The organism is Mangrovicella endophytica (assembly GCF_002893625.1).
GTDB lineage: Bacteria > Pseudomonadota > Alphaproteobacteria > Rhizobiales > Rhizobiaceae > Mangrovicella > Mangrovicella endophytica.
Genome location: NZ_PKMZ01000015.1, coordinates 1 through 55,413, shown reverse-complemented (window position 1 = coordinate 55,413; position 55,413 = coordinate 1). Strand labels below are relative to the sequence as shown.

Annotated in this window: 44 protein-coding genes and 3 pseudogenes; 29 read left to right on the top strand and 18 right to left on the bottom strand. The window is 67.8% G+C overall.

Translation table 11 applies throughout. From position 1 onward, the window contains the following. A pseudogene (locus C0R46_RS19740) lies at positions 1-198 on the top strand (methyl-accepting chemotaxis protein); the annotation flags it as partial. A 164-nt stretch (positions 199-362) separates the two neighbouring features. On the opposite strand, the gene C0R46_RS19735 reads toward C0R46_RS19740, so the two are convergent. After that, positions 363-1,400: an NAD-dependent epimerase/dehydratase family protein gene (locus tag C0R46_RS19735; protein WP_245413691.1), complete on the bottom strand. Its 1,038-nt coding sequence runs from the start codon at positions 1,398-1,400 to the stop codon at positions 363-365. A gap of 257 nt (positions 1,401-1,657) precedes the next feature. Between C0R46_RS19735 and C0R46_RS19730 the strand changes: the two genes are divergently transcribed. The 3 genes from C0R46_RS19730 (at position 1,658) to C0R46_RS19720 (ending at position 6,148) form a co-directional block, all read left to right on the top strand. Further along, entirely contained in the window at positions 1,658-2,788 is a 1,131-nt protein-coding gene (locus tag C0R46_RS19730) for a glycosyltransferase family 4 protein (RefSeq protein ID WP_102961393.1), read from the top strand. After that, positions 2,785-4,725, top strand: a complete 1,941-nt coding sequence (locus C0R46_RS19725) for a glycosyltransferase (protein ID WP_102961392.1) — start codon at positions 2,785-2,787, stop codon at positions 4,723-4,725. The genes C0R46_RS19730 and C0R46_RS19725 overlap by 4 nt, the downstream gene beginning before the upstream one ends. A gap of 82 nt (positions 4,726-4,807) precedes the next feature. Further along, complete coding sequence (locus C0R46_RS19720) at positions 4,808-6,148, top strand: nucleotide sugar dehydrogenase (RefSeq protein ID WP_102961391.1); 1,341 nt, start codon at positions 4,808-4,810, stop codon at positions 6,146-6,148. Here C0R46_RS19720 and C0R46_RS19715 read toward each other — a convergent pair. After that, entirely contained in the window at positions 6,138-7,478 is a 1,341-nt protein-coding gene (locus tag C0R46_RS19715; protein WP_102961390.1) for a glycosyltransferase, read from the bottom strand. The genes C0R46_RS19720 and C0R46_RS19715 overlap by 11 nt on opposite strands. A gap of 14 nt (positions 7,479-7,492) precedes the next feature. After that, positions 7,493-8,743 carry a glycosyltransferase family protein gene (locus tag C0R46_RS19710; protein ID WP_198598417.1) on the bottom strand — a complete coding sequence of 417 codons (1,251 nt, stop codon included), beginning with the start codon at positions 8,741-8,743 and terminating at the stop codon, positions 7,493-7,495. 302 nt (positions 8,744-9,045) lie between these two features. On the opposite strand from C0R46_RS19710, the gene C0R46_RS19705 reads away from it, so the two are divergent. The 3 genes from C0R46_RS19705 to C0R46_RS19695 all read left to right on the top strand — a co-directional run bounded on the left by C0R46_RS19705 (position 9,046) and on the right by C0R46_RS19695 (position 13,706). Beyond that, a complete protein-coding gene (locus C0R46_RS19705; protein WP_102961389.1) occupies positions 9,046-11,760 on the top strand; it encodes an ABC transporter transmembrane domain-containing protein in 2,715 nt (904 codons plus the stop codon). A gap of 49 nt (positions 11,761-11,809) precedes the next feature. Continuing rightward, entirely contained in the window at positions 11,810-12,265 is a 456-nt protein-coding gene (locus C0R46_RS19700; RefSeq protein WP_102961388.1) for a cyclic nucleotide-binding domain-containing protein, read from the top strand. A 106-nt stretch (positions 12,266-12,371) separates the two neighbouring features. Next, entirely contained in the window at positions 12,372-13,706 is a 1,335-nt protein-coding gene (locus C0R46_RS19695; RefSeq protein ID WP_102961387.1) for an adenylate/guanylate cyclase domain-containing protein, read from the top strand. Between the two features lie 30 nt (positions 13,707-13,736). On the opposite strand, the gene C0R46_RS19690 is transcribed toward C0R46_RS19695, so the two are convergent. The 6 genes from C0R46_RS19690 to C0R46_RS19665 all read right to left on the bottom strand — a co-directional run bounded on the left by C0R46_RS19690 (position 13,737) and on the right by C0R46_RS19665 (position 21,632). After that, positions 13,737-14,894, bottom strand: coding sequence for an ABC transporter permease (locus C0R46_RS19690; protein WP_102961386.1), 1,158 nt, complete (start codon positions 14,892-14,894; stop codon positions 13,737-13,739). Beyond that, positions 14,891-15,886, bottom strand: a complete 996-nt coding sequence (locus C0R46_RS19685; RefSeq protein ID WP_102961385.1) for an ABC transporter permease — start codon at positions 15,884-15,886, stop codon at positions 14,891-14,893. Before C0R46_RS19685 ends, C0R46_RS19690 begins: the two co-directional genes overlap by 4 nt. Continuing rightward, the gene (locus C0R46_RS19680; protein WP_198598416.1) at positions 15,883-17,865 is read right to left on the bottom strand and encodes an ABC transporter substrate-binding protein; all 1,983 of its coding nucleotides are present in this window, start codon (positions 17,863-17,865) and stop codon (positions 15,883-15,885) included. The genes C0R46_RS19685 and C0R46_RS19680 overlap by 4 nt, the downstream gene beginning before the upstream one ends. Positions 17,866-17,917: 52 nt before the next feature. After that, entirely contained in the window at positions 17,918-19,855 is a 1,938-nt protein-coding gene (locus C0R46_RS19675) for a dipeptide ABC transporter ATP-binding protein (RefSeq protein ID WP_102961384.1), read from the bottom strand. Between the two features lie 104 nt (positions 19,856-19,959). Further along, positions 19,960-20,832: a GNAT family N-acetyltransferase gene (locus tag C0R46_RS19670; RefSeq protein ID WP_102961383.1), complete on the bottom strand. Its 873-nt coding sequence runs from the start codon at positions 20,830-20,832 to the stop codon at positions 19,960-19,962. Further along, a complete protein-coding gene (locus C0R46_RS19665) occupies positions 20,829-21,632 on the bottom strand; it encodes a polysaccharide deacetylase family protein (protein ID WP_245413690.1) in 804 nt (267 codons plus the stop codon). Before C0R46_RS19665 ends, C0R46_RS19670 begins: the two co-directional genes overlap by 4 nt. On the opposite strand from C0R46_RS19665, the gene C0R46_RS19660 reads away from it, so the two are divergent. The 9 genes from C0R46_RS19660 (at position 21,631) to C0R46_RS19620 (ending at position 33,032) form a co-directional block, all read left to right on the top strand. After that, positions 21,631-22,038, top strand: coding sequence for a hypothetical protein (locus C0R46_RS19660; RefSeq protein WP_157944705.1), 408 nt, complete (start codon positions 21,631-21,633; stop codon positions 22,036-22,038). The genes C0R46_RS19665 and C0R46_RS19660 overlap by 2 nt on opposite strands. Positions 22,039-22,299: 261 nt before the next feature. Continuing rightward, entirely contained in the window at positions 22,300-24,201 is a 1,902-nt protein-coding gene (locus C0R46_RS19655) for a hypothetical protein (protein WP_102961380.1), read from the top strand. A 135-nt stretch (positions 24,202-24,336) separates the two neighbouring features. Beyond that, complete coding sequence (gene asnB / locus C0R46_RS19650; RefSeq protein ID WP_102961379.1) at positions 24,337-26,097, top strand: asparagine synthase (glutamine-hydrolyzing); 1,761 nt, start codon at positions 24,337-24,339, stop codon at positions 26,095-26,097. A 55-nt stretch (positions 26,098-26,152) separates the two neighbouring features. Further along, complete coding sequence (locus C0R46_RS19645; protein ID WP_102961378.1) at positions 26,153-27,223, top strand: Gfo/Idh/MocA family protein; 1,071 nt, start codon at positions 26,153-26,155, stop codon at positions 27,221-27,223. Continuing rightward, complete coding sequence (locus C0R46_RS19640) at positions 27,220-28,068, top strand: ROK family protein (RefSeq protein WP_157944704.1); 849 nt, start codon at positions 27,220-27,222, stop codon at positions 28,066-28,068. The genes C0R46_RS19645 and C0R46_RS19640 overlap by 4 nt, the downstream gene beginning before the upstream one ends. A gap of 24 nt (positions 28,069-28,092) precedes the next feature. Then, a complete protein-coding gene (locus C0R46_RS19635; protein WP_102961376.1) occupies positions 28,093-29,313 on the top strand; it encodes a DegT/DnrJ/EryC1/StrS family aminotransferase in 1,221 nt (406 codons plus the stop codon). After that, positions 29,310-30,683 carry a class I adenylate-forming enzyme family protein gene (locus C0R46_RS19630; protein WP_102961375.1) on the top strand — a complete coding sequence of 458 codons (1,374 nt, stop codon included), beginning with the start codon at positions 29,310-29,312 and terminating at the stop codon, positions 30,681-30,683. Before C0R46_RS19635 ends, C0R46_RS19630 begins: the two co-directional genes overlap by 4 nt. Continuing rightward, positions 30,680-31,747 (top strand): PIG-L family deacetylase, encoded by a 1,068-nt coding sequence (locus C0R46_RS19625; protein WP_102961374.1) that lies wholly within the window; start codon positions 30,680-30,682, stop codon positions 31,745-31,747. The genes C0R46_RS19630 and C0R46_RS19625 overlap by 4 nt, the downstream gene beginning before the upstream one ends. A gap of 4 nt (positions 31,748-31,751) precedes the next feature. After that, positions 31,752-33,032 (top strand): bis-aminopropyl spermidine synthase family protein, encoded by a 1,281-nt coding sequence (locus C0R46_RS19620; RefSeq protein ID WP_102961373.1) that lies wholly within the window; start codon positions 31,752-31,754, stop codon positions 33,030-33,032. Between the two features lie 87 nt (positions 33,033-33,119). Here the strand turns inward: C0R46_RS19620 and C0R46_RS19615 are convergent, their stop codons facing one another. Genes C0R46_RS19615 through C0R46_RS19605 form a run of 3 tightly spaced genes read right to left on the bottom strand, consistent with a single transcriptional unit; the run spans position 33,120 to position 35,466 of the window. Then, positions 33,120-33,380: an acyl carrier protein gene (locus C0R46_RS19615; RefSeq protein ID WP_102961372.1), complete on the bottom strand. Its 261-nt coding sequence runs from the start codon at positions 33,378-33,380 to the stop codon at positions 33,120-33,122. Beyond that, the gene (locus C0R46_RS19610; protein ID WP_102961371.1) at positions 33,380-35,110 is read right to left on the bottom strand and encodes an HAD-IIIC family phosphatase; all 1,731 of its coding nucleotides are present in this window, start codon (positions 35,108-35,110) and stop codon (positions 33,380-33,382) included. Before C0R46_RS19610 ends, C0R46_RS19615 begins: the two co-directional genes overlap by 1 nt. Before the next feature lie 2 nt (positions 35,111-35,112). Beyond that, positions 35,113-35,466 carry an S-adenosylmethionine decarboxylase family protein gene (locus C0R46_RS19605; protein WP_102961370.1) on the bottom strand — a complete coding sequence of 118 codons (354 nt, stop codon included), beginning with the start codon at positions 35,464-35,466 and terminating at the stop codon, positions 35,113-35,115. Between the two features lie 153 nt (positions 35,467-35,619). Between C0R46_RS19605 and C0R46_RS19600 the strand changes: the two genes are divergently transcribed. The 3 genes and pseudogenes from C0R46_RS19600 to C0R46_RS21215 all read left to right on the top strand — a co-directional run bounded on the left by C0R46_RS19600 (position 35,620) and on the right by C0R46_RS21215 (position 37,325). After that, the gene (locus C0R46_RS19600; RefSeq protein WP_102961369.1) at positions 35,620-36,120 is read left to right on the top strand and encodes a GNAT family N-acetyltransferase; all 501 of its coding nucleotides are present in this window, start codon (positions 35,620-35,622) and stop codon (positions 36,118-36,120) included. A gap of 82 nt (positions 36,121-36,202) precedes the next feature. Next, positions 36,203-36,598 (top strand): annotated as a pseudogene (locus tag C0R46_RS21390) (radical SAM protein); the annotation flags it as partial. A 196-nt stretch (positions 36,599-36,794) separates the two neighbouring features. After that, on the top strand, positions 36,795-37,325 hold the full coding sequence (locus C0R46_RS21215) for a hypothetical protein (RefSeq protein ID WP_245413688.1): 531 nt from the start codon (positions 36,795-36,797) through the stop codon (positions 37,323-37,325). Positions 37,326-37,342: 17 nt separating this feature from the next. On the opposite strand, the gene C0R46_RS19590 is transcribed toward C0R46_RS21215, so the two are convergent. Beyond that, a complete protein-coding gene (locus C0R46_RS19590) occupies positions 37,343-38,140 on the bottom strand; it encodes a hypothetical protein (RefSeq protein ID WP_102961367.1) in 798 nt (265 codons plus the stop codon). Between the two features lie 113 nt (positions 38,141-38,253). Here C0R46_RS19590 and C0R46_RS19585 point away from each other — a divergent pair, with 113 nt between their 5' ends. The 3 genes from C0R46_RS19585 to C0R46_RS19575 are packed head-to-tail and all read left to right on the top strand — an operon-like array spanning position 38,254 to position 41,275. Further along, positions 38,254-38,571 (top strand): phosphopantetheine-binding protein, encoded by a 318-nt coding sequence (locus tag C0R46_RS19585; protein ID WP_102961366.1) that lies wholly within the window; start codon positions 38,254-38,256, stop codon positions 38,569-38,571. Continuing rightward, positions 38,571-40,361, top strand: a complete 1,791-nt coding sequence (locus C0R46_RS19580; protein ID WP_102961365.1) for a B12-binding domain-containing radical SAM protein — start codon at positions 38,571-38,573, stop codon at positions 40,359-40,361. Before C0R46_RS19585 ends, C0R46_RS19580 begins: the two co-directional genes overlap by 1 nt. Continuing rightward, positions 40,358-41,275 (top strand): glycosyltransferase family 2 protein, encoded by a 918-nt coding sequence (locus C0R46_RS19575; RefSeq protein WP_102961364.1) that lies wholly within the window; start codon positions 40,358-40,360, stop codon positions 41,273-41,275. The genes C0R46_RS19580 and C0R46_RS19575 overlap by 4 nt, the downstream gene beginning before the upstream one ends. Here the strand turns inward: C0R46_RS19575 and C0R46_RS19570 are convergent. From C0R46_RS19570 to C0R46_RS19550, 5 genes are all read right to left on the bottom strand, one after another. Then, positions 41,267-42,652 carry a pyridoxal phosphate-dependent aminotransferase gene (locus C0R46_RS19570; RefSeq protein ID WP_102961363.1) on the bottom strand — a complete coding sequence of 462 codons (1,386 nt, stop codon included), beginning with the start codon at positions 42,650-42,652 and terminating at the stop codon, positions 41,267-41,269. The genes C0R46_RS19575 and C0R46_RS19570 overlap by 9 nt on opposite strands. Further along, positions 42,649-43,968: an alanine racemase gene (locus C0R46_RS19565; RefSeq protein WP_102961362.1), complete on the bottom strand. Its 1,320-nt coding sequence runs from the start codon at positions 43,966-43,968 to the stop codon at positions 42,649-42,651. The genes C0R46_RS19570 and C0R46_RS19565 overlap by 4 nt, the downstream gene beginning before the upstream one ends. A 65-nt stretch (positions 43,969-44,033) precedes the next feature. Further along, positions 44,034-44,795, bottom strand: a complete 762-nt coding sequence (locus tag C0R46_RS19560; RefSeq protein WP_102961361.1) for an SDR family NAD(P)-dependent oxidoreductase — start codon at positions 44,793-44,795, stop codon at positions 44,034-44,036. A gap of 132 nt (positions 44,796-44,927) precedes the next feature. Further along, positions 44,928-45,407, bottom strand: coding sequence for a TspO/MBR family protein (locus C0R46_RS19555; RefSeq protein WP_102961360.1), 480 nt, complete (start codon positions 45,405-45,407; stop codon positions 44,928-44,930). Between the two features lie 12 nt (positions 45,408-45,419). Further along, positions 45,420-45,923 (bottom strand): DUF3429 domain-containing protein, encoded by a 504-nt coding sequence (locus tag C0R46_RS19550; protein ID WP_102961359.1) that lies wholly within the window; start codon positions 45,921-45,923, stop codon positions 45,420-45,422. 173 nt (positions 45,924-46,096) lie between these two features. Between C0R46_RS19550 and C0R46_RS19545 the strand changes: the two genes are divergently transcribed. The 7 genes and pseudogenes from C0R46_RS19545 to C0R46_RS19515 form a co-directional block, all read left to right on the top strand. Beyond that, positions 46,097-47,239 (top strand): glycosyltransferase, encoded by a 1,143-nt coding sequence (locus C0R46_RS19545; RefSeq protein WP_102961358.1) that lies wholly within the window; start codon positions 46,097-46,099, stop codon positions 47,237-47,239. A 242-nt stretch (positions 47,240-47,481) separates the two neighbouring features. Further along, positions 47,482-48,636, top strand: a complete 1,155-nt coding sequence (locus tag C0R46_RS19540) for a DegT/DnrJ/EryC1/StrS family aminotransferase (RefSeq protein WP_102961357.1) — start codon at positions 47,482-47,484, stop codon at positions 48,634-48,636. 142 nt (positions 48,637-48,778) lie between these two features. Then, on the top strand, positions 48,779-50,299 hold the full coding sequence (locus C0R46_RS19535) for a phosphomannomutase/phosphoglucomutase (RefSeq protein WP_102961356.1): 1,521 nt from the start codon (positions 48,779-48,781) through the stop codon (positions 50,297-50,299). A 119-nt stretch (positions 50,300-50,418) separates the two neighbouring features. Then, positions 50,419-51,579: a winged helix-turn-helix domain-containing protein gene (locus tag C0R46_RS19530; protein ID WP_102961355.1), complete on the top strand. Its 1,161-nt coding sequence runs from the start codon at positions 50,419-50,421 to the stop codon at positions 51,577-51,579. 176 nt (positions 51,580-51,755) lie between these two features. After that, positions 51,756-52,622: pseudogene (locus C0R46_RS19525) on the top strand (transglutaminase family protein); the annotation flags it as partial. 132 nt (positions 52,623-52,754) lie between these two features. After that, positions 52,755-53,570 (top strand): transglutaminase-like domain-containing protein, encoded by an 816-nt coding sequence (locus C0R46_RS19520; RefSeq protein WP_102961353.1) that lies wholly within the window; start codon positions 52,755-52,757, stop codon positions 53,568-53,570. A 768-nt stretch (positions 53,571-54,338) separates the two neighbouring features. Beyond that, the coding region (locus C0R46_RS19515; protein ID WP_157944703.1) for a HAMP domain-containing protein at positions 54,339-55,413 on the top strand (1,075 nt) is incomplete at its 3' end.

Here is a 55,413-nt window from a genome sequence, read left to right as displayed (position 1 = left end):
CTGGCCGACCTCATCGCCCAGTTCCGCACCGCATCGGCCGCCGGCCACGCCGCCCAGGCCCGCAAGGCCTCCGCACGGCCGACGCCGGCCCGCGCGGCAGCCGCGCCTGCCCGCACCGTCGTGCAGATGCGCACCACGGGGACCGGCGGTGCCGCACCCAAGGCTGCGGCCGAGGTCGATGGCTGGGAGGAGTTCTGAGAACGGCATCTCGCCCTGAACGAGACTAGCAAAGCCCCGCCGGCACTGCCGGCGGGGCTTTTTGTTTGCCTCAGCGTCTCGAACGCCGATCGCTTGAGATCGGCGTGCGGCAGCCGTCATTGGCAAGCCGCCCGACCTGCGGCGGCTGGTGCCGGAGGCGCCTGCTACACGCCGTGATAAGTCCTGAACCACTCGGCGAAGCGGGCGATACCCTCATTGAGCGGCGTCTGCGGGGCGTAACCGACGGCCGCCTGCAGGCGGCTCACATCGGCAAAGGTGGCGGGCACGTCGCCCGGCTGCATGGGGCCAAAGCGCTTGTCGGCCGTCTTGCCGAGCGCCGTCTCGATCGCGGTAACGAAATCGCCGAGGCTGACGGCCTCGTGGTTGCCGACATTGTAGATGGTGTGACGCGCCGCCGGATTCTGCGCATTCGGCGCGCGCACCACCGGTGGACGCGGCACCAGCCTGACGATCGCCTCCGCGACGTCGCCGACATAGGTAAAATCGCGCGACATCCGCCCGCCATTGTAGAGCTCGATCGGCCGCCCTGCCACGATCGCCTCGGCGAAGGAGTAGTAGGCCATGTCCGGCCGCCCCCAGGGCCCGTAGACGGAGAAGAAGCGCAAGCCCGACATGGGGATGGCGTATAGGTGGGCGTAAGCTTCGGCCATCATCTCGTTGGCGCGCTTGGTGGCGGCATAGAGCGAAACCGGGTGCTCGACGGGATCAGCCTCGCTGAACGGTACCTTGGCGTTGCTGCCATAGACCGAGCTGGACGATGCATAGAGGAGGTGGCGCACCGTCGCCGCGCGGCAGGCTTCGAGCACCGATAGGAAGCCGTCGAGATTGGCCCGCGAATAGGCGAACGGATGCTGCACCGAATGGCGCACGCCAGCCTGTGCCGCAAGATGAATGACGACATCCGGCCGGAACGAGGCAAAGCTTTTCGCAAGCGCGTCATGGTCGGCGATATCGAGCCGTTCGAAGGAAAAGCCCTCCTGCCGCCGCAGCTCGGCGAGCCGTGCCTCCTTCAGTCGCGGATCATAATAGGCGTTGAGGTCATCGATCCCATGCACCGCCATCCCGTCGCCAAGAAGCCGCGCGGCGGCATGAAAGCCGATGAAGCCGGCCGCGCCAGTGACGAGCACACGGCCGATGCCTGCCTCGGCTGCCAGCGCTCCCTCTGCAACGATCGTCATCATTCACCCAAGGCTGAGGCCGCTCTGATCCTGCGGGACAGACTTCGACGTCAGCCGTCCGCCCTTTTGCAAGCTCCATGCACTATAGCGCGGCCATAGCATGACGCCGTGGCAAGTCCATCATCGCCAGCCTGGGGCCGGTGGAGACGGTGCTTTCACGCTCGCTTTCACGCCGCCGCGAAGGCCGCGGCCGTTGCGGGTGCGGCGGGTTTGATCTAGTCCGCGAGCGACCCTTCGCAGTTCATCCCGGTTCCGGCGCCATGCCTGCCACTCCCCGCGTCGCCTTCTATGCGCCGCTGAAGCATCCGGACCATCCGGTGCCCTCCGGTGACCGGGCCATGGGCCGGCTGCTCCTGCGCGCGCTCGCCACGGCCGGCTTCGAGCCGGACCTTGCCTCCCGCCTCGGGAGCTACAATGCCGACGGTGACGCCTCGCGCCAGGATGCGATCGAGGCTGCGGCCGAGGCGGAAACGGAGCAGCTGATGGCCCGGTTCAGCGCCCTCCCGTCAGACGAACGTCCGGCTCTCTGGTTCACCTACCACAACTACTACAAGGCGCCGGATCTGATCGGCCCCGCCGTCGCGGCCGCCCTGTCGCTGCCCTACGTGGTGGCCGAGGGCTCGCGCGCTCCGAAGCGCGCGGAAGGCCCGCATGCGCGCGGCCACGCCGCCGCAGAGGCGGCGCTCGATCGCGCATCCCTCCTACTGGTGCTGAACCCGCGCGATCGTCCCGCGCTCGAGGCGGTCAGCATGCCCGGTCAGCGCATCGTCGATCTGCCGCCGTTTCTGGACATGGCCGAATGGCCGCCGCAGCCGCGCGGCCCACGGGCCGGCGCCTTGCGCCTTCTCACCGTGGCGATGATGCGCGCCGGGGACAAGCTTGCCTCCTACCGCATCCTCGCCTCGGCGCTGGCGCAGCTGCCCGGCGACTGGACGCTCGATATCGCCGGCGATGGCTCGGCGCGAGGCGAGGTCGAGGCACTCTTCCGTGACTTCGGCGACCGCGTGCACTTCCATGGACTCGTGGCCGACAACCGGGCTCTGGCAAGACTCTATGCCGGCAGCGATCTCCTGGTCTGGCCGGCCGTCAACGAAGCCTTCGGCATGGTGTTCCTGGAAGCGGCAAGCCAGGGCTGCCCGACTGTTGCCGGTTGCTATGGCGGCGTTGCCGGGGTCGTCGCGGAGGGCACCGGCGGTCTTCTCGCAGCGCCCGGCGATGCTGGTGATTTCGCCCGCTGCATCGGCCGCGTCATGGCGGAGCCGGGTCTCGCCGAGCGGCTGTCGGCCGGCGCACGCGCCAACCTGGACAGGCGGCATACGCTCGCTGCCGCCGCTTCTGTGCTGCGGTCCGTGCTGGCGCCGCTCATCGCAACCGAGGCGCTGCGGGCATGAAGGTCCTTATCCTCGTCACCCATCTTCTTGGCGTCGGGCATCTGACCCGCTCGGCCGCCGTGGCGCGCGGGCTCGCGGAAGCCGGGCACAGCGTGACGCTGGTCAGCGGCGGCCGTCCGGCGCCGCTGGTCGATCTCACCGATGTGGAACTGGTCCAGCTGCCGCCGGTCCATTGCGTCGGCACCGATTTCTCGACGCTGCTCCGCGACGACGGGCAACCGATCGATGACGAGATGCGGCAGGCGCGGATCGATCGCGTGCTCGAGGCTTTTCAGGCCGCCGCGCCCGACTTGGTCATCACCGAGACCTATCCCTTCGGACGGCGGCAGCTGGCGCCTGAGTTCCGTGCGCTGATCGAGGCCGCCGCCGCGCGCAGGCCACGTCCCGCGATACTTGCCTCCGTGCGCGACATCCTCAACCCGCCGTCGCGGCCGCGGAAGGCTGTCGAGGCTGAGGCGGCGCTCGGCCTCTTTTATGACGGCGTGCTCGTTCATGGCGACGGCGAGGCGGTGCCGCTTGGCGCCTCCTGGCCGGTCAGCCCGGCGGTGGCGCGGCGCCTCATCTATACCGGCTATGTCGGCAATGCCCGAGCCGCGACGGCTGCGACGGCTGCGACGGCTGCGACGGCGTCGGTAGCGTCGGACGCCGCCGAGGCAGCGACCGCTGTCCCACGCCGAGAGGAGGTGCTGGTCTCCGGTGGCAACAGCGCCGCCGCCCTGCCCCTCTTCGCTGCCGCCGTCGAAGCCGGAGTGCTCGATGCGGGCCGTCACTGGCGCATCCTCATCGGCCACGGGGTGGCGCAGGACGACTTCGATCGTCTGGCCCGCGATATGGCGCCGAATGTGACGGTCGAACGGGCCCGGCGCGACTTCGCAGCCCTGCTGGCAACCGCCACCGTCTCGGTCAGCCAGGCCGGCTACAACACCGCCCTCGATCTCCTGCAATCGGGCACGCCGGCGGTGCTGGTGCCCTTCGAGGACGGCGGCGAGGCGGAACAGCGGCTGCGCGCCGAGGCTTTGGCGGAGCGCGGTCTGGCGACCTTGCTGCCGCAGGCGGAGCTGACGCCACGACGCCTGCTGTCAGCTGTCGATGCGGCAGCGAAGCGGCCGCGACTCAGCCCGTCCGGCTTCTCGCTCGACGGCGTCGCAGGAAGCGTCAGGGCGATCGAGACGGCCTCGCTGGCAGCCGATGCGACCGAAGCGGCATGGAGGGCACTGACTGCCAAGCTCGATGGGCTGCACGCCGCCGGGCGCACCGTTACGCTGTGGTGGCGGGACGATGACGCCGAGCGGCCGACGCCGGCTCTCGACAGGCTCACGGTCCTCGCCGCCAAGTACCGCGTTCCGCTGGCGCTCGCTGTCAGCCCCGCCCTGGCGACGACCGAGCTCGCGACGTGGACGCGGGCGCATCCCGACGTCACGGTGCTCGTCCATGGCCATGCCCACCATAACCATGCGCCCGCCGGCGCCAAGAAGCAGGAGCTCGGCTTCCGCGACCCGGCGAGGGTTCTGGAGGAGCTGACGGGCGGCCTTTTGACGATGCAGACCTTGTTCGGCGAAGCCGTACTGCCCGTCCTCGTGCCGCCTTGGAACCGCATCGATGCAGGCCTGGTGCCGCATCTCACCGTCATCGGTTATCGCGGCCTCTCCACCTTCAAGCCGCGCGCGGCAGCGCGCGAGCACGATCTCACCATCGTCAACACGCATTGCGACCCCATCGACTGGAAGCGCGGCGGCGGCCTGCGACCCGAAGCCGGCATCCTGCACGATCTCATCGACGCACTCGACAGCGACGAGCCACTCGGCCTGCTGACGCATCACCTCGTCCATGACGAATGGATCTGGCGCTTCCTCGACGCGCTGCTCGACCTGCTGGCGGCGCATCCGGCGGTGCGGTTCGCCCCCGCAGCCGATCTGTTCACCCCGGCGGCGGGATAGCGTTGGACGCGGTGCCCTTCCGGCGGGCGCCCGCCAGGTCTATCACCGCGGCAACAGGGCGAGACGCCGTGATGGAGCCTTCATGACCAGCAATGCCCTCGCCGACGAGCTCCTAAGCCGGATCGAAGCCCGCAGCGCCCGCATCGGCATCGTCGGCCTCGGCTATGTCGGCCTGCCCCTGGCAATTGCGGCCGCAGCGGCCGGCTTCTCCGTGCTCGGCTTCGACATCAATGCGGCGCGGGTCACCCTGCTCAACGGCGGGCAAAGCGGCATCCGCCACATCCCGGATGCGCCGATCGCAGCAGCGATCGGAGCCGGGCGCTTCGAGGCAAGTGATGATTTCACCCGCCTCGGCGAGGCAGATGCGGTGCTGATCTGCGTGCCGACGCCGCTGACGCGCCAGCGCGAACCCGATCTTTCCTTCGTCGTCTCATCCACCCACTCGGTCGCTGCGGCGCTGCGCCCCGGCCAGCTGGTCGTACTGGAATCGACCACCTGGCCCGGCACGACAACGGAGGTGATGAAGCCGATCCTCGAAGCGACGGGTCTGCGCTCGGGCACCGACGTCTTCCTCGCCTTCTCGCCGGAGCGCGAGGATCCCGGCAATGCCAGCTTCGGCACCACGGCGATCCCGAAGGTCGTCGGCGGCGACGGGCCGGACGCGCTCGCCGTCGCTGCGGCGCTCTATGGCGCGATCGTCGAGCGCGTCGTCAGCGTCTCCAGCCCGGCGGCGGCTGAGGCGGTGAAGCTGACCGAGAACATCTTCCGCTCCGTCAACATCGCCCTCGTCAACGAGCTGAAGGTGATCTTCGACGCCATGGGCATCGACGTCTGGGAAGTCATCGACGCGGCGAAGACAAAGCCCTTCGGCTTCATGCCCTTCTATCCGGGTCCGGGCCTCGGCGGACACTGCATCCCGATCGACCCGTTCTACCTCACCTGGAAGGCGCGCGAATACGAGATCGCCACGCGCTTCATCGAGCTCGCGGGCGAGATCAACACGGCTATGCCGCGGCATGTGGTGGACCGGTTGGCCGAGGCGCTCGACCGCCGCTTCCGCCGCGGCCTCAACGGGTCGCGCATCCTGCTGCTCGGGCTCGCCTACAAGAAGAACGTCGACGATACGAGGGAAAGCGCCTCGCTGCGGCTGATCGAGCTCCTGGAGGAGCGCGGCGCCAGCGTCGATTTCCACGACCCGCATGTCGCGGCGATCCCGCCGACCCGCGAGCACGCGGCGCTCACTGGCCGCCGCTCCGTCCGGCTCGATCCGGCAACGCTCGCCGGCTATGACGCCGCGCTGATCGCGACCGACCATGACGGCGTCGACTACGCCATGCTGGCTCGCGAGGCCCGACTGGTGCTGGATACGCGCAATGCCTGTGCCCGCAACGGGGCGGACATGGCGAAGGTCGTCAAGGCCTAGAGGCCTTTGGGGCAGCCATGGCTGAGGTGGAGGGAGCAGCCGCGCCGGCCGTCTGCTCGAGCTTGGCCACCAGCACGTCGATGCCTGCATTGAACGAGAAGGCGGTTTTCACCCGCTGATAGGCGCCGGCACCGAGCGCCGCCCGTCGCGCGGGATCGGCGATCAGCGACCCAAGCGCCTCGGCGAGCGCCGACGTGTCTTCAGGCGGCACGAGAACGCCACTGACGCCCTCCTCCACGAATTCGGGCACGCCGGCAAAGCGGGTCGAGAGGATCGGCAGGGCTTGCGTCGCTGCCTCCATGATGACGTTGGGCAGGCCGTCGCGATCGCCGCCCTCGCCTTCCTTGCAAGGCAGCACGAAGAGATCGGCCGTCCGCAATGCGGCGATGACGTCGTGCTGCGGCAGCGCGCCGCGCCAGACGATCCGCCCGGCGATGCCGAGGCGCTCAGCCTGCTCGCGCAGCGCGCCCTGCAACTCGCCGGCGCCGATATGGGAAAAGCGCCAGTGCAGGCTCTCCGGCAGCTTCGCCAGCGCCTCCAGCAGATCGTCGAAGCCCTTCTTGGCGACGGCACGGCCGACCGAAACGATCTCGACGGGGCGGTCCGGATCGCTGCCGTCCGGCCCGACGCCACGCTCCGGCGGGGCCGGGAAACGGCCGAAGTCGAGGCCGTGATAAACGAGGCTGACCCGTTCAGGGTCAGTCGGCGGCGACAGGCGGCGGAGCTCGTCGAGACCGGTGCGGGTGCAGGTCACGCCCCAGCTGGAATCGGCGATCTTCTCCCGCTTCTCCCAGTCCGGCGTCGTCCAGATGTCCTTGGCATGGGCGGAGAAGCTAAAAGTTCGGCCCGTCAGCAGCGCGGCATAGCGCGCTACAGAAGCCGGCGTATGGAGGAAGTGGACGTAAAGATGCGGCACCGCGGGGTCGAGCTCGTTCGCCAGCACCAGCGCCTGACCGATCCGCCGCCCGCGGCTCGGCGTCAAATCCCGCAGGAGGTCGCGCCACGCGATGCGCAGGAACCGGCCGAAGCCGGGCCGCCGCAGCGCCTGTGCGGCTCCGCGCAGCACCCGCAGCGGCGCCTGGTAGAGATATTCCGGCAGGTAGTGAAGCTCCGCCCTGATCTGCCGATGCAGTTCGTGCACCGTCTTGTCGGTGGGGCGGCGGAGCGACCAGATCTCGACTGCAAAGCCGGCCCGCTCCAGCGCCAGAATCTCCTGCGCGATGAACGTCTCGGAAAGGCGCGGATAACCTTTCACGACGATGGCAAGACGCGGCCGCGAAGAGGTCGCACGGCCGGCTTCAACCACCGCGCGGGGTGCTATGGCATCCATGGAGGATATCCTGATCAGGCGCCGGTGCCGGTGCGGCGGATCCGGCCTTCGTCGAGTTCAGCTTCGGCCGAGAACCAGCTCTGCGTCAGCCGTTCGATGGTGTTGAAGCCGTCGAGCAGGCCGGGCAGGAAGGCCTTGGATGGCACCGGCTGCTCGGCGAGGCGGGTGATCGCCTGCGCCATCTCCAACGGATCGCGCTTGCGGCCGGCAGCGAGCTCGGCGCCGTCGAGCATGCTGACGAGCTTCAGCCGGGTTGCCGCCTCGGCACGGATCGTCTGCTCCAGCCGGGGCGTGCGCCGAGGCACGATCAGCGCCGGCCGATCTAGGGACAGGATCTCACAGAAGGTGTTGTAGCCGCCCATGGCTACGATACCGACGGAGCGGCTCATCAGATGCTCGATCTTGGCATCGAAGGTGATGGCATCGACCTTCGGCAGTCGCTGGATCCGCTCCACGAAGGCCGCGCGGCGATCACGGTCGACGAAGGGGCCGAACACGACCAGCGCCCCGACGGGGATCGTGCAATCGGCCTCGTAGGCCGAGATCACCCAGTCAATCATCTCCTCGCCGTCGCCACCGCCGCCGGGAGTGACGAGCACGAAGGGCTCGCGCGTCAGCTTCGGGTAGCGCGGCGTCTGCGGCTTGGGTGGCAGCTCGCGCCTCAGATAGCCCGTGTACACGGCACGGCGGCAGACCTGTTCCGGCAGATCGAGGGCGGCGAGCGGCTCATAGATTTCTCTGAGCCCATAGATCCAGATGTCATCGTAGTAGCGGGTCAGCGCCTCGACGGCTCCCTTCCGATCCCATTCGGGCCGCAGCACCGAAGGTTCATCGAGGACGTCGCGCACGCCGAGCACGATGCGCGCATCCGTCTCCCGCAGCGCCCGCAGTGCCGGCAGGAACTCGCCACGAAAACCCGTCGGCTCCTTATCGACGATGACGAGATGCGGCTTCAGGGTCAGCGCCGTCTGAAGGATGATCGCCTCCCGCATCGCCACCGTCGCATCGAGAGGCAAATGCAGGCTCTGCGTCGTGTATTCGCCGTTCGGCAGCTTCACGACGCCCGGCACGCGCACATAGTCGACGCCGCCGCCGAACTCGAAGCTGCCGATGATCGGCGAACCGGAGATGATGACCACCGAGGCGCCATCATGCGTGGAGACGAGCTGATTGGCGATCGCGCGGCAGCGCCGGAGATGGCCAAGGCCGAAGGTATCGTGGCTGTAGATCAGGATCCGCAGTCCGCCTGAACGGACCGACGTCATCCCTCCAGACGGCTGATGCAACATGCCCATCTCACCTTTCAGCCGCGGCACGGGCTGCCGCCTCGCCACGCCGGCCGCAGACGCGGTCTTCTCGGGCAGCGAGAGCTGCGTGCGGTGCAACGTAGCCGGGCCGCCGATGCGGCACAACAGTTTGGAACGCAGCCGCCACCCGAAGCTCCCATTCGCCTGACTCATCGAGGATCGGCTGCCGACCGGACTCGCCGTCGCACGCTCACTCCTAGTGCAGGAACGCCGCGGCTGATAAGACTCCTCGCTTCGTCGAGTTCGAGGGCGTCCAGCGCATGGCAGAGTCGCTTTACAGCTATGTCTGGCGGCATACGCGTCGCCAGCAGCTCTGGATGCTGCTCGTCGTTCTGCTGTCGATCCCGTTCCTCTACGTCTCGCTCGACCTGCCGAAGGCGATCATCAACGGCCCGATCCAGGGCGAGGGATTCGAGGCCGGCGCAACGACGCTGCCGACCTATCTGCGCACCACCGTGCCGCTGCCGGATGGCTGGTTCGGGCTCGACGAGATCGTGCTCTTCCCCGGCGTGCAGCTGGATCGGATGCAGGCGCTGTTCATCCTGTCAGGCCTGTTCTTGGCCTTTGTCGTGATCAACGGCGCCTTCAAGTTCTACATCAACATCTACAAGGGCCGGCTCGGCGAGCGCATGCTGCGGCGCCTGCGCTACGAGATGGTCGACCGGCTGCTGCGGTTCCCGATCCGGCAGTTCCGGCAGCTGCGGCCGCCGGAAGTCGCCAGCATGATCAAGGACGAGCTGGAGCCGATCGGCGGTTTCATCGGCGACGCCTTCGTCACGCCGCTCTTCCTCATGAGCCAGGTGCTGACGTCGATGGTGTTCATCTTCGTCCAGAGCTTCACGCTCGGGCTGGTGGCGCTCGCGGTGACCGGCCTGCAGATCATCGTCATCCCGAAGATGCGGCGGCGTCTTCTGGTGCTCGGACGCGAGCGCCAGCTGACCGCACGCCAGCTCTCCGGTCGGATCGGCGAGATCATCGACGGCATCGCCAGCGTGCATGCCAATGACACGTCGAACTTCGAGCGCGCCGGTATCTCGGCGGATCTCGGGCACATCTTCCTGATCCGCTTCGACATCTACCAGTGGAAGTTCTTCGTCAAGTTCCTGAACAACTTCCTGTCGCAGGCAACGCCCTTCATCTTCTACCTCTTCGGCGGATATTTCGCGATCACGGGACAGCTCGATATCGGCCAGCTCGTCGCCGTGATCGCTGCCTATCGCGAACTGCCCTCGCCGCTAAAAGACCTGATCGACTGGGATCTGGCGCGTCTCGACGTGGCCGTGAAATACGACCAGGTCATCGAGCAGTTCGACATCAAGGGCATCTCCGACGCCGCGCTGCAGGCGCCGGTGCATGGCGACGTCGAGTCGCTGTCGGGCAGCTTCGTCCTCCACGGGATCAGCACACGCGACGATGCCGGCACGCGGCTGCTCGAAGACGTTTCGGTGGAGCTGCCTCTGACGGAGCGCACCGCCGCCTACGGCATGATCGGCGACGGCGCCGGCCAGCTTGCGGAGATCCTGGCGCGCCTCAACGCTCCGACCAATGGCGAGGTCCTGCTCGCCGACCGGCCGCTGAAGAGCTACGGCGAGGCGACGACCGGTCGGCGGATCGCCTATGCCGAGGCAACGCCCTTCTATCCCCAGTCAACGCTGCGGGACGCTCTTCTCTATCCGCTGAAGCGCCGTCCGGTGGCGGCCGTGCCGCGCTCGGCCGGCAAACGCGAGCGGCTCGCTCAGCTCGAAACCTTGGCCGCCGGAAACAGCCCGCTCGATCCGCGCGACGAGTGGGTCGACTTCAAGGCCGCCGGCGCGTCTTCGGCTGCCGAGCTGGAGCGGCGTATCGCCGAAGTCCTGAAGATCGTCATGCTGGAACGCGACGTGCAGCGTTTCGGCCTCGCCGCGTCCGTTCCGCCCGAGTACCAGTCGCGCATGGCAGAGCCGATCCTGCACGCGCGCGTCGCCTTCCGCGAGCAGCTCGCCGCGGCGGGCATGGGCGCCTATGTCGAGCCATTCGACCCGGCTCGCTACATGAACAATGCCGGCATTCTGGAGAACGTGGTCTTCGGCGCCGCCCGCAGCTCCGATGCCGAGACGACGTGGATGCTGACCCGCAGCCACGTGCGGCAGATCCTGCAGGCGCTCGGCCTCGTCGAGCCCTTCCTTGCGATCGGGCGGGAGATTGCGGCCACCATGGTCGACCTCTTCGGCGACCTCGAGCCCGGCAGCCCGCTCCTGCGGCGCATCACCATCATGCGGCCGGAGGAGCTCGCCACCTATCGGCAGATCCTGTCACGCACCGACGGCAAGAGCTTCGACGAGATCGCCGATGCCGACCGCCTGCCGTTGATCCGCCTCGCCTTCAACTATGTCGAGCCGCGGGATCGTCTGGGGCTCCTGGACGACGCCCTGCGGCAGCGAATCGTCGAGGCGCGGGCGACCTTCCAAGAGAACGCCACAGCCGAGATCGAGGGCGCCATCGCCTTTCACGAGGCCGGCGCCTACAATCCTGCGGCCTCCATCCAGGACAACGTGCTGTTCGGCCGCATCGCGCAGGACATGGCGAACGCGGCCGAAGCGGTGGAGCAGCGCCTCCTGCAGACGCTCGGCGCTCTCGGCCTGTCGGAGCTCGTTCAGAAGGCGGGCCTGCGCTATGATCTCGGCTCCGGTGCCAAGCGCCTGTCGCTTGCCCAGCAGCAGAAGCTCGGACTGGCACGCGGCATCCTGAAGTCGCCGGACTACCTCATCGCCAACCGCTGCCTGTCGGCGCTCGATGCGGACACGCAGGGCAAGATCATCGCTGCCACGCTGCGGCGCAGCCGCGACCCGGATCGTCCCTTCGGCACCTTCTGGGTGCTCAGCGGCGCCGATCAGGCTTCGATGTTCGAGCGGTTTGTCGAGTTCAAGGATGGCCGACTGGTCAATGACAGGAAAATAGAGCAGTCTCAGCCCGCCTCGGCATTGGCCGCGGAGTAGGAGTGCACCCGGGCAAAGCCGGGATCGTCGTTGCGGAGGCTTGCGGCGTATGAGCGTGCTGACCAGCGAGGTCGACATCCTGAGGCGCGTGCCGCTGTTCAGCGGCATCGAGGCGCCGAAGCTGAAGCTCCTCGCCTTCACCTCCAAGCTGGTGCGCTACGAGGCCTCGGAAGTGCTGTTCCGACAGGGCGATCCTGGAGACAGTGCGTTCGTCATCCTGAGTGGTCAGGCCGTGGTGATCGCCGACACGCCTGGCGGGGAGATCGAGATCGCCCGTCTCGGCGAGACGGACTTCGTCGGCGAGATCGGCATCCTCTGCGACATGCCGCGCACGGCAACGGTACGCGCCGTCACCAATGTCAAAGCCCTGCGGATCGGCAAAGACTGTCTCGTGGAGCTTCTGGAGAACTTTCCCTCCATCGGGCTTTCGATGCTGCGCGGCCTGGCGCTGCGGCTGAGCCGCACCACGGCGGAGCTGGTCGAATACCGCTCGCATGATGCCTGAACGCCGCGGAGGCCGGACGGGAACAGACAGCCAGTTTGGCGGCTGGTTGCAAAGCGTGATCGCATCATGGCGTGACGGCGCCGCAATCCTGTTCTAGAGGCGCGGGATGCCTGTCATCCAAGTGTCACATACGCCCTCGATCCAGCCCCTGCTCGATCGGGAGGCGGAGACGGTTATCGATCCCAAGGCGATCCTGCAGATCTCCGATTGGCTGATCGACGAATCGCTGGCGGAGCGCGAGGTCGCAGCGATCCTCGGTCCGCTGTGCGAGCGCCTGCGTCAGAGCGGTGTGCCAGTCGATCGCGCGCGGGTCAGCTGGCCGACGCTGCACCCTCTCTTCGAGGCCGAGACGGTGCTGTGGAAGCCGGGTGAGCCGATCCAGTCAGACCGCTTCCCGCACGAGGACGCCAACACCGACGGCTGGCAGCGCAGCCCGATCAAGTGGATGCTCGACAACGGCGTCCACCTGATGCGCGATCGTCTCGACCAGGGCCTTGCGCCCGACGATTTTCCGTTGTTCCACGAGCTCGCCGGCGAGGGCTATGTCGAGCTCGTGGCGCTCAGCACCCCACTCTTCATGCTGCTGCAGGATCTGCCGCGGCCGGACGAACTCGGGCTCTATGTCACCTGGTCGACACGCGATCCGAATGGCTTCAGCGACGATGCCGTGGCGGTGCTCCGGCAGCTGCAGCGGCCGATCGCCGTCGTCTGCAAGTCGGCCGCCTATCCGCGCCTCGTCGCCAATGTCGCCAACACCTATCTCGGCCCGACAATCGCGCGCGAAGTGCTGAGCGGTCGCATCACCCTCGGCAGCGGCAGCCGCACCAGGGCCCTGATCTGGTATTCGGACCTGCGCGACTCCACTCATCTCGCCGATACTGTCGGCGAGGACGCCTATCTCTCGCTCCTCAACGACTATTTCGACTGTACCGGACGAGCAGCCGTCGAGGCCGGCGGCGAGATCATGGCCTTCATCGGCGACGCGGTCCTCGCGATCTTTCCGATCGAGGCGGACGATTCGTGTGCCCTCGACGTCGTCGGTGCCGCGACAACGGCGGCCCGCGCCGCCCTCGCCGCGGCCGAAGTTTGCAACCTGAAGCGCGCCGAACGCGGCGATCCCCTCATCCACTTCGGCATCGCCATGGATATCGGCGAGGTCCGCCTCGGCAATATCGGTATCTCGCAGCGCCTGTCGTTCTCGATCATCGGATCGACGGTGAACGAGGTCGAGCGGATGGAGGGCATGACCAAGGTCCTGGCAACGCCGGTACTCGCGACCGAGGCGATCGCGCGGCGCGACCCGCAATCGTGGAATGGGATCGGCAGCTTTCCGCTGACCGGACTCGCCAAGCCGGTGGCGCTCTACGAGCTGGCGGATTTCATGGCGGCCCCGGCAGACACCCAGCACAAGCCGTCCTCCTGCCGCGACCAGGTCGGCTGACGCTGTCGGAGTCGAGAGCCTCGTCTCGCCTCAGCCATGCGGGTCGGCGGCATCGCGCAGACCATCGCCGAGGAAGGAAAAGGCAAGCACGGTCACCATCACCGGCAGCATCGGCATGAGCAGCCACGGATAGAGGGCGACCGCCTCGATGTTCTGCGCCTCCGACAGGAGGACGCCCCAGCTCACGATCGGCGGCCTGAGGCCAAGGCCGAGGAAGCTCAGCGCAGTCTCGGCGAGGATCATCGTGGGGATCGACAGCGAGGCCGAGGCGATGAGGTGGCTCGCAAAGTTCGGCAGGAGATGGCGCGCGATGATCCGCGCCGGACGCGCGCCCATCATCTCGGCGGCAGCGGTGAAATCCTCCTCGCGCAGCGAGAACAGCTTGGAGCGCACGGCCCTGGCAAGCGAGGGCCAGTCCAGCAGCGCCAAAATTATGGTGATGCCGAAATAGACGAGCAGCGGGTTGAGCGTCACCGGCAGCGCCGCCGACAGCGCCAGCCAGAGCGGCAGCTGCGGGATCGAGCGCAGTATCTCGGTCACGCGCTGGATCCAGTAGTCGGTCGCACCGCCGAAATAGCCTGCGATACCGCCGAAGAAGAGCCCGAGCGCGAAGGAGAAGGCGACGCCGACGAGGCCGACCGTCAGCGAGATTCGCGCGCCATGGACGAGCCGCGAGGCGATGTCCCTCCCGAGCCGGTCGGTGCCGAGCGGAAAGAAGGTGCCAAGACTTGGCGGACAGACAAGATGCAGGTCCGCCTCCACCAGCCCCCAGAAGCGATAGGGTTCGCCCTTGCAGAAGAAGCGGAGTGGCCGCGGCCGCCGCTCATCCTCCGTGTAGTGGCGCTGCAGCGTGTCCAGATCGAGCCGCCCGCGCATGTCGTAGACAAACGGGCCGACGAACTGACCCTCATGGAAGAGATGGATCGGCTGCGGCGGCATGAAGATGTGCTGCGTGTTGCGGGTCGCAACGCCGTAGGGCGCGATGAATTCGGCGAAGATCACCGTGAGATACGCGATCGCCAGCACCACCAGCGCGACCAGTGCCAAGCGATGGCGCTTGAAGCGCCACCAGAACAGCCGCGCCTGCGAGGCTTCGAGATAACGGGTCGAGGGCTTCGACAGACGCGCCGAGGTCCTGCCGGGGTCGAACGGCTCCGTCGAGACCCAATGCTCCAGAGGTTCGCTCACGCCGTTCCCCGCCCGATCCGGATGCGCGGATCGATCAGTGCGAGCGCGATGTCCGACACCAGCATGCCGACGACGGTCAGCACCGCCAGGAACATCAGGAACGAGCCGGCGAGATACATGTCCTGGCTACGCAGCGAGGACAGCAGCATCGGCCCCGTCGTCGGCAGCGACATGATCGCCGAGACGATCACCGAACCGGAGACGACCTGCGGCAGCAAATCGCCGATGTCGGAGATGAACGGGTTCAGGGCCGAGCGCAGCGCATATTTGAACAGGATGCGGCGCTCGCCGAGCCCCTTGGCTCTTGCGGTGACGATGTAGGGTTTCTGCAGTTCATCGATGAGGTTCGCCCGCAGGCGCTGGATCATTGCCGCCGTGCCGGAAATGCCGATCACGACCACCGGTACCACCAGATGGGCGGCCAGCGAGCCCATCTTGCCGGCGGTCCAGGCCTCGCCGGTGTAATCCGGGTCCATCAGCCCGCCGACCGAGATGCCGAAGAGGGTGTTGGCGAAATAAAGGAGGATCAGCGCCAGCAGGAAGTTCGGCGTCGCAAGGCCGAGATAGCCGAGAAAGGACAGTGTGTAGTCGACCTGTCCGTAGCGTCGCGCGGCGACATAGATGCCGACCGGGAACGAGACGAGATAGATGAACAGCACCGTGACGAAGTTCAGGATCAGGGTCAGGAACAGGCGATCGCCGATCACTTCGGCAACGGGCCGACCGTATTCGAAGGAATAGCCGAAATCGCCCTGCACGAAGCCCGAGACCCATGTCAGGTACTGGAGCGGCAGCGGCTTATCGAGACCATAGAGGTCGCGCAGGAACGCGACCTTCTCCTCGGCCTGCGTCTCGCCCTCGGCGCGAAGCTCGGCAATGGTGGTCGAGAGGTAATCGCCCGGCGGCAGCTGGATAATGGTGAAGACGAGGACGCTGATCACCGCCAGCGTGCCGAGCATCGTGGCGATCCGGCCGGCAAGATATCGGATCATTGCGGCAGCGCACCTTCCCCATCACGGGCGGCCGTGCGCGCCCCCGGCGGCGCGAAGAAGAACGTGTCCGGCCGGTACATGCCGAAATAGGCGCCTGGATTGAAATTGAAGACGCCGGTTTGCGGCACGTTGTGCAGGCGCTTCGACACGGCGATGACCTGATCGACGTCGGCGATGATGCCGATCCGCGGTAGGGCCTCTGCGTTGATCTCCAGCATCTGCCGCCAGATCGAAGCTTTCTCGGCGGGATCCAGCGTGCGGCGCCACGCCTCGTTCAGGGCCAGGAGCTTCTGTGCGAAGGGAAGATCCGGCGCCTCGCCGAGCTTGCCCCCGCTTTCGGCGTTCAGCCCCCAGGCCGGCCACTGGTGCTGATCGGAATTGGTCGGCGCCAGTTCGGCCGGGCTGTCGTTAGGATGCGCCAGGCCATTCTCCAGCCCCGCCCAGATCGACATCACGGTCGAGCCGGTGTTCAGCCGCCGCGATAGCGTGTCCCGCTCGCCTGTCTTGACGACAAGACCGATGCCGACGCGACGCCAGTCTTCGGCGACGAGCTGCAGGACGTCCTGCTGCTCGCCTTCTTCGCCGGATGTTTCCACGACGACCGTCAGCGGCCGCCCGTCCGGCAGGAGCCGTATCCCCTCCGCATTCCTCTGGGTGAGGTGCAGGCCGTCGAGCAGCGCACGGGCGCGCTCCGGATCATAGGTCGCCCAGCGCGTGGCCAAGCTCGGCTGGAACAGGACCGAGCCCGGCAGGACCGTGTCGTTGGAGGGTCGCGCCAGGCCGTAATAGACGGCGAGGTTGATGTCCTCGCGGTTGATGGCGAGCGACAGAGCGCGGCGGAAATCGGCTTCGCGCAGCAGCGCCCGCCAAGCGGAATCGGCGCAGGTGAGGTTCGGATAGAGCGCGATGCGGCTGCCCTTGCCGCTGCGCCAGCGCCGGACATCGTAGCCCTCTCGCTCGGCCGCGGCCTTGACGAAGGGATAGTTGCCGAAGGTGAGGTAGTTGGCTTGGAGGTCAGCCTCCCCGGCGCCCACCTTGGCGGGGATCAGGCCCGTGCCGGCGATGCTCATGGCGACTTCGTCGATATAGGGCAGCTGATGCCCTGCCGTGTCGACACGATGGAAGTAGGGATTGCGCCGGAAGATGAAGCGGTCCGCCGGCGGCGGCGTCGCGAGCACCCAGGGCTGCAGCGACGGCAGGTCGATATTGGCGTTCTTGTAGGGCTGATCCAGCTTGTAATGCAGCGCCACCCAATTGCGCTGGCCGGCATCCGCGACGCGCTGCTTCAGCTCGGCCGGATCGGCATAGCGCTTGTGGAACTGCTTCAGGTAATGCGCCGGGCGGGCGATCTCGAGCGGCAGGGACTGGGCGAGCGCCGGCAGGAAATACGGGTTCGGCTTCGACCATTCGTAGCGAACCGTCAGCGCGTCGGGAAAGCTCACCTGCGGCGGTTCGCCGTCGACCAGAAGCTCGCGCGGCAGGCCGTTCATGCCGAGATCTTTGTCGTTGACGACATCCTCCCAGTAGTAGCGGAAGTCGTCCGAGGTGAAGGGCGCGCCGTCCGACCAGCGATGCCCCTTGCGCAGATGGAAGGTGAAGCGCCGCCCCTCCTCCACATCGACGGCTTTCACGATATCCGGCTGGATGGTGCCGTCGGGCGCATAGCCGACAAGGCGGGCATAGCCGAACACGACCATACGGCGCGTATCGCGCGCCTGCGCTTCGATGATCCGGAGCGAACCGCCGTAGTCGCCGGTCTGCCGCCCTGTCGACGGCATGTCCATCACCAGCGGCTCGGCCGGGATGCGCTGGTCGACCGGCGGCAGCTCACGTGCGGCGACGGCGGCAGCCAAAACCGGCGGCTCGACATAGGCAGCGTCCGCCCGCTGCACGATGAAAGACGCAACGAGGAGGATGGTGGCGCCGAGGGCCAAGCCGGCGACCCGCGGCATGCGACGGACGAACGGCATTGTCATCATGACCCTTCGTCCATCATCCGCTGTGGCCGCTGCACCGTCGATCGCTCCGGCATCAGCTTGGCACGGCCGCAAGGGCTGGAGCAACGCGGCCATCCACCGCTGGCGCGGCGAAGCTGCGTGCATAGTGGCCGCCGCCGAGATCGAGGAGATGCGGCTCCTCGCCCCCATCAGATGGGCCGAACGGCCACGGCCAGGAAGCCGGATCGGAGCTGCGGTCGCGGCGCAGCCGGGCGAAGTCGAGGCGGCGGTCTGGATCAGGTTCCGGGATCGCCGCGATCAGCGCCTGCGTATAGGGATGCCGGGGCTTACAAAAGAGCGCCTCGCGCGGGGCGATCTCCACCAGGCGCCCTGCCGCCATGACGGCAATGCGGTCCGCCAGGTAATCGACGACACCGAGATTGTGCGAGATGAAGAGGTAGGTGAGGCCGAGCGCCTCCCGCAAGTCGCGCAGAAGATTGAGGATCTGCGCCTGCACCGAGACGTCGAGTGCGGAGACTGGCTCGTCGAAGATGATCAGCTCCGGTTCCAGTGCGAGCGCCCGCGCGATGCCGATGCGCTGGCGCTGCCCGCCGGAAAAGCCGTGCGGGTAACGGTTCAGATGCGTTGAATCGAGACCGACTAGGTGCAGCAGTTCCTTCACCCGATGGCGCCGCCAGCGCTCGTCGCCGAGGCCGTGGATCGCCAGCGGTTCGTCGAGGATCGCGCCAACCGTCATGCGCGGGTTCAGCGCGGAATACGGGTTCTGGAAGACGTACTGGACGCGCCGGCGCCACTGGCGCAGCGCCTCGCCTGAGAGCGCGAGCACGTCCGTCGTTGCACCGGCGTCGATCATCTCGACCGTCCCGACGTCGGTCGCCTCGGACCGCACCAGGATCTTCGACAGGGTCGTCTTGCCGCAGCCGCTCTCGCCGACGAGGCCGAGGCATTCGCCGCGGCGGATGTCGAAGCTGACATCGCGCACGGCGAGCGCGCGCTGAGGCGCCGCTGCCAGCCAGCGGCGGTCCTGGCTTGCGGCAAAGCTCTTGGTGATGCCGCGCACCTTCAGGAAGACGTCTCCGGCGGCGACGGAGGTCTGCATGGATCCTTTAGCCCTGTCGCGTGCGGTCCGTGAGGCCGCAGCCGGATCGACGCGGATCTCCCGGAGCGGCTTCAGGCGTTCGGCCCGGTTCATCCCCAGCCGCGGCACGGCATGGAGAAGCGCTTTCAGGTAGGGGTGCCGCGGGTCGGCGAAGAGATCGGCCGCCGTGCCTCGCTCCATCGCCTCGCCATGGTGCACCACAACCATCTCATGCGCCATGTTGGCGACGACGCCGAGGTCATGGGCGATCAGGAGGATTGCAGTCCCATGCTCGGCCTGCAGCCGGTTGAGCAGCTGCATGATCTCCGCCTGCACGGTGACGTCGAGGGCGGTGGTCGGTTCATCGGCGATGATCAGGGCCGGACGGCAGATCATTGCCATCGCAATCATGGCTCGCTGGCACAGCCCGCCGGACAGTTCGAAGGAATAGGTGTCGAAAGCGCGCTCCGGATCGGCAAAGCCGACCTCGCCGAGAAGCTCGATGCTGGCGCCCCGCGCCTCTCCCGCCTCGACGCCGCGGTGGATGCGGAGCGCCTCGCCGATCTGGTCGCCGATCGTGTGGAGCGGCGACAGCGCCGCCGTCGGATCCTGGAAGATCATCGCGATGCGGTCGCCGCGGATCGACCGGAAGACGTGCGAGTCCCGCTTCAGCGAGGCGAGGTCGATCGGCGGAGCGCCCGAAGGAGCCGCGGGGTCGCGGAACAGGATGCGACCGCCGAGGACCGCCGCCACCTTCGGCAGGAGGCCGAGGATTGCCAGCCCGGTAACGGACTTGCCGGAGCCGGACTCGCCGACGATCGCGACGGTGCGCCCGGCCGGCACGCGGAAGGACAGCTCATTTGCCGCCCGCACGGTGCCGGCCGGGGTCCTGAACTCGATGGTCAGACCCTCAACGGTGAGGAGATCGCTCATGCACGGTCCGCGACTGCCACTGCGCGCCGCAAGGGACGCCCCATCTCCTTGTTAATCCATGGCAATGACGGTGGCGAGACATGCCTTTCGACCAACCATCCGTTTCAAGGCAGTTTTAGATCGAGCAACACGGTTTCCGAGAAGAGATGGTCGATGTCGGCCGGCGCGACGTCGGGCGAGCGGTACCAGCGTGGCAGCCGGATCGTCTCGACCTGCCCGTTATCCGCAAGAGCGCCAGCCTCGGCCAGGAAGCGGCTGTCGATGGCCAGAACACCGGTCTCGCCCTCCACCAGCACATCGGCAACCGCCTGCGCATGCAGGGCAAGGATGCTCCGATCACTGGCATGGAGGATCTCGTGATAGGCGACGGCCTCGCCCTTCAGCTTCACCTGATAGACGAGGTAGCAGCCGTGTCCGTCCTGCGTGCGCAGCAGGGCGTGGCGGAGGTTGAAGGCGCGGTGATGCGCCAGGATCGCCTGATGCCAGGCATCCAGATGCGGCGCGATGCGATCGGGGTCCGTCTCGACCTGAAGGGCGCCGCGCTCGCCTGCGCGCGGCCGGAACAGCAGGCGGCTGTCGTCGAGGATGCCGAAGCCGAGCGCGCGGATCTTGCGGCCGGTCGCCGCCCGCGCGGTCATCGTGGCATAGGTGACGTCCGGCTGCGCCATGCCGGCCTGCAGCAGTGCGTCGCCGACACCGCTGCCGCGATGCTCGCGCAGAAGGTACCAGGAGCCGAGGTCGCAGAAGCGGCGCCATCCAGACGGCGTCAGCCTGTCGCTGTAGATCGTCGCCATGAAGCCGACGATGCGGCCGTCCGCTTCCACCAGCCAGCCGCGTTCCACGCCTTCCGGACGCCAGGGATAGTCGAGGATGCGGCGCCAGCGCTCCGGCGGGATTTTCGGGTTCATATGGGTGTGGAGGAGATCGACGACGCCGGCAATATCAACCTCGGTGGCGGGACGCACGACCGCACTCATGCAGCCGTGCCCCCGACTAATCCCGACATGGTGCCGGCGCTTGGCGAGGTGAGGCCAAACAGCGTGCCCGCGTCGACCGGCGCGATCACGGGATGGCCCGCTAGGACGGCCAGCAGTTGCTCCAGGAACGCCCAGGCCGGCGCGTCATGCACCAGATGGTGTGTCAGCAAGCCATAGGGTTCATCGGGGTCGTCGCCCCGCTCGCGCCGGAGCCGAAGCTCGTCCGCCATCGCGCCGATCAGCTTGGCCGCGCCGGCGAAATGCGCGCCGCCTTTCCAGCGCAAAATATCGAGATGCGTATGCGCCTCGATCAGCAGCGAGCCCCGGGGCAGCCGCCGCTCGCCATGGCCGCTGACGCCGCGATAGCCGGCAGCGTGCAGGCGATGCAGCACCCGGTCCTCGATGCGGTTCCAAGGCGGGGTCAGCACGGGGAGCGCGCGCGACCCGAACCGGCCCTGCAGCCGGGCCCGGCCATCCGCCAGCTCGGCCATGATCGCGGCATCGTCCCGCGCGCCGCCGCATTCCACCGCCCGTCCGCCCGGCGCGGCGTGGTTACGATGCGCATAGCCGTGCTGGAGGATGGCAACCAGCGGATGATCGCTCGCCTCGACGAGGCTCGCCTCCAGCGCCGCTGGAATGACCGCAAGCGAGAGCGGCATCGCATGAGCCTCGGCGATGGCGATCAGGCGCCGGAGCGCCGGCGTGTCGGCAACGGCATCGTCGTCGCGCCACCAAAGGCGCAGGCGCCGGCCCGCCGCCTGCCAGAGCGCCAGCTCGCTCAAGAGTTTGTCCGCATCCATGCCGCTGCGCATCCCGATGATCGGTTATCGGGATAAGCGCTCGCGTCTGCACGCGCAACGACGCCGCCGAACGGCCGCGCGGCTGGTGATGACACGGCAGCAGCCGGCAGCACAGGTGATCATCTGCGCCTATAAACAACTTGAAGTTGCAATCGGCGCTGCTATCCTGATCGGCGTGATCCACACCAACAGGAGAGCCACCATGTCCGGTACGCCGATGGGAGAGTCGTCGTTCGAAGGGACGAATATGAATGCAGAAGAGAGCCGCAGCTATCTCGCCGGCTTGGCGCGGTTTCAGGCCAGCCTGAAGAACCTGCATCAGGCTGAGGCGGAGCTCGCCGGTATACGCGCCGAGCTGGCACAGTCGGGCATCGACCTCGACATGAAGGACTCGCTGCACTGGTAGGCCGCGTCCAAGGCACGGTCATACCGCCGATCGCTTCGAACGCGCGAAGGAAGATCAGCGTCATGCGGGTGGATCGAACATTCCCGACCCACCTGCAGCTTGCCAGCATCGGCTCTGCCGCAGCAGCCCGAGGGTCTGGACAAGCCGCATCCTGATCGTGCGGAGCCGCATCGAGCGCACATGCCATTGCCTGCAGACCGAACCGCGGAACGTGCCGCGTTGGCACCGCTAGGCGCCACCGACAGACCATGGAGCCGAGCCATGACGCTGCCGTCGGTTCCGGTCGCCAGTGTCGACAATGCCTATGCCTGCCTGGCTGACGAATCCGGTTCGCCGGTCCTGCCGTTCGCAGGCGGGGATGCTGAACGCCTTGCGGCGATTGCCGTGAATATGGGCGCAACGCTCCGCTTCATGGCACCCGCCGCGGTTCGGCACAGCCGGAATCGAACAGGCGAGCGGGCGGGCGCGGAGAGCGTCGTCGCCTATGGCCGCAACGATCCGGCTGCGGCGCATCTCTACGCTCATCTGACGGGCCGCCGCGTCGCACTAGCCTTGGACGTCGCTGCGCTGCATCAGCTGGAGGTGCCCGCGGTGGTCATCGCTCTAGCGGACGATGCGGATGATGACCTGACGGACTGGGCGCAGGGGCTGCGTTCGTCGACGCCCGGACTGATCCTCGGCCGAAACACGGAGGAACTCAGACTCAAGCTTCTCGCCACGGCCATCGGCGTGATGGCCGGAGGTGGCGGCGGCCTGCCTCACCTGGTCGAGCTCTCGCCGAACCAGCGAAGCGGGTTCTTCGCCGGCCGCAGCTGCACGTTCGCCGGCGGTGGGGCCGATCCTGACACGATCCGCGCTGCGCTGAGACGCGGCGGCAGCCTGATCCGCATCACGGGACACGGTGACGGAATCGATGGCGATCTCGGCGGCGGCCTGATCCTGTGTCCGAACGATCGTGAATTCCGGCGAGCGGAGTGGCCGCGCCCGCCGCAGTGCCGCTCGACCGGCCAATGCCATCGCACCCGGATCCCGCTTGCCGATCCGGCGCTGGCGCGCCGAACCTTGACGCCAGATGCAGTGACAGCGCGCCTCCTGATCTGGAACACCTGCATCGGCTTTCCGGCACAGGCAAGCTTCATCGATCGCCGCTACGGCGTCGGGTTGCGGCTGGCGACGAGCCCGGCTGTTGGTGCCCTTGTCACGACAGGCAGTATCGTCCTCAGCGCCGAGGCATCGACGCAGTCGTTGATCCAGCCTCTTCTCGGCGGCGAGACGGTCGGCAGCGTGATCGGCCGGCACAATGCAGCGGCCGATGCGACCAGCGAGGCGCTGCTTCTCTTCGGCGATCCGGCATTGCGCATCGCCCCCGTTGTCGCAGCCGATGAACGCGATCCTCGGGGTGAGGCGCGAACCACGTCCGTTTCGACACCCGCACCTTCGGCGCCCCTGAAGCACAGCAGCCGAAGCGGGGCCGACGCCACCCTGCCCCTCCAAACCGCTGATCGACCGCCAGCCGTTCCACTGATGGAATTGATCGCCGGGCTCAAGGGACGCGCCGGGAACGCCAAAAGCGCCGCCGGCCGATCGCCGGTCGAGGCGCAGGCATCTCAGCATGAGACTCACCACGCGTTCGAACGGCTTGTTGCAGCTCTCCACGAGTCGAGCCTGGAGAGCCTGTGGTTGCGCCACGGTGCGATGCGATCCTTCGATCACGCCGCGCGCTGCCAGAACTGCGGGGCAGCCGCGACGTGCTACCGCATAAAGGTGCAGACGCAGCCACCTTTGACGCGGCATCTCACCATCTGCCGCGCTTGCGAGATCGTCGGCAACACCGAGGGCGAGCCGCCGTTCACGATCACCCTGTCGCGAGCGATGTTGAGCATCGAAGGTGCTGTTCCCGGCGGCGACTGGCATGCTGCGCTGATCTGGCGCCAGCGCTGGCCGCTCGGAACGAGGCTGCATCGCTGGCCGCAGACCGCCACCGGCGCGCCGGCCGTGCGCTGGGCTCCACCGGTCGACAACAACGCTGCCGCGTCGGCCAGTGTGCTCTTCGTCGTCGACGGTCAGTGCCATCTGTTCGGGCGCACCATGGCAGCGACCGGCGCGCCAGCAGGGTTTCGCATGCCTGCAACGCTGGCCGCGGCCGTGCCTCCGGAGGCCTGACGAGCGTTACTGAGCGCAACTTTTAGTTGCGTCTGCTCTGCCTTTGCGACAGCATCGCTCAGACGAGGCAGGAGCGCCGAGGCGAGCATGAGCGGGACGTCGTTCAATTCCCCGCGACCGGTTGCGAGCTGATCCATGTGCGGGATCGCCGGACTGATCGACCTTGGCGCGGCACCAGCCGACATGGCTCCGCTCCTCACGGCGCTGCGTCACCGCGGGCCGGACGCGCAAGCCTTCGTCAGGGTCGGGTCACTCACCCTTGGCGCAACCAGGCTCGCTGTCGTCGGCGCTGCGGGCGGCGCGCAGCCGATGCAGGATGAGCCTTCGGGGATCACCCTGGTTTTCAACGGCGAGATCTACAATGCACCGGCGCTGCGGCAGCAGCTTGCCGAGCAGGGGCATCGCTTCCGTTCCACCTGCGACACAGAGGTGGTGCTAAGGGCCTGGGTCGAATGGGGCCCGGGCACGCTCGATCGATTGTCCGGCATGTTCGCGCTTGCCATTGCCGAGCGCGACGGCCGGCGCCTCGTTCTTGCCCGTGACCCCGCGGGCATCAAGCCGCTGCTTGTCGCCCGTCTTCCAGATGGCCGCGGGCTGGTCTTCGCCTCGGAGATCGGTGCCCTGCTGGCGCATCCCGCCGTGTCGGCAGAGCTCGATCTGACGGCCTTCGCCGATCTCATCAGCGTCGGCCACCCACTTGGAGCAGCGAGCCTCTTCGCCGGCGTCGATGTGCTGCCGGCCGGCCATATTCTGGAGATCAGCTGGCAGGGCCGGCTGCTCATCGGGACGCCACGGCCCTTCAGAAGGCCGTATGACTGCGATGTCGCTCCCATCGACGCCGAAGATGCGGTCGAGACGGCGCTGGAGGCCGCCATTCGCTCGCATCTCCAGGCCGACGAGCCGGTCGCCGTTGCCTTGTCCGGCGGGCTGGATTCCAGCCTGATCGCGGCCTTGGCCGCCGAGTCCATATCCAGCACGGCGTATCGCCTGCGCAGCTACACGGTGGCGGCGTCCCCTGAGCATCCCGATGCTCGTGCCGCCGCCGCCGTGGCGGCTGCCATCGGGACTGAGCACCATCTGCTGACGCCGTCTTTCGACGATTATCTCGCCGCGGTGCCGGAGACGATCGCCGCGACCCGATCGCCGGACCTCGGCGCCGGTCCGATGTTCCTGCTGCTCTGCCGACGGATCGCCGCGGACACCAAAGCCTGCCTCAACGGTGAAGGCGCTGACGAGATGTTCGGCGGCTATCCATCCCATGTCGCAGCATTGCCGACCCTGGCGAGCATGGAGGATGGCCTGCGCCGCGCCCGCCGGAGCGGCCTGCAACCCAGCGACGCCGCGCTGGCCCTGATCGAGCGCGTTCGCAGGACCGCAAGCTCAGGCGTCGAGCATTTCGCCACCATGCTGGCCGTCAACCGTGCGGATCAGCTGGAGCGCTGCCATCTCGACCCCGTGGATCAGCTTTCGATGGCCGCCTCCCTCGAGATGAGGGTGCCCTATCTCGAGGGCAGCCTGCGTGCGCTCGTGACCGCCCTGCCGACATCGCTCCACCACCCGACGGCACCGGCAGGCCAGAAGCCGCTGCTGCGCCGCATCGCGCGCCGTCGGTTCGGCAGCCGGCTTGCCGCCGCCACCGGGCGGGCGAAGCTGATGATGCCCGATGCGGCCGGCGACCACGCGGTGACGTTCGCGACGATGTGCGAGCGCGCGCTGGCGCGGACCCCCTGGCGGCACTCGGCCCTTGGAGTCTGCTTCCCTACGGCAAAGGACTTCGTCACCTTCGAGCTCTTCCGGCGCATCTGCATCGAGGGTCAGGGGCGGCGAAGCGATCTTCCGAGCATCCGTGACCTTCTGGCGGAGCTTTCCGGCCGCCGCCGACGGGCACTCGCATGAGACCGGCGCCACTCGACCGGGACGGCGGCCCAGCCGGCATCCCGGCTGCTGCAGGATGAACCCGGTCGCGCTCGCCCTCTGCGGTTGCGGCTGGGTGGTGCGCCAGGCCTATGCGCCCGTACTGCGGCCGATGGCGGATCGCTTCGACGTGGCCGTTGTCTTCGACCCTGATCCGGCAGCCTTGGAGGTGGCCGAAAGGCTCTGGCCGAGGGCGCGACGCGTCACCTCCTTCGAAGCACTTCTGGACGAACGGTTCGACGCCGCCCTGGTCGCTGGACCTAACGCTTCGCATCTCGACCAGACGGTGCGGCTTCTTCGGAACGGCCGCGCCTGCCTCGTCGAAAAACCGGTCCTGCGCGACGAGGCTGACCTTGCGGCGCTTGCGGCAGCCGCCTTTGTCGGCGGCTCGCACCTGGTGGCGGCAACGGCGTGCCGCCACCGCGCCGACGTCCGCTTCTGGCTCGATCAATGCCGGCAGATCGCGCCACTGCGCCGCATCGATCTCCTATGGCACCGCCATGACGGTATCCCGGCGCGTGCTTGGCAGCGCCGGAGCGATGACGGCTGGACGGGCGTCGTGCCGGATCTCGGCACCCACCTCCTCGACATCGCCGGCGCTGCACTCGACTGGCCGGAGGGATCGATCAGGCGGACCGCTCTTCGGGCAGAAGTCGACACCGCGGAGTCGGCGGCAGCCCTCGCGGTCGGTGCCGCACGCTGGCACGGGGCAGAGACCGCGGTGCCGATGCTGGCGACGCCGAGCCGGTGCGCGCTGGGCCTGACGGTCAGCGGCATCGAAGTCACGATTTCCGTGCGCTGGCGCGACGAGACGGCCGGCGATCTGGTGCGCCTCTCCGCCGTCGGCGACAACGGCAGCGCGGTGCTGGAAGGGCTGTTCGGCTTTTCGGATGCGCGGCGGGTGCCATGGCAACGTGTGGAACGCCATGCGCCCGACGCCCCCATGATGGTCCGCGACTTCCAGCCAGGCGTTGCACTGCAGCGCGCGGGCTTTGCCGCCGTGCTGCGCGACTTTGCTGCACGTCTGCAGCAGCCGCCGTCGCCGGACAGTCCGATTTCTGCCGACCTCGCCTTCCTGGCGCGGGCCGGCACGGCCCTGCGGGCATGAGCGGCACGCCGATCTTTGCCGTTGATCTCGGGGCGACCTGGCTGCGCAGCGCTGTCGTCCTCGCAGGCGACATCAAGACGGATACGCTTCAGCGCTCGCCGACGCCCAGTGAGCCTGCCGAATGCGCCGAGCATCTCGATGCAGCCTGGCGCAGCGCCGGCAGGCCGGGACGCATCGCCATCGCCGCGGCGCCGGAACTTCAGCCCGACAGCACCGTCCGCCGCTGGCCGAACCGGCCGGAGTGGCTGGGCCAGCCTCTACTCTCCGCCGAGATGAAGCGGTTGCGGCCGACCCTCATCGACGATGCCACGGCAGCGTCCCTCTCCGCCGCGGCAAAGCTCTGTCCCGGCGGACGCGGAACGGTGGTGTGCCTCTCCGTCGGGACCGGCATCGGCGGCGGTGCGGTGGTTGAAGGCCGCCCGCTGCTCGGCCGCACTGGCGCCGCCATGGACGCCGGCCATATCCCCGTGCCTGCCGCACGCGGCGCCTCATGCCGCTGCGGCCGCCGCGGATGCCTGCAGGCGGTCGCGTCCGGCCGCAGTCTTGCGATGCTGGAAGCATCGGCCGGACGCCACTCGCCGGCCTATCGAACAGGTCGGCGCCGCGCGATCCGCGCGCTGGCCGAGGCCTACGCCATCCTGCACGCATTGTTCGATGCCGACGCCTACGCAGTCGCCGGCGGTCTCGGGCTCTCCGGCCTGCAGACGGATCTGAACCAGACGCTCGCGCATCGCGGCCGTCCGATCAACGTGGTGCCGCATCCCGACGGTTCAGGCGCCGCGCTCGTCGGCGCTGCACTGGCGGCCGGCTTGACGGAACGCGCCACGAAGAATTTACTACTTTAAGTTGAGGTGACTGGAGCAAGCCGGATGTTGCCGAGCTTCGCCGACCGTATCCCGCCCTGGCCGCTCCACGACGAAGCGGATGAGGCGGTCCTTCTGGAGACGCTGCGCTCTCACCGCTGGTGGCGCGGCAACGGCGCGCGCGGCGATGCCTTCGGGGCGGAGTTTGCCGACTATCTCGGCATCGCCCATGTCCGTCTCGTCGCAAACGGCACCCTGGCACTCGAACTGGCGCTGACGGCGCTCGGCATCGGCGCGGGCGACGAGGTGATCGTGCCGGCCTGCACCTTCATCGCGACCGCGTCGGCGGTGCTGCGGATCGGCGCGATCCCGGTGTTGGTCGATGTGGAGGCGGACACGCTGAATATCGACGTTGGAGCCGTCGAAGCCGCGACCGGGCCGCGCACCCGCTGCATCATCCCCGTCCACATGGCCGGCCAGGCGGCCGAGATGCCGGCGCTGCTGGCCTTGGCCCAACGCCACGGCCTCGTGGTGCTGGAGGATGCCGCGCATGCGCATGGCGCACGAGCCTTCGGTGCGATGCTCGGCACGCTGGGCGATGCCTCGATCTTCAGCTTCCAGTCGGGCAAGTTGATGACGGCGGGCGAAGGCGGTGCCGTCGCGACGAACCGGCCGGACGTCGCCGCGCAGACCTTCGCGCTCCATTCCTGCGGCCGGCCGCAGGGCGACACCGCCTACCAGCACCTGATGCCGGCCACCAACATGCGCATGAGCGAGTTCCAGTCGGCGCTCCTGTCCGGCCAGCTTCGGCGCCTCAATGGCCAGCTTGCCACCCGCGAGGCGGCGGCCCCGGTCTTCGAAACCGCGCTCCGCAGCGCTGGCCTTTCACCCCTTGTCACCCGCGCCCATATCGAGCGGCATTCGCGCTACATGGTGATGGCGTGGTTCGATCCAGCCGAGTTCGGCGGGCGCGATGCGAGCGCCCTCTCGGCGGAGCTGCGCGGCGCCGGCATTCCCGCCTATCGCGGCTTCCCGCCCGTGCATCGCACCGGCATGTTCACCGGTCCCGAAGCGGCCCGTCTGCTGCACGGCCGCGGCGCGCCGGATTACGCCCGGCTCGACACGCCGGTGGCCGAGGCTGCCGGCTCCCGCGTCATCTGGTTCCACCACGCCCTGCTTCTCGGGGACGAGCAGCTGTTGCACGACGTCGCCGCGGCCGTCGCCTCGCTGCGCACCCCGCGGGAGATGGTGCGTGGTACGGACTTCGAACTGGCGCGGTCGGCATGATGGTGCCATCGACGCTCGCTGATCTCGTAGCCCTTATGGAGAATGGCCGCTTCGTCGGCGACAGGTCCGCCGGTGGCGCGACCGTCGATCTCCAACCGGCTATTTCCGCCGCGGCAACGATGGCGGCCGCGTACCATCCCGGCGACCGCGTGCGGTTGCGTGGGATCCACGGCAACGCCCTCCTGCACGGCGTCCATACCTTGTGGCGCCGCGGTCTCGTGCCGGTGCTCGGCGCCGAGCAGCTGACTGCCGCGACGTGGACCGGCGAGGCGTCTCTTTTCGACTGGGACGGCCTTACGCTGCAGCAGCAGACCCACGGAACGCCGGACCACGACCCGCCGGCGCTCCTTCAGGCCACGTCCGGCTCGACACGCCACCCGAAGCTTGTGGCGCGGGGCGCGGCAAGCCTCCTCGACGAGGCGCAACGCTACGCTGCCCGATATGGCTTTGCCGCAGGTCAGCGGGCGCTGATCGCCGCACCGGTGTTTCACTCCTTTGCCTTCGGCGCGGCGCTGGCGCTCATCAGCGCCGGTGCTTCGGTCGAATGTCAGCGGACGCCGAACCCGGCTGCACTGGCGCGGCGCCTTCGCGCCGGCGATTTCGACGTCGTGGTGCTGACGCCCGCAATCGCCCGGCTTGCGGTCAAGGCACAGCGGGGCCTCATCGCCGATGGTGAGAGCAGCTGTCTGGTGATTGCCGGTGCCGGGCCGGTGCCGGACGCGCTGGATGCCGCATTCCGTCGGAGCTTCGGCTGCGCCCTCGCCCGCAACTACGGTTCGACGGAGACTGGTGCCACCTTCGGCGAACCCGCCTCGCTGCCGGAAGGGAGGATCGGACGTCCATTCAACGGCATCACCATTCTCGCGCCGCCGCCGGATGGCAGCATGGGCGAACTGGTGCTGTCGCTCGGCCATGCGATCCTCGGCGAGGAAGGCTCTGCCCTCTCCAGCGATCATGCCGCCGGCATCTGGCGCACCGGGGACGTGGTGCGGCGAGAGGCCGACGGCTCAGCGGTGCTGATCGGGCGGCTCGCCGATCGCCTAAAGATCAACGGCCACAGCATCGACGGTGCGGCGCTGACGCAGCGTCTGCGGGCGCTTCCGGGTGTCACAGACGCCCTCGCGATCTGCGGTCCTGAGCGCCATCGGGGTGGAGCCGACGCGCTCATCCTGGCGCTGGAAGGGCCGCGCCCGGACCCGGCCATCATCCGTGAAGCGCTGGCAGAGGTGCCTGCCGTACCGACGCGCATCGTCACGATGCCGGCCCTGCCGCGGACGGCCGCCGGCAAGATCGACCGCCTGCAGCTCCTCGCGGCTGATGAAAGGGCTGGCGAGCGGGCCGGGGCGGCCATCTCCAGCTATCAGGCGTGAACGACCGTGGGGGCAGCATCGCCCGGCTCCGGACGCCGACCTCCGGCGCCACGGTCCGGCTGCTGCCGCACTATCAGCCGCATCCCGCGGGCCTGCGCACCGCCGGCGGCCGCATCCTGCCGCTGCCGCCGGAGCAGCGGGCGCTCGCGGCCCTCTGCCAGGTGGAACGGCGAGCGGATGAGCTGCCGGAAGCCGGTTCCGCAGAGGCTGCGGCGCTGGCCGCGCTGCTGGACGCCGGTCTTCTCGTGCGATTGCCGCCACCGGTTGGCTCGCCTTTACGCGAAAGATACGACCTCATCCTCTCGCCGCATATCGATGATGCCGCGCTCTCCCTCGGCGGCACCATCGCGGCAGCGCGCCCCGTCGGCCGGCCACCCCTAGTGGTCAACATCTTCTCGCGACAGACCTATCAGGAGGCTTTGCGGGTGCCTCCGGCGCAGCTCGACGCATTGGCCGCAGAGGAGGACGCGCTGGCGGCCCGTATTCTCGGCTACCGGGCGCTTCATCTCGGCCTGCCGGGGGCGCAAGACCGGCGCGAATTGAAACTCGGCGCCGTGTTCGGCTGGACGAAAGCGAGGGTGCTGGACGGCCCGGCCGGCTCCGCCGATCTGGATGCGGTGCTCAGCGCTCTGGAGCCAGTCCTGCAGCGTGCCGCGCAGGACGGCTGCATGCGCATCCTTGCACCGGCCGGCATCGGCGGACATCTCGACCACGTCCTCACCCGTATCGCCGCGGAGCGATGGGCTGCGGCCACGGGCCTGCCGCTCATTTTCTTCGAAGATCTGCCCTATGGGGCGACCTCTGTCTTCGATGGTGCCGGCGCGACGGGCGGCCTGGAGCCGCGACTGACGAACATCGCCTCAGCCCTCGGCAGCAAGCGCGCCGCCTTGCGCGTCTACCGCACCCGGCTGCGCGATCATCAGATCGACGCCTGCCTGCGTCACGCCGCCACCATCGGTGCGCCGGACGTGCCGGCCGAGCGCAGCTTCAGGCAGCCCCACGCCGCCCTCGAAGGACTGCGGCGCGGCGGACAGTGGACTTCGCCCGTGCCATCGGCTCTATGACGCCATGACCGACATGCCAGCCGCCAAGGGCGACGCCCTCCTCGCCCGCATCGCCGAGGCCACCAGCCTGCGCGAGGGCCGCGAAGGCGTCGCGGCAATCCTGCGCGCCATCCACGCCGAGGGGCCGCTGCCGCTCAATGTCCTTGCCCGCCTCGTCCGCATTCCGCTGCCGGTCGTCGGCGCAGTGCGGCGCGAACTGGAAACGGCAGGCCTTCTCGTGCGCGGCGGCGGCGTCGCACTGTCGTCCGACGGTGAGCGGTTTGCCGCCGACACGCTCGGCCTGTCGCCGCGTCCGTCCGGAACGCCCGGCGCCGCAGCGAGCGATGGCGTTCCCCCACAGGCAGCGCGCACTCCGCGCCCCGAACGTCCGGAGCGTCCGGGTCGCCCCGTTCGACCTCGTCTGCAGGACGATGCCGCCGGCGCCGATCTCGACGACCGATTGAAGCCGCTGCTGCCGCTGATGGAGGTGCATGCGGCGGACGGCCCGCCCGTGGACGTTACGCTCGACCAGGCGCCCTGCACGCCGGAGACTGCCCTGCGCCGCGCTTTCGCCATGCACCAGGCTGGCGCGCTGGCCGGCCGCCGCATCCTCCTTCTCGGCGACGACGATTCGATCTCGGTCGCCCTGTCCCTGATCGCGCGCGCCATCGACGCGGCGCCGCGCCGCCTCAGCGTCCTGGAGCTCGATCCCGGCCGCATCGCGCATCTGGAACGTGCCCGCGAGCGGCATGGCCTCGCCTTCGAGATCACCGCTCATGACCTGCGCAAACCGCTGCCGGAGGGCTTCAAAGGGGCCTTCGACACGGCCGAGACCGATCCGCCCTATACGCTGGAGGGTGCTTCGCTCTTCCTGTCGCGCGGCATCGAAGCGCTCCTGGCCGAGCCAAACCTGCCCGTGTTCCTGTCCTATGCGGATCTCTCGCCGGACGACATGCTGGCACTGCAGATGCGCCTGAACGACCTCGGTCTGGCCGCCACCCGCATCCGGCCGTCCTTCAACACCTATGGCGGCGCCTCCATCCTCGGCGGCGTCGGCCAGTTGATCGAACTGAGGACGACGCGCCGCACGCGATCGGAGATCGTGGGGGAAGCGGTTGATGGGCCGATCTATACCGGTGAGGTGCGGCCGCGGCGGCGCAGCTATCGCTGCCGCACCTGCGGAACCATCGTTCCGGTCGGCACTGGCGAACGGTTCACGACGATCGAGGCGCTGAAGGATGCGGGCTGCCCGACCTGCGGCGACCATGTGTTCAGCCGTCAGCGGGGCGGCGGCGCTGCTGGGTAAAGCGACAGCCTAGTCGGCCAACGCGAGAGGCCTCTTACCCATACGGCGGCCGGGCCGAGCGGCCGGCATCTCCGAGAACGCTGTTGCTCAGCCCTCGCGCGCCTGCGCCTCGCGCGTCAGCCGCGCGAGTTCCGGAATTGACGTACCCTTCTCGATCTCGCCCATGGTGAAGCGGATGCCGAAGGCGGCCTCCAGCGCCAGCACGATACGGACATGGCCAAGCGAATCCCACGCCTCGACCTCGGCGGCACGTGTTTCGGCACTGATGCCGCCCTCCGGCTGCTCCAGCACCTCTGCGACGATGCCGGCGATCTCCTGCGCCAGTGCTTTCGTTTCGCGCACCGTCATCACCGCTCCTTCTCGTCTTCGATGCTGATGCCGCCTGGCAGCGGCAACAGGCTATCTTCCAGATCGAGGCGAAAGACCCCGTCTGTGTCCAGCCCCAGCCGGCGCGCGAAATCGCGTGCCGGCGTGTTGCGCGGCAGGGGCTCAATCCGGCCGATCAGCGCCCTCACGCCCCCACCCCTCGCGCGCTGAGCGAGCGCGTGCAGCATGGCATCCTCGACGCCCCTCTGCAGCGCCCGGCAGCTGAGAAGGAGATTGTCGAGCCGCACGACATCGCCATCCCGCCGCGCCAGCACCAGCCCGACGATGCCGTGCGACCCGAAGGCATCCTCGAGACGGAACAAGAGATCGAACGCGCTGTGCCGCTCCGCGAGCGCCGTGACATTCGGGCGGAAATCCGCGAAGGCGAACTGGTTCACCCGCCGCGCCAGTTCCGCGGCTCTGGCACGATCATCCGCCCCGAGCGGCCGGACGATGACGCGGCTCTGCAGCCGCTGCAGGAAGGCGGCAAGTCCCCCCTCCTCCGCCCGCAACCGGTCGACCTCGGCCTTCAGCCGGTACTGCTCGGCCCGGCTGGAGCTGACCGCCTGGTTTGGACCGCCGGCGAGCCGCGGATCGGCCAGCAGCATGGCGGCGAAGCCGGCTTCGTCGCCTGAGAACAGCCGCACGTCCATCTGCGGGAAGCGCACTGCCACGGCCGCGCAGTTCACCGCATCATCGTCGATGAAGACCGTATGCTCCGGGGCAAGACCTGTCTCGGCCAGCACGCGTTCCACCAGCTCGGCCTTGCCCTCCCAGGCGACAGCAAGGCTTGCAAAGGGCTGCCGCCCGAGGTGATCGGCAAATCCCGCCAGTGCCGCTTCGGCGATCGCGCGATCGTTGCGGCTGGCGGCGGCGAGCACGAGGCCACGGCTTTGCAGGCGCAGCAGCGCATCGGCATAGGCCTCGTGCAGCACGAGGTCCGTCGCGCCGTCCGCCGCCTCCCCTTCTCCGGCAACGCCGCGCCAGAGCGTGCCGTCGAGGTCGGTGATGACGAGCTTGGGTGCAGCGCCGAGCGTTGCCGCGGCGAAACCGGCGGCTGCGTCCGCGAGCGCATCGGCGGCGGCGGCGCTCGGAATTGCGCCGAAGCTCAGCGCGAAGCGCGTGTCGAGCACCGACGCGCCGCCGAGGGCCTCGTCCCCGACCGATATCTCGCGAACATCGGTGTCGTCGACGCGGTCCGCAGACTCGGCTTTGTCGCCGAAGGAGAGCACCACCGCTGGTGCCTGAACCGAGTGCGCAAGCCGGGACGCGAGCTGGCGCAGCGCCGCCGACCGCCTGGCGGGAGCGCCGGGGTCAGGCTCGGGCAGCGTCGACAGCACGACCAGATCAACATTCTGCCCGAGCGTGCCGACCTCGCCGATCCAACCCTCCGCCGCAGCGATGCCCTCGAGCGCGGTCACTTGCAGCCGCAACCCGGCAATCGCAAAGGCGAGCGTCAGGGCATCGGATACCGCCGTCGCCTGATAGGTCGAGACAAAGAGCAGCCGTACCGGCCGGAGCGGCGCCAGCGTCATGTCCGGCAGCGCTCTGCGCAACAGCGAGGACGCCCGGTTGGCGCCCAGCTGTGCCCGGGCCTGCCGCAGCAGCCGCGACAGGACCCCTGGCCCCGCCTCAGCCGCAGCCGCAATATCCTCCGGCCGGATCGCTCCGCCGTCCTCGGGCAGGAAGCGCCACCAGGCCGGCCGCTTCATGCTCAGGCGTCCAGCGGCTCGATATGCCGTGTGACGTAGCTGCGCTCCACCACGCCGTTCGGGCAGAGGCGCCGGGCGATCTCGTCGATCGTGGCATCCTCGGACATCTCGGGATTGCACAGGAGCACGTCGGCCAGCACCATCCGGTACTCCGGCCAGGTCGTCAGCATGATGTGCGACTCCGCCAGGAACACCACCAGCGTGATGCCATGCGGTACGTAGCGCTGCGCATACTCGCCGATCACCGTCGAGCCACCCGCCTTGGCGCCGGCGATCGCGGCGTCGCGCAGCGCCGTCTCGTCCTCAATGACGAGATCGCAATTGCGCATGTCAGCCAGCACCTGGCGAATTCTCATGGGATAGTCCGCGGCATTTGGAGAAAGGCCGACCCGCTTCGAGGCACCGAAGGTGCGTGAGCCGCCGGAAATCCCTATAGTCGCTCGAGCTTAGGGCGACAAGGCTGGCCGGGTGGAACGAACGCTGGCGGCCTCAACATCAGAGACGATCCCATGCCGCATGAGACTGCCGCCCCGGATAAGCCGCATATCCGCCCCTTCCGAGTGGAGGACATCGACGCCGTTGCCGGGTTCGAGGCGGAGATCGCGATCCGCTCCTTTGCCGACGAGGCGGTGACCGACCTCCAGCACTACCGCAAGAAGCTCGGCAAGCTCCTGAAATATGGCGACGACTGGACGCGCGTGGTGGAGCGGAACGGCCGCGTCGTCGGCTGGGCCTGGGTGTCCTCGCGGCAGAACTTCATCACCGGCGATCTCTATGCCGACTTCCGCAGCTTCTATGTCGATCGTGATGCCGGAGGACCGACCGTCGCCGTCACACTGCTGCGGGCGGTTATGGAGCACAGCCGCGCCGCCGGCTTCACCCGCATCGTCGGCCGCACCGCGAGTTCCAACGAAGCGATGCGCGGCCTCTATCGCCTCGCCGGCTTCCAGGAGCGGCACATCGTCTACGAACTCGACATCGGCGAGGAGGCACCCAGCCGCCTGCTCTGATGAGAGCACTCGCTCCAAATAATCAATCTAAAGTTGCAATTACGAGATCTCCAAGGCAAGCTGCTCCGGACGGAGGGCCGCCATGCAGCGCTTTCTCTATCACGATCTCATCGTTGCCGGTAATTTCTGCAACCTGAAGTGCAGCTACTGCACCAGCGTCACTGACGCCAGCGACTATGGAACGGCCACCTCCGCCTCGCACAAGGGTCGCGGCGCGACGATCGACATCGGCGGCGTGCTGACGATGGTCGATGCCATGCGCGGCCATGTCGACGCACCGGTGATGAAGGTCAGCGGCGGCGAGCTGTTCATGCTCGCCAACGCCGCCGAACTGGTCGAGGCTCTCGCCGACCGCTACAGCCATGTGCAGGTTCTCAGCAACGGCACCGAACTGACGCCGGCGATCGTCGACAGGCTGCTCGGCCTCGGCAATGTAGGCTTCAACCTTTCGCTTGATGGCCACACGTCGGCGATGAATGCGATGCGCTGGCGCTCGGAGAATATCGGTCGCCGAGTGATGGCAGCCTTCGAGGCGCTCGCGGGCACCGCGGTGCCGCTCGAGATCACCAGCGTCATCAGCGATGCCAATGCCGCGGCCTTTCCCAGTTTTCTGTCCTATCTCGGCAGTTTTCCCGCAGACATCACCGCCGTCCCGATCCCGGTGCGCGGCATCCATGCCGACCTCCTGTTCACGCCGGAATGCCGCCGCCTTCGCTGCCATGCTGCGCCGCTTGCCGGACGAGGCGTCGCCGGTGCTCGGCCCGCCCGCCTACTACTTGGCGCTGGCCGACTTCCTCGATCGCCATGGCAGCCGCCGCCATGCCCGCTGCTACCTGCCCGACGCCGCGCTCCAGCTCTTCGATACCGGCGCGCTCACACCGTGCCCGGTCGGCTGGACGGCCGAGATCGGCAACCTGAAGACCGGCGACGCCGGAACGGTCATGGCGGAGGTCGGCCGCCACAAGATGTACGATCTTCTGACCCGCGAGCCGCCGCGCGTGCCGGTCTGCCGCAACTGCTTCAGCCAGGCCGACATCGTCACCCTCTTCATCGCGGGAGCCGTGTCGATTGAGGAGATCACCCGCATGCCGATGTACGGCACGGCCGAGGCTCGAGGTCGCCTCCTGGAACTGCGGGAGCGTCTAAGTGCGGCGAAGACGTCTGCAGCGGCTCCATCGTTCGGGTCGACGCTTGCGCTGGTCTAGGCTGCCCCAGCCTGAGATCACACCACCATCGGCTCATGCCGGGCGGATCTCGGGGCCATCATCCGCGCCGCCGCGTCGATCGTGTCGCAGGTCGGCAGAACCGAAAGGAGCATCAGGTCTGCGATCGCCGGCGGCTCTGCGGCCTCCATGCCGCAGGACCCGGCAGCCATCAAACTGACCCGCCGGCCGAGGCGCTCGGCCGATCGCCAGTCGCAGGCCCTCAGATGGTGCAGGCCGAGCGACAGGAGGTCTGGCGAAGCGGCATAAACGGCCGCCACCGCCCCGAGCCGCCGCCGCCGCTCGGCCGAGGATGGATCGGCGAGCTCAGCAAAGTCCGGCCGCCGGCCGTTGGCCTTCAGGGCGGTGACGCCGGCCACCGCCGCGATGAGCACGGGCAGGTTACGGCGGCGGATCAGATGATCGGCGACGAAGAGGCGGGTGCGCGGCTCGAGGTCGCCGGCGGGATCGATCCCGCGCGCGACGCCGCGCAGGTCGCCGCCGGCGATCAGCAGGGACGCGAAGGCATCGACGGTTCCGAACGGGGTCAAGGCCAGCGCCAGCGCGATGCCGGCAAGGCGGGGATCATCCGTCGGGGCAGCGACCATCAGCATGTCGGCGGCTGGGATTCGACCGCCGTGCAGCATCACCTGTCGCAGCGCCAGACCATCGAAGCGTCCGTCGCTCAGATTCCGCAGAGCTTCAGCAAGACGGGCGAGATCGGCCGCGTCGCGGTCGCTCACGACCTCCGAGAACATGTGCTCCGCTGAGACCAGATGCTGCTTGCCAGCGCATTCCAGAAGCAGGCTCACGCCCATTCTCGCTCCTCAGCCAACAACCCGTGACCCTGAAAGTCATCGGCTGCATACATCTTTAAGTTGTATTCATTGCGTTGTCGACTTAGTCTCTCCCAGCCGGAGAGGAGAGCACCATGAGCGTTGCCGCTGATCTGCAACAGACATCAAGCGCCGAGGCGATCGCCGCTGATCTTGCCGCCGTCCTGCGCGACATCACGGCCGCCAACGAGCTGGTCCCGCCGGATGCGGACCTTGTCTCCGACAGTTTCGGAGCGATTGGCCTCAACTCGGTCGACTATCTCGAATTCGTCCTCAATATCGAGAGCCGCCTCAACATCGACGTGCCCGACGAAGCGCTGATGGATCCGGCACTGAAATCTGTCTTGGCTTGGGCAGACTGGCTGGCGGTCAATGCCGAGCGGCTCCGCACGCCGGACCTGGCGGCACGCTGATGGCGGTGGCCGCACGGTCGCTGACGCGGGTCGCGCTCGTCGGGCCGCGCGAGGAGCCCTTCACGGACGATCCGGAGCGCGAGCATCGCGAAACGATGCTGCGCAGCTATGAGGAGATCGTCCGCGACGTCGCGACCTTCGGGTCGGACTACACGGTGTCCCGCGAATTCCTCGGCATCGAATATCTGGCTGCCAGCCTTCGCCGTGCCGGCCGCACCGTCCGCCTCCTCGGCGCCTCGAACGAGGGCCTGTCCGACAAGGCTGTCCTCGACGCCCTCATCGACTTCGCGCCCGGTCTCGTCGGCTTCTCGCTGCTCTACGACCTTCAGCTCGCCAATGCGCTGATCCTCGCGCGCCAGCTGAAGCTGGTTCGGCCCGGCACCTTCGTGGTCTTCGGCGGACCGCTGGCGTCAGCAATCGGCCAACTGCTGCTGGAGACCTTCGACTGCATCGACGGCGTGATCGAGGGCGAAGGGGAAGCCGCCATCGTCGCCCTGGCCGACACGCTCGATGCCGGCGGCGATCTAACCGGCGTGCCGGCGCTGCAGCACCGCACGCTGGATGGCATCATCGCCAATCCGCGTGGCGCTCCGCTCGACCTCGACGACCTGCCGCATCCCTCGCGCGACGGCATCGCCTCCATCCGCGCCCGCGGCCTGCCGGTGCCGAGCGCGTATCTGACGACCTCGCGCGGCTGCAAGGCCTTCTGCACCTTCTGCTCGGTGCCAAACATCGTGCGTGGCCAGAAGGGCGGCACCTATCGCATGCGCGATCCGCGCGACGTCGTCGACGAGATGGAGGCGGTGGTGCGCGACCAGGGCGTCAGCCGCTTCTACATGGCCGACGACAACTTCCTCGGCTATGGCGAGGAGAGCAACCGGCGGATGCTCGCCTTCGCGGACGAGATCGTCGCGCGCGACCTTGCCGTCAGCTTCCATGCCGAATGCCGCGTCGATTCGCTGGTGCCGGAGACCCTCATGCGTCTGCGCCGCGCCGGCTTCGACCAGATCCTGTTCGGCCTCGAATCCGGCTCGCCGAAGACGCTGAAGCGCTGGGCCAAGGGGCAGACGGTGGAGCAGAATGAGGCGGCGGTCGCCCTCGCCCGCCGGCTGCGCCTCGACCTTATGCCGAGCATGATCCTGCTCGACTGGGAATCCGGTCTCGACGAGGTGGCGGACTCCGTCGCTTTCATCGAGCGTACCGCGCTCTATCGCTCCGGCCAGCCGCTCTGGCTGGTCAACAAGCTGAAGGTCCATTGCGGCACCGCTGCCGCGCGCCGCTACGACAACGTCCATGGCAGGCCGTCGCTCCCGCCGCTGCGCGACGACGAGACCAGTCTCAGGCGTTGGTGCGCCACTGTGACCTACCAGGTGACCCCGATCGAGAACCCTCATGTCGCGGCCTTCTGGAGCGCCCTCAACGCTGAGGCCAACCGCTGGTCGGTGCTGCTCGACGAGGCGGTGCCGGCGATCCTGAAGGCGCTGCGAGCCGACCACAGGCGCGACGCTGCGGATACGCTGGCGCTGGTGAGCCGCCTTGCTGCCTATCGCCGCTCGATCGGACCGGCACTCGCCGGTCTGATGCGCCTCCTCGTCGATGCCGCGGCCGAAGCGGAGCGGCGCCATCGCCCGCCAGCGGGTCTCGATCGCCTCGCGCGCCACTATGCTGCCGAGCATGAGCTTCAGCATTTCCCGGCCGGCATTCTGGAGACGCTGACCGGCAGCGGTGCGGGCGACCCCATCCCTCGCCGCGTATCCGTCGCGGCTCGGCCGCTGGCTTCAGCCGGATGAACAAGGCCAACGCCCCGGTCCTGTCGGTGATCGTCCCGACCGCCGGCAAGCGGGAGCGCCTCGTCCTCGCGCTTCACGCGCTGATTGCACAGTCCCTCCCCGCCGACCGCTTCGAGACGATCGTGGTGCTCGACGCGGCGGAGGACGACGGCTCCCTTGAGGCGATCGCTGCAGCCGAGGCGGCCGGTCTCCGCGTCTCTACGCTTCTTGCCGGCGGCCTTGGCCAGGCGGCCGCGCAGAACCGGGGCGCGGCGGCGGCGCGAGGCGACGTTCTCCTCTTCATGGACGACGACGTGCTACTCTCGCCCACCTATCTCGCGACCTGCAACGCCAGGGTCGCGCAAGCGCCCGATACCGTCTGCCGCGCGCCGGTCTACCTCCTGCGCTACCTCGCCGCCTTCCGCGATCCAGAGCGCGGCCTTCGCTACGACGGCCGCCCCGACGGCGGCTCGCTCCTCGCCGGGCGGACGATCAGCCGAGCCATGGTCCTCAGCGACTGGCCGGCCATCGCGCGGCAGTGCCGGCACCGCAACCGCTTCGAGCGGCTGGTTTCGGATTGTCTCGGCGCCGCGCCGCAGCGTCATCCCTGGCTCGGCTATTCAGGTTCCGGCGTCGCGCTGCAGCGCAGCCTGTTCGAGGCGGCCGGCGGTTATGACGAGGCTTTCGGCCGGCGCTGGGGTTGCGAGGCGATCGAGCTCGGCTACCGGCTGTGGCGGCGCGGTGCCCGCTTCCGCGAACTGCCCGGCATCCTCTCGGCCCATATGGACCATCCACGCGGCGCTTCGCTGACGAGCTTTGCCGACAGCTTCGACTACTTCGCCGCCAAGCACGGCGACCTGGCGATTCGCGAGGTACAAGCGCTGATCGCCGGGCCATCCCTGCTGCCGCCCGTTATGGCAGCCCCTTCAGCCTGACGATCGATCAAGGAAGCTGCGCAGCCGCTCTGCACCCGCTGCAAAGACGGCGGGCTCGACGGCCGTGGAGATGCGGATCCAGAAGTCCCGTCCCGTAGCGTCGTCATGATCGGCAAAGACGGTCTCGGTGTAGAGGTCGATGCCGGCTGCGTCGAAGGCGGCGGTGACAAACGCCCACTCAGACCGACCCGTTTCCAGCTTCACCGCGTGGTTGAAGCCGGCTGCCAGCGGTACCGCCTCCCTCATGTGCGGGCCGAGCAGCGTCGCAAATGTCGCGCGGTTTTCCGCGCAGGTGGCTGCGACGCTTGCCAAGTCTGCCCGGTAGCAGGCGAGTGCTTCGCTCCAGTCGCGATCGCCGTCGATGAAGCTCCATAGGCCACCGAAGCTCGAGAAATCGTCGCCGTATGGCGCGAAATGCCGGAGATAGGCGCCGGCACGCCGCAGCCTCGTGGCGGTCGCCTTATCGACGTCAGCCCTATTGAGCGTCGCCTGCCTCCTTGCCCGCGCCAGCGCGCGTAGCACCATGTCGAGCGCCAGCGCGCTCACGCCCACATTGCTCGGCGACCAGTGCTGGCGCTCGTTGCGCCGCCGCGCCTGCGCGGCCACCGGCTCTGCGGCGATCAGCACGCCGGCCCGCAGCCCCGCCAGACTGCGGGACTTGGAAAAGCTGCCGATGAGGATCAGCCGCTCCGGAAAACGGTCGCGGCCCGCGAGCGGCGACGGCAGGTCGCCCTCGTCCGGGAGCGCCAGGCTCGGCACCTCGTCGAAGACGAGCCAGCAGCCGTTCTCCTCCGCGCAGTCGCAGACGGCCGCAAGGTCGGCGGCATTGTAGAGCTCGCCCGACGGATTGGTCGGCTGCGACAGCACGACGATGGCCGGACGCTGCTTGCGGATCAGCCGGCACGCCTCCTCCGCATCCGGCAGGATGCGACCGGGATGCTGCGAGGAGACGGTGCGGTAGGCGATGCCGCATTCCTCCGCGACCGTGGAGAAGAAGGAGTAGTTCAGCCCGAGCACCAGAGCAGTGCGCGCATCGGCGGCCGCCAGGGTGCGGAAGGCGCTGGCGAGCGCCCCCGTGGCGCCGACCGTGAGGCAGATGTTGGAGAGGCCAACGCTGTCGCTGCGCCCCAGCCGGTCGTGCAGCTCGAACAAGATGGCAGCGACCGCGGACAGCGCACCGCCGGGCGCGGTGTAGTTCTCGATCAGCATGCGCGAGCCGAGCTCGCGCGCAGCAATATCGAGCAGCACCCGCGGCGCCCTCAGGTGGTTCACGCCGGAGGAGAGGTAGGCGATCGCGCCATGCCGCTGCACCACTGCGGCCCGCCGCGCCGGATCGTAGAAGTAGGCGTTGGCCCGCTCCAGCGACCGGTAGGTCATGAGGTGAGCGCCCCGGCGTGATCGTCAGCGGGCTGGGTAGCGGCCTGCAGGGCCAGCACCTCGGCAAAGCCGACACGACGCGCAATCAGCGTCTCCGTCGCCCCCTCGACCATGACCTCCGCCGGCCAGTCATGGCCGAGAAAGTTCAACGGGCTCGCCTGCTTGGCATAGGCGCCGCAATTGGCGAAGGCGAGGCGGTCGCCGACACGGAGATCCGCCGGCAGCGGAACGGCGCCGGCGAGGCGGTCGAGCGGCGTGCAGAGTGGCCCGGTCAGCTCCGTCGGCCGTTCGTCTCCGCACACGCTTTCGCGCAGGAGCCGTACCGTCACGGGTCTTCGCAGCGCCCGCAGAGCGCCAGACAGGCCGAGCATGTGGTGAATGCCGCCGTCGAGGCAGGCAAAGCGCGTTCCGCCGGCTTCAAGGACGGCGAGGACCCGCGCCACGTACCAACCGTAAGGGCCTGTCAGATAGCGGCCCGGCTCGAAGGCAAAGGTCACTGCATGCGGGATCGCCGAGCGAATGGCGCGAAGCCGCTCGGTCACCGGCGCCAGGTCCAGCGGCGCGTCATCGGCATAGGCCGGTACGCCGAAGCCGCCCCCGAAGTTGAGGAATCGGAGGCGGTGCGATCGTCCGGCAGCCATGGCGACGTCGGCGAAGCGTGCAAAGCGCTCGGCGAAGGCGTCACCGGACAGAACCTGCGACGATTGGTGGTTGTGCAGGCCGATGACGCTGACGCCGCCGAGGGATCTTGTACGCTCAAGCACACCCGGCAGCGCTGCGGCCGGAAAGCCGAACGGTGATGGACCGGCCCAGCCGCCGCGCCGCACGCCCTCGCCAGCGGCCAGGTCGATGCGCAGGGCCACCGGCGCCCTGCGTCCGAGCTTTGTGCCGATCGCCTGCAGCCGCTCCAGCTCGTCGAGCGAGCCCGACTGGATCGCTCGCAGCCCGATTTCGACGGCCCGCGTCAGCAGGCGTTCGGTCTTGGCGGGGCCGGAGACGACGATCGCCTCCGATGGAATGCCGGCGGCAAGAGCCAGATCGAGCTCGCCCTCCGAGGCCACCTCGGCGCCGCAGCCCTCGTCGCGCATCAGGCGGGTGACGGCGTGATGCGGGTTGGCCTTCACGGCATAGAAGAGCTGCGCACCACTGGGCAGCGCGGCCCGCAGCCGCCGCACCGCGCTTCGCATGCCGTCCGCGCCATAGACGAAGAGCGGCGTGCCGAAGCGCTGGGCGAGCGCGGCGAGGCGCGCCGGCCGGATCGCCGCCTCGCCGCCCGTAACTTCGGCATCACCGCGCCCGAACGGGTCGTCCATCATCCACCTCCGATACAGGCGGATGATGCAACTTCAGATAGAAATTACAAGATCGTCGAACACGTGACTCAGATCGAGCCAGCCTCGACCATATAGTTGCCGGCGGTGCACATGGCGGCATCGTCCGAGCACAGGAACAGCACCATGCGGGCGACATAGACGGGCTCGATGAGGTCCGGCAGGCACTGACGCTGCAGGTGCTTGTCCAGCGCCTCCGGCGTTGCCCACAGCGTCTTCTGCCGCTCCGTCATGATCCAGCCGGGCACAACCGTGTTGACGCGGATGCGGTGCTTGCCGAGATCGCGCGCGAAGGATCGCGTCATGCCGTGCACCGCAGCCTTGGCGGTTGTGTAGACCGGCATGCCGCCGGAGCCTTCCCACCAGGAGTTGGAGCCGAGATTGACGATGGCGCCCTTGCCGGCCGCAATCATGCCGGGCGCCACGGCTTGCGTGGCGAAGAACATATGGCGGAGATTGGTCTGGATGCGCTCGTCGTAGTAGTCGGGCGTCACATCCTCCCAGCCATGCCGATCATCACGCGCAGCGTTGTTGACGAGCACCTCGGCCGGCCCAACAGCCTCCGCCAGAGCCGCAAAGGCACGGCGCAGCGCGTCGATGTCGCGCAGATCGCAAGGCTCGAACCGGACGCTCCTGCCCTCGCCCGTCAGGCGCTCGGCCAGTGCACGCCCGCCCGTCTCGTCGATATCCACGAAGCCGACCGATGAGCCTTGCTCGGCAAAGGCCGAGACGATCTCGGCGCCGATGCCCGAAGCGCCGCCGGTGACGAAAACGCGGCGGCCGGACAGGCTGGGATGTTGAGCGAATGTCATCGCTGATGGCTCCTGAGAGTGTGCGGGGCAGCGTCTGCCGCTGCCAATGGCCAATGGCGGCACGGCCGCTCCGCGGTCATGCTACGATATCGGAATGCGACGGTTCGCGGCGTGCGAGGTCGCCTCAGGCTGTCATGCCGTGGCAAAGGCCCCGGGATTGCGGGTCCAGACTGAGAGGTTGAGCGCCGCAGCGATGCTGACCCAGACGAGGTAAGGCACCAGCAGCCAGGCGGCGACGGCGCTGACGCCGGCAAACAGCACGATGGTCCAGACGATCGCGCACCACAGCAGCAGGATGTCGACGAGCGCCAGTGCCGGGCGCCTGATGCCGAAGAAGAGCGGCGACCAGGCAGCGTTCAGGACGAGTTGCACGGCGAAGGCCGTGAACGGCCAGGTCGCGAGCCCCACCCGGTTGTAGACCAGCCAGCCGCTGACGGCGATCATAACGTAGAGCACCGTCCAGATGATCGGAAAGGCGCGGTTCGGCGGCGTCCACGACGGCTTCTGCAGCGTCTCATACCAGCGACCCGGCCGGAACAGGATTCCGGTCGCGGCGACCAGTAGGGAGAGAAGCAGGAAAACGGCAAGCGAGGCGAAGGAATCGAGATCCATGGCAGCGGTCTATCAGACGATGGGGCTGGTGACGATGAAGATCGCGGCGGCTGCGAGGCAGGCGCTCGCCGCCAGCATCTGCGATGGGCGAAGCCGCGCGAAGAAGCGCGGCGCCTCGCCTCGCCGGGCCGCGATCGGGTCCAGAACGGCAAGGCTGAGGAAGCCGGCGATCTCCAGGACGGCCGCCGCGATCGGATAGCCCCACACTGTTCCGAGGAGGCCCAAAAAGCCTGCGGCGAATAGCCAGATCGCGGTGGCGACTGTCCCTGCGGAGCCGCCATCCGCAAGCGCGAAGCCATAGCCGCGCCGCACGCCGCCGAGAAAGATCAGGAGCGCGGCACCCCAGAACAGCGTCAGGTTCACTGTCAGGAAGCTCAGCGCGTCGCTGGCCAGCCACATCGCCAGCGTACCCGCGGCGAGCGGCAGGACGGCGAACCAGCCGAGCAGGCGGCTGCGCGGCGGGACCGCCTCGTCCGCCTGCGCAGAGGACCGGTGCGCCTCTTCCAGTATGGTCATCGAAGGGTTGGCTCCTCGCTGGTCACTCGGCTGAGATGGGGCGCCGGGTCAGTTCCGACAGCAGCACGGGCGATCACGCCTTGCGGCGCAGCGGTCTTACCGCTTCCAATGCCGGCTGGGCGCCACTATGCCTTAGCACTTCCGCCCCTCTCAGGGCATCATCTGCGAGAACAATGACCCTGCCACCCCGCTCCGGCAAGATCGCCTTCGTGGTGACGGAAGACTGGTTCTTCGTCTCGCATTTCCTGCCGATGGCGCGCGCCGCCGTCGAAATGGGGCTCCAGGCCGTGGTGATCACGCGTGTGCGTGCCCATGCGGATGCGATCCGCGCCACCGGGGCGCGCGTCATCCCGCTCGAAGCCGAGCGGCGCGACATCCGCCCGACTTCGATAATCCCGACGGTCCGCCGCCTGACGGAGATCCTGGAAGCCGAGCGGCCGGACATCGTCCATTGCATCGCGCTCCGCTCCATCCTCGTCGGCGGCGCCGCAGCGGCACGGGCAGGGATCAGGCGACGCGTCTTTGCGCTGACCGGCCTCGGCTATCTCGGTGCGCGGCGGGACCTTGCCGGACACGCTGCCCGCGGCGTCATCGCCGCCGCGCTGCGCGGGCCGCTATCCAGCGCGCGAACGCGCTATCTCTTCGAGAACCCGAACGATGCCGGTTTCCTCGGACTCGATCCCGGGTCGCCGCGCGTCACGATCGTCGGTGGCGCCGGCGTCGACCCGTCGGCACTCCCGCCCCTGCCGCTTCCGCCCGTCTCGACGCTGCGCATCGCCGTGGTCGCACGAATGCTCTGGTCGAAGGGCATCGACACCGCGGTGGAGGCGGTGATGCGCGCGCGGGCCGCCGGCGCCGACGTCGAGCTGTCGCTGTTCGGCGCGCCCGACCCATCCAATCCGAAGGCGGTTCCCGAAGCGCAGCTCCGCGCCTGGAGCGAGCACGGCAGCATCGTTTGGCGCGGCTTTGCCGGCGACATCGCGGCCGTCTGGCGCGAGCACCACGTCGCCTGCCTCGCCTCGCGCGGCGGGGAAGGGCTGCCGCGCACCCTGCTGGAGGCCGCCGCCTGCGGGCGTGCCATCCTGACGACGGATGTTCCGGGCTGCCGGGACTTCGTCCGCGACGGGCTCGACGGCATCATCGTGCCGCCGGGCAACTCCGATGCCCTCGCCGCCGCGATGCAGCGCCTTGCCGGCGACCGCGCGCTCTGCGAAGCGATGGGGCGATCGGGCCGCGAGCGGATTCTCGCCGGCTACACCGAGCGCCATGTCATGGATGCCGTGGCCGCGCTCTACCGTGACATGCTGCAGGATTGAGGCTGCCGGCTCGGCGGCCATGGGGGCGTTCATCACGCTCTGATGGCGGACGCGATAATTGTTGAATCGCGGCGGGCCCGGATCCGCTTGATTTGGCCGGGCGTTCCGGTAGCGCTGCCGCGGACGCCGAAAGGCTAGAACCCGCCCTCGAATCGCCGATCTTGGCGGTCACCGCAGCTTGCACAGGGCGGCGGCACGACGACGGCAGCAGCCGCCGCGGCATGACCAGCGAAGGACATCCCATGGCCAGCATGATCCCCTTCATCGACCTTGCGACGCAGCGCGACCGTATCCGCGCCAAGGTCGAGCGTCGCATCGCGGCGATCATGGACTCAGGCGCCTTCATCATGGGACCCGACGTCACCGAGCTGGAGGCCAGGCTCTCCGCTTTCGGCGGCATGTCGGAGACGCTGAGCTGCGGCTCCGGCACGGACGCGCTGGTGCTGCCGCTGATGGCCTGGGGCGTGAAAGCGGGCGATGCCGTCTTCGTGCCGAGCTTCACCTTCGCGGCGACGGCGGAGGTGGTCGCCTTGTGTGGCGCGACACCCGTTTTTGTCGACGTCCTGCCCGACACCTTCAACATGGATCCGGCCCATCTCGCCGTCGCGATCGCCGACGTGTTGGCCGAGGGCAAGCTGACCCCGCGCGCGGTGATCGCCGTCGATCTCTTCGGGCAGATCGCCGACTATGCGTCGATCCGAGCCGTCTGTGACGCACATGGCCTCAAGCTCGTCTCCGATGCCGCACAGGGCTATGGCTCGACGCGTGACGGACAGATGGCCAGCCGCTGGGCCGACGTTGTGGCGACCAGCTTCTATCCGGCAAAGCCCCTTGGCTGCTACGGCGACGGCGGCGCGGTGCAGACCAATGACGCCGAACTCGCCAGCGCGATGCGCTCGCTGCGTGTCCACGGCATGGGCAGCGACCGCTACGACAACGTGCGCATCGGCATTAACGGGCGCATGGATACGATCCAGGCCGCTGTCGTCCTGGAGAAACTCGAGATCTTCGCCGAAGAGATCGCCGCCCGCGACCGCATCGGCCGCCGCTATGACGAGCTCCTCTCCGGCACCGTGACGCCGCAGGCCCTCCCCGCCGGTGTCGTCTCCACCTGGGCGCAGTACACGGTGAAGGTCAGCGGCGGCCGGCGCGACGCCTTCATGGCGGCGATGAAGGCGCATGGCGTGCCGACCGTCATCTATTATCCGAAGGCCCTGCATCAGCAGACCGCCTATCGCGACTTCCCGGTCGCAGGTGGCCGTCTGCCGGCGACGGAAGCCCTGTGCACCGAGGTGGTGAGCCTGCCGATGCACGCCTATCTCGACGAGCCCACGCAGGACCGCATCGTCGAGGCGGTGAAGCGCTCGCTCGACACCGTCAAGGCTGAGGCCGCCTGAGCACGTCCATCACGATGCCGCTCGACGCTGCGGAAACCTCTAAATGTTGGAAGTCGCCGACTGAGGCTTAACCTCTTTGCGCTAGTCTAGCCGGACTGAGCCTGCCGCCCGACGGCAGGCGACTGCCCGCGGAGGAGGCCCAATGTTCCCGACACCCGTCGCAAGCGCCGAGCCGATGAGCCTTGCCTTCGAGACCAGGCCGCTGGTCAAGCCGACGGGCTTCCGGGAATATGATGCGCGCTGGTGGTTCGGCCGACCGGGTAGCGACAAGGCGCCCGAGCTGAACCTGATGGGCGTGCAGGCCCTTGGCCTCGGCCTTGCGACACTGATCGCCGAGAAGGGCGTCGGACCCGGCATCGTGGTCGGGCACGACTTCCGCGCCTACAGCGCCTCGATCAAGACGGCGCTGATCGCCGGGCTGCTCGCCGGTGGTGCCGACATCAAGGATATCGGCCTGGCGCTCTCGCCCATGGCCTATTTCGGCCAGTTCGCGCTGGATTGCCCCTCTGTCGCGATGGTGACGGCCTCGCACAACGAGAACGGCTGGACCGGCATCAAGATGGGCTGTGAGCGCCCGATGACCTTCGGCCCCGAGGACATGGGGCGGCTGCGCGACATCGTCCTCTCCGGCGCCTTTCGCGAGGCGCCCGGCGGACGCTACAGCTTCGTCGAGAACTTCGGCGCCACCTATGCCGACGACATCACCAAGGGCCATCATATCGGCCGCAAGCTGAAGGTCGTTGCGGCCTGCGGCAACGGCACGGCGGGCGCTTTTGCGCCGGACATCCTGCGCCGCATCGGCCTCGATGTGGTCGAGCTCGATACGAAGCTCGACCACTCCTTCCCGCGCTACAATCCCAATCCCGAGGACATGGAGATGCTCCATGCGATCAGCGCGGCGGTGCTGGAGCATGGCGCAGATGTCGGTTTTGGCTTCGACGGCGATGGCGATCGCTGCGGCATCGTCGACAATGAGGGCCATGAGATCTTCGCCGACAAGATCGGCGTGATGCTGGCGCGCGACCTGTCCTCCGTCACGCCGAACGCGCGCTTCGTCGTCGACGTGAAGTCGACCGGCCTGTTCATGACCGACCCGGTGCTGCGCGCCCAAGGGGCCGAGACCGACTACTGGAAGACCGGCCACTCCTATATCAAGCGGCGCGTCAACGAACTGTCCGCCGTCGCCGGGTTCGAGAAGTCCGGCCACTTCTTCTTCAACGCTCCGCTCGGACGCGGCTACGACGATGGCTTGATGACGGCGATCGCCGTCGCCGAGATGCTGGATCGCAATCCGAGCCGCTCGATGGCGGATCTCTACCGGGCGCTGCCGCTCACCTACGGCTCTCCGACCATGTCGCCGCACTGTCCGGACGAGGTGAAGTACGGCGTCGTCGAGCGCGTCGTCGCCGAGATCGAGGCAATGCGGGACCGCGGCGAAAGCCTCGCCGGCCAGCCGATCGCCGACATCGTCACGGTCAACGGCATCCGCGTCACCGCCGAGGACGGCACCTGGGGCCTGGTGCGCGCCTCCTCCAACAAGCCGGAGTTGGTGGTCGTGGTGGAGAGCCCGGTCTCGGAGCATCGCAAGCGCGAGATGTTTGCGGCCCTCGACACCATTCTGCGCAAGGGCGGCGAGGTCGGCGCCTACAACCAGACGCTCTGAGGCACAACCGGCGGCGCGCGGCGCCGTCTCGGACTTCAGGCGTCAGGCGCCGGAGCGCGTGGTGCAGCGCGGGCTTCGATCTTCCACGCCTCGCGCGGGCGCACTAGATTGCGCCTCGCATGCCCCGCCGACTCGCCTTACCCCTGACGATCACCAAAGCCCAAGCCCGCCGCATCTGGTTGCGGGCGCAGCGGCTGGATGCAGAGGGGCCCTTCGGCGACGGTCCCGATGCGACGCGCCTTGCGGTGGAGCATCTCGGCTATGTGCAGATCGACACGATCAACGTCATCGAACGCTGCCACCACCACATTCTCTGGAACCGCATTCCGACCTATCGCCGCGAGCATCTGCAGCACGCACAGTCCAAGGAGAAGAGCGTCTTCGAATACTGGACGCACGCGCTTTCCTACGTGCCGACACGGGACTTCCGGTTCTTCCTCGGGGACATGAAACGCCACCGGCTGGCGCCGCGGCAGTGGAACACCTCGGTTTCGAAGGCTGATCTGCGCAAGGTCGTGGAGCGCATCCGCCGCGACGGACCGCTCACCATCCGCGACATCGACGACGACGTGCTGGTGGAAAAGGATCATGCCTGGGCAAGCCGCAAGCCGTCGAAGCGGGCGCTGCAGCTGGCCTTCTACAACGGCACCCTGGTGATCAGCGCACGGGCCGGTATGCTGAAGACCTATGAGCTGACCGAGCGCCATTTCGGCTGGGTAGAGATGCCGCGCCCGGCAACGGACCGCCAGGTGCTGGACTACATGCTGGATCGGGCGCTGCGGGCGCAGGGGCTCGTCAGTCTCGACTCCATCTGCCATCTTGCGGCTTCCAAGAAGCCGGACGTGAAGGCCATCATCGAGTCCCGCGTGAAGCAAGGGCGCCTGCGTCCGGTGCTGATCGAAGACGAGCCCGGCGCACCGCCGCACTGGAGCGAGCCTGAGACACTGGAGTCGATCCCCGAGACGCTGGACGAGCGCGTCCACATCCTTTCGCCCTTCGATCCTCTGATCATCCAGCGCAAGCGCCTGCAGCTCTTCTTTGGCTACGATCACCGCTTCGAGGCCTATGTGCCCAAGGAGAAGCGCCTCTTCGGCTACTTCGCCCTACCCGTCCTGATCGGCGACCGGATCGTCGCCGTCATCGATGCCAAGGCGGACCGCGAGGCGCGCCGGCTGCTGATCCAGCAGTGGACGTCGGTCTCCGCCGATGCCGACGGTGCGGCCAAGCCGCTGATCGAAGAGGCGCTGCATCGCTTCGAGGGTTTTCAGCTCGCCGGCTGAGGCCGCGGCCGCAGAGGGGCTTCCCGTTGCCGCGGTTCGGCGGCCCAGTGGCGCGGCCATGGCGCAATGCATGCTAGAAGCATTGATTCTGCGACCGTCTTTGCGATCTTGCCACAGGCGGTAGCAGCGTTGATCCAGATCGTGCGGCAGCCGTCCGGCTGAGAGTTCTTGAGCGAATGACCGAATTCACGGTGAAGCACAGCACGGTCTACCGCTACGGACGGCCGGTCGAGTTCGGCGAGCATCGGCTGATGTTTCGCCCGCGCGACAGCTACGATCAGCGTCTGCTGACCGCGTCGCTGGCCATCGACCCCGAGCCTTCGCATATCCGCTGGATCCACGACGTCTTCGGCAACTGCGTCGCGCTCGTCACCATCGCCCGGCCCGACGACACGCTGTCCTTCGAGACCGAGATCTCGCTGGAGCACACGCCGCAGTCGACCCCCGATTTCCGGATGAGCGAGGAGGCCGCCAGCTACCCGCTCGTCTACGCGCCGGACGATCTCGCCGACCTCGCGCCGACCATCCAGCGCCACTACGAGGATCCAGCCGACGAGGTCGGCCGCTGGGCCAAGCGCTTCCTGCATCCCGGCGGCGAGACGCAGACGGCGACGATGCTGATGACGCTCTGCTACGCCATTCGCGAAAGCTTCGCCTATGGGCGGCGGACCGAGATGGGTACGCAAACGCCGATCGAGACGCTGCACAAGCGGCGCGGCACCTGCCGCGACTTTGCCCTCTTCATGATGGAGGCAGTGCGCTCGCTCGGCCTCGCCGCGCGCTTCGTCAGCGGCTACATCTACGTTCCCGATCGCGACGGCTCGCAGACGCTCGGCGGTGGCGCCACCCATGCCTGGTGCCAGGTCTACCTGCCGGGCGCGGGCTGGGTCGAGTTCGACCCGACCAACGGTATCGTCGGCAATCGCGACCTCATTCGCGTTGCGGTAGCGCGCGACCCGCGCCAGGCGATACCGCTCTCGGGAAGCTACCACGGTCTTGCCAGCGACTTCTCGTCGATGACCGTCCAGGTCAACGTGACCACGGCTGCCGCGACGATTGCGAGCGAACTGCTGCCGACCCCGCTTGCCAAGCCGCAGCAGAACCCCAGACTCAAAGGTGAACGCGCCCGCTCCACCCGCTAATCAGCCCCCCTGACGCAAGGACATTGACCTCCGATGAAGATCCGCGCCGGCTTCACCCTGTCCTATGACTGCGTCCAGGAGACGCCGATGCTGCTGGTGCTGAACATTCATCCGTCCCGCCGCGTCGATCTTCTGAGCGATCAGGTGCTCAGCTTCGATCAGCCGATCGAAGCCTGGAATTACGTCGACAGTTTCGGCAACGCCTGTACCCGCATCGTCGCGCCCCCCGGCCGGACGACCGTCTCCACCGCCTTCGAGATCTATGACACCGGCATGCCGGACGTCGTCGCCCGCGACGCCCAGCAGCTCGAGATCAAGAACCTGCCGGACGAGGTGCTCGTCTTCCTGCTCGGCAGCCGCTACTGCGACACGGATCGCCTGGCGGACTTCGCTTGGTCGCGCTTCGGCGCCACGCCGCCCGGCTGGGACAGGGTCCAGGCGATCTGCGACTTCGTCCACAGCCACATCGCCTTCAACTATCAGAACGCCGACTCCACCCGCACGGCCCATGGCGGCTACATCGACAAGACTGGTGTCTGCCGTGACTTCGCCCATCTTGCCGTCACCCTGTGCCGCTGCATGAATATCCCGGCGCGCTACTGCACGGGATATCTCGGCGACATCGGCATCCCGCCTGTGCCCTATCCGATGGATTTCAGCGCCTGGTTCGAAGTCTATCTGAGCGGCCACTGGTTCACCTTCGACGCGCGGCACAATCATCCGCGCATCGGCCGCATCCTGATGGCGACGGGGCGCGACGCCACCGATGTTGCCCTGTCGACCAACTTCGGTCCGTCAGTGCTCAGCCATTTCGAAGTGGTAACGGAAGAAGTTCCGCTCGCGGCATAGGGAAAGCCGCCCATCACATCGCGATGCCAGAACTTTGATCACACATCGAGACGACCAGGGTCGCGTCGATTGGTGGTGTGGCGGCGTGGAAGACACGTGATCATCGGAGACGAAAATCGCGGAGGCTGAGGTCGCCATCGCCCTCTCCTGCAGGGCGTCCGTCGCTGGTAACGGGGCGGTCCTGCAACCCCACATAGCGGGCCTGCGCCTGCGAACCCGGTTTACGTGGCGCCGTGCGTCCGCCGGCGGCGTGACTACGGCGAAGACCGTTCGCCGCTGCCGCGCATGAGCCTCAGCTTCTCATGCGTAAGATGCCGATTTCTCTACACGCTTCAAGCTCTTACGCAGTGCGGGTTCGGTGATGGATGTGGGCACCGTCCATTCCGGGAGGAGCACTGCAAGGCCGCCGTAGCGACTGAAACACAGCTGCTCTGCAGGGACATCATCTACATAGTAAGTAAGGTTGCCGTACGACTATGCTCCTAGAGGATGCATATTCGTACCTGAAACAGCACAGATGCAATTTCGGATAGAATTAGTCGATTACGCCTAAAGTTGTATATCGGCAAATTACCTTGCGTTCGCAAAGATGCATTTCTTGCCTTCTACACACTTTATGAAATTTCAATTCTTTCGGGGCATAGTCGCTAAACAGATGTGCCGATAAACACCGCCGTCTTCTTCGTAATACAGCTCATTTTCCCCGCCCGGTTCCCCTGTAGGTCGGCGCTATAACAGCGCACCGCCTCCGTCTGTTCAGTGAAAGACATGATGTTCATCAACAATCTCAGGATATCCAAGAAGCTGATCCTGTCCTTTACCGTGCTGATCCTGGCAGTGGTAGCAGTGAATGTCTTCGTCTACACGCGGCTGCAGACGATCGAGCTGGCAACCGTTAAGCAAAATCACTCGGCAGAAGTCGCGGATCTCGCCGCCTCGCTCGAGATCTTCCTTCTGGAGCAGCAAAATGGTGTCCGGGGCTTCGCCGTTGAGCCTTCGGATACCTTCCTGAAGCGGATCGACGATGCGAGAGCGAACACCGACCAGACCATCGCCTCGCTATCGGACAAGGTGCAGCTTCCTGAAGCTCTCGCCATCATCAAGAAGATGGCCGCGGAAGTCACAGCCTATGAGGCCGACGCGTCTCAGCTGATCAAAGAGCTGCAGGACCCTGCGACCGTTGAGGCCGCCCGCCGGTCCCTGGCGGAGCGAGGCCGCCTGACAGCGATCCGTCCGCTGCTCGCCCAGTTCAACGAGATCGAGGACCGGGTTGGCGCGGAGCGTCAGCTCCAGAAGGATGAAGCCTTCAGTGTCGCTTATACGACGCTCCTCGCCGGCGCTCTGATCGCGGCCGCGATCTCGAGCCTGATCGCGTTGCTGCTCGCCCGCACTGTGGCGAAGCCGATCCAGACGATGACGGATGCGATGCGCAGCCTGGCAGCCGGCGACAAGACAATCACTGTGCCGGCGCTCCACCATAAGGACGAAGTCGGCCAGATGGCGCAGGCCGTTCAGGTCTTCAAGCAGGCCGCGATCGAGAAGGATCGTCTCGAAGCCGAGGCCGAGCGCACCCGCCAGGCTCAGGAAGCCGAGCGCGAGCGCTTGGCCGGCATCGAGCGCGCCAAGGCCGAGGAGCTTCAGGCCTTCGTGCATGACATCGAGGGCGGCTTCGGGCGGCTCGCCGATGGCGACCTCACCGTCCGCCTCGATCGTCCGGTCGCTGTCGAATACGAAACCATCCGCCAGCAGTTCAACGGCTCGATCGGCAAGCTGGAGGACACGGTCGGCTCGGTGGTGACCTCGATCGGCGCCATCCGCACCGGTCTTGCCGAGATCACGGTGG

Excerpts from the sequence above, each read along its gene's own strand:
- C0R46_RS19620 (WP_102961373.1), top strand. The coding sequence starts at position 31,752 with ATGACCGACATGCCAGCCGCCAAGGGCGACGCCCTCCTCGCCCGCATC.
- C0R46_RS21215 (WP_245413688.1), top strand. The coding sequence starts at position 36,795 with ATGCCGACCTCCTGTTCACGCCGGAATGCCGCCGCCTTCGCTGCCATG.
- C0R46_RS19600 (WP_102961369.1), top strand. The coding sequence starts at position 35,620 with ATGCCGCATGAGACTGCCGCCCCGGATAAGCCGCATATCCGCCCCTTC.
- C0R46_RS19565 (WP_102961362.1), bottom strand. The coding sequence starts at position 43,968 with ATGATGGACGACCCGTTCGGGCGCGGTGATGCCGAAGTTACGGGCGGC.
- C0R46_RS19520 (WP_102961353.1), top strand. The coding sequence starts at position 52,755 with ATGAAGATCCGCGCCGGCTTCACCCTGTCCTATGACTGCGTCCAGGAG.
- C0R46_RS19560 (WP_102961361.1), bottom strand. The coding sequence starts at position 44,795 with ATGACATTCGCTCAACATCCCAGCCTGTCCGGCCGCCGCGTTTTCGTC.
- C0R46_RS19715 (WP_102961390.1), bottom strand. The coding sequence starts at position 7,478 with ATGGATGCCATAGCACCCCGCGCGGTGGTTGAAGCCGGCCGTGCGACC.
- C0R46_RS19660 (WP_157944705.1), top strand. The coding sequence starts at position 21,631 with ATGCCGCTGCGCATCCCGATGATCGGTTATCGGGATAAGCGCTCGCGT.
- C0R46_RS19630 (WP_102961375.1), top strand. The coding sequence starts at position 29,310 with ATGATGGTGCCATCGACGCTCGCTGATCTCGTAGCCCTTATGGAGAAT.
- asnB (WP_102961379.1), top strand. The coding sequence starts at position 24,337 with ATGTGCGGGATCGCCGGACTGATCGACCTTGGCGCGGCACCAGCCGAC.
- C0R46_RS19585 (WP_102961366.1), top strand. The coding sequence starts at position 38,254 with ATGAGCGTTGCCGCTGATCTGCAACAGACATCAAGCGCCGAGGCGATC.
- C0R46_RS19730 (WP_102961393.1), top strand. The coding sequence starts at position 1,658 with ATGCCTGCCACTCCCCGCGTCGCCTTCTATGCGCCGCTGAAGCATCCG.
- C0R46_RS19590 (WP_102961367.1), bottom strand. The coding sequence starts at position 38,140 with ATGGGCGTGAGCCTGCTTCTGGAATGCGCTGGCAAGCAGCATCTGGTC.
- C0R46_RS19615 (WP_102961372.1), bottom strand. The coding sequence starts at position 33,380 with ATGACGGTGCGCGAAACGAAAGCACTGGCGCAGGAGATCGCCGGCATC.
- C0R46_RS19645 (WP_102961378.1), top strand. The coding sequence starts at position 26,153 with ATGAACCCGGTCGCGCTCGCCCTCTGCGGTTGCGGCTGGGTGGTGCGC.
- C0R46_RS19580 (WP_102961365.1), top strand. The coding sequence starts at position 38,571 with ATGGCGGTGGCCGCACGGTCGCTGACGCGGGTCGCGCTCGTCGGGCCG.
- C0R46_RS19670 (WP_102961383.1), bottom strand. The coding sequence starts at position 20,832 with ATGAGTGCGGTCGTGCGTCCCGCCACCGAGGTTGATATTGCCGGCGTC.
- C0R46_RS19640 (WP_157944704.1), top strand. The coding sequence starts at position 27,220 with ATGAGCGGCACGCCGATCTTTGCCGTTGATCTCGGGGCGACCTGGCTG.
- C0R46_RS19685 (WP_102961385.1), bottom strand. The coding sequence starts at position 15,886 with ATGATCCGATATCTTGCCGGCCGGATCGCCACGATGCTCGGCACGCTG.
- C0R46_RS19635 (WP_102961376.1), top strand. The coding sequence starts at position 28,093 with ATGTTGCCGAGCTTCGCCGACCGTATCCCGCCCTGGCCGCTCCACGAC.
- C0R46_RS19555 (WP_102961360.1), bottom strand. The coding sequence starts at position 45,407 with ATGGATCTCGATTCCTTCGCCTCGCTTGCCGTTTTCCTGCTTCTCTCC.
- C0R46_RS19550 (WP_102961359.1), bottom strand. The coding sequence starts at position 45,923 with ATGACCATACTGGAAGAGGCGCACCGGTCCTCTGCGCAGGCGGACGAG.
- C0R46_RS19575 (WP_102961364.1), top strand. The coding sequence starts at position 40,358 with ATGAACAAGGCCAACGCCCCGGTCCTGTCGGTGATCGTCCCGACCGCC.
- C0R46_RS19695 (WP_102961387.1), top strand. The coding sequence starts at position 12,372 with ATGCCTGTCATCCAAGTGTCACATACGCCCTCGATCCAGCCCCTGCTC.
- C0R46_RS19530 (WP_102961355.1), top strand. The coding sequence starts at position 50,419 with ATGCCCCGCCGACTCGCCTTACCCCTGACGATCACCAAAGCCCAAGCC.
- C0R46_RS19710 (WP_198598417.1), bottom strand. The coding sequence starts at position 8,743 with ATGACGTCGGTCCGTTCAGGCGGACTGCGGATCCTGATCTACAGCCAC.
- C0R46_RS19665 (WP_245413690.1), bottom strand. The coding sequence starts at position 21,632 with ATGGATGCGGACAAACTCTTGAGCGAGCTGGCGCTCTGGCAGGCGGCG.
- C0R46_RS19535 (WP_102961356.1), top strand. The coding sequence starts at position 48,779 with ATGTTCCCGACACCCGTCGCAAGCGCCGAGCCGATGAGCCTTGCCTTC.
- C0R46_RS19605 (WP_102961370.1), bottom strand. The coding sequence starts at position 35,466 with ATGAGAATTCGCCAGGTGCTGGCTGACATGCGCAATTGCGATCTCGTC.
- C0R46_RS19540 (WP_102961357.1), top strand. The coding sequence starts at position 47,482 with ATGGCCAGCATGATCCCCTTCATCGACCTTGCGACGCAGCGCGACCGT.
- C0R46_RS19700 (WP_102961388.1), top strand. The coding sequence starts at position 11,810 with ATGAGCGTGCTGACCAGCGAGGTCGACATCCTGAGGCGCGTGCCGCTG.
- C0R46_RS19675 (WP_102961384.1), bottom strand. The coding sequence starts at position 19,855 with ATGAGCGATCTCCTCACCGTTGAGGGTCTGACCATCGAGTTCAGGACC.
- C0R46_RS19655 (WP_102961380.1), top strand. The coding sequence starts at position 22,300 with ATGACGCTGCCGTCGGTTCCGGTCGCCAGTGTCGACAATGCCTATGCC.
- C0R46_RS19545 (WP_102961358.1), top strand. The coding sequence starts at position 46,097 with ATGACCCTGCCACCCCGCTCCGGCAAGATCGCCTTCGTGGTGACGGAA.
- C0R46_RS19570 (WP_102961363.1), bottom strand. The coding sequence starts at position 42,652 with ATGACCTACCGGTCGCTGGAGCGGGCCAACGCCTACTTCTACGATCCG.
- C0R46_RS19720 (WP_102961391.1), top strand. The coding sequence starts at position 4,808 with ATGACCAGCAATGCCCTCGCCGACGAGCTCCTAAGCCGGATCGAAGCC.
- C0R46_RS19610 (WP_102961371.1), bottom strand. The coding sequence starts at position 35,110 with ATGAAGCGGCCGGCCTGGTGGCGCTTCCTGCCCGAGGACGGCGGAGCG.
- C0R46_RS19680 (WP_198598416.1), bottom strand. The coding sequence starts at position 17,865 with ATGATGACAATGCCGTTCGTCCGTCGCATGCCGCGGGTCGCCGGCTTG.
- C0R46_RS19705 (WP_102961389.1), top strand. The coding sequence starts at position 9,046 with ATGGCAGAGTCGCTTTACAGCTATGTCTGGCGGCATACGCGTCGCCAG.
- C0R46_RS19725 (WP_102961392.1), top strand. The coding sequence starts at position 2,785 with ATGAAGGTCCTTATCCTCGTCACCCATCTTCTTGGCGTCGGGCATCTG.
- C0R46_RS19735 (WP_245413691.1), bottom strand. The coding sequence starts at position 1,400 with ATGATGACGATCGTTGCAGAGGGAGCGCTGGCAGCCGAGGCAGGCATC.